Origin of the sequence: Nocardia sp. NPDC004860 (assembly GCF_040609015.1) — a bacterium.
In the GTDB taxonomy this organism is placed as follows: domain Bacteria; phylum Actinomycetota; class Actinomycetes; order Mycobacteriales; family Mycobacteriaceae; genus Nocardia.
Genome location: NZ_JBEXJI010000021.1, coordinates 1 through 55,169, shown reverse-complemented (window position 1 = coordinate 55,169; position 55,169 = coordinate 1). Strand labels below are relative to the sequence as shown.

59 protein-coding genes and 1 pseudogene (1 of these 60 running past the window's edge) are annotated in these 55,169 nt (G+C 66.7%); 28 read left to right on the top strand and 32 right to left on the bottom strand.

The features are described from left to right. Window positions 1-356 carry the start of an ROK family transcriptional regulator gene (locus ABZV44_RS30765; protein WP_354843818.1) on the bottom strand. The gene continues 886 nt to the left of window position 1, outside the view, so only the first 356 of its 1,242 coding nucleotides appear in the window; it begins with the start codon at window positions 354-356; the stop codon falls past the left edge of the window. Window positions 357-418: 62 nt separating this feature from the next. On the opposite strand from ABZV44_RS30765, the gene xylA reads away from it, so the two are divergent. After that, window positions 419-1,600: a xylose isomerase gene (gene xylA, locus ABZV44_RS30760; protein WP_354843815.1), complete on the top strand. Its 1,182-nt coding sequence runs from the start codon at window positions 419-421 to the stop codon at window positions 1,598-1,600. A 4-nt stretch (window positions 1,601-1,604) separates the two neighbouring features. Next, window positions 1,605-3,047, top strand: coding sequence for an FGGY family carbohydrate kinase (locus tag ABZV44_RS30755; protein WP_354843812.1), 1,443 nt, complete (start codon window positions 1,605-1,607; stop codon window positions 3,045-3,047). Window positions 3,048-3,078: 31 nt separating this feature from the next. Here the strand turns inward: ABZV44_RS30755 and ABZV44_RS30750 are convergent, their stop codons facing one another. Both ABZV44_RS30750 and ABZV44_RS30745 read right to left on the bottom strand, forming a co-directional pair. Beyond that, complete coding sequence (locus ABZV44_RS30750; protein WP_354843810.1) at window positions 3,079-3,825, bottom strand: alpha/beta fold hydrolase; 747 nt, start codon at window positions 3,823-3,825, stop codon at window positions 3,079-3,081. Between the two features lie 76 nt (window positions 3,826-3,901). Next, window positions 3,902-4,579, bottom strand: a complete 678-nt coding sequence (locus ABZV44_RS30745; RefSeq protein WP_354843807.1) for a TetR family transcriptional regulator — start codon at window positions 4,577-4,579, stop codon at window positions 3,902-3,904. Between the two features lie 73 nt (window positions 4,580-4,652). On the opposite strand from ABZV44_RS30745, the gene ABZV44_RS30740 reads away from it, so the two are divergent. The 3 genes from ABZV44_RS30740 (at window position 4,653) to ABZV44_RS30730 (ending at window position 8,847) form a co-directional block, all read left to right on the top strand. Continuing rightward, complete coding sequence (locus ABZV44_RS30740; protein WP_354843804.1) at window positions 4,653-6,242, top strand: GMC family oxidoreductase; 1,590 nt, start codon at window positions 4,653-4,655, stop codon at window positions 6,240-6,242. Window positions 6,243-6,476: 234 nt separating this feature from the next. Further along, entirely contained in the window at window positions 6,477-7,226 is a 750-nt protein-coding gene (locus ABZV44_RS30735; protein ID WP_354843801.1) for a response regulator transcription factor, read from the top strand. A 61-nt stretch (window positions 7,227-7,287) separates the two neighbouring features. After that, on the top strand, window positions 7,288-8,847 hold the full coding sequence (locus ABZV44_RS30730) for a HAMP domain-containing sensor histidine kinase (RefSeq protein ID WP_354843799.1): 1,560 nt from the start codon (window positions 7,288-7,290) through the stop codon (window positions 8,845-8,847). 34 nt (window positions 8,848-8,881) lie between these two features. On the opposite strand, the gene ABZV44_RS30725 is transcribed toward ABZV44_RS30730, so the two are convergent. After that, on the bottom strand, window positions 8,882-9,208 hold the full coding sequence (locus tag ABZV44_RS30725; RefSeq protein WP_354843797.1) for a hypothetical protein: 327 nt from the start codon (window positions 9,206-9,208) through the stop codon (window positions 8,882-8,884). A gap of 146 nt (window positions 9,209-9,354) precedes the next feature. Here ABZV44_RS30725 and ABZV44_RS30720 point away from each other — a divergent pair, with 146 nt between their 5' ends. Beyond that, on the top strand, window positions 9,355-10,374 hold the full coding sequence (locus ABZV44_RS30720; RefSeq protein WP_354843794.1) for an asparagine synthase-related protein: 1,020 nt from the start codon (window positions 9,355-9,357) through the stop codon (window positions 10,372-10,374). A 257-nt stretch (window positions 10,375-10,631) separates the two neighbouring features. Beyond that, window positions 10,632-11,903 (top strand): DUF418 domain-containing protein, encoded by a 1,272-nt coding sequence (locus ABZV44_RS30715; protein ID WP_354843791.1) that lies wholly within the window; start codon window positions 10,632-10,634, stop codon window positions 11,901-11,903. Window positions 11,904-12,033: 130 nt separating this feature from the next. On the opposite strand, the gene ABZV44_RS30710 is transcribed toward ABZV44_RS30715, so the two are convergent. The 3 genes from ABZV44_RS30710 to ABZV44_RS30700 all read right to left on the bottom strand — a co-directional run bounded on the left by ABZV44_RS30710 (window position 12,034) and on the right by ABZV44_RS30700 (window position 13,707). Further along, entirely contained in the window at window positions 12,034-12,546 is a 513-nt protein-coding gene (locus tag ABZV44_RS30710) for a hypothetical protein (protein ID WP_354843789.1), read from the bottom strand. A gap of 103 nt (window positions 12,547-12,649) precedes the next feature. Further along, entirely contained in the window at window positions 12,650-12,853 is a 204-nt protein-coding gene (locus ABZV44_RS30705) for a DUF397 domain-containing protein (protein WP_354843786.1), read from the bottom strand. Next, complete coding sequence (locus ABZV44_RS30700; RefSeq protein ID WP_354844012.1) at window positions 12,850-13,707, bottom strand: helix-turn-helix transcriptional regulator; 858 nt, start codon at window positions 13,705-13,707, stop codon at window positions 12,850-12,852. Before ABZV44_RS30700 ends, ABZV44_RS30705 begins: the two co-directional genes overlap by 4 nt. Window positions 13,708-14,176: 469 nt before the next feature. Here ABZV44_RS30700 and ABZV44_RS30695 point away from each other — a divergent pair, with 469 nt between their 5' ends. From ABZV44_RS30695 to ABZV44_RS30685, 3 genes are all read left to right on the top strand, one after another. Then, window positions 14,177-14,368: a hypothetical protein gene (locus ABZV44_RS30695; RefSeq protein ID WP_354843783.1), complete on the top strand. Its 192-nt coding sequence runs from the start codon at window positions 14,177-14,179 to the stop codon at window positions 14,366-14,368. Window positions 14,369-14,922: 554 nt separating this feature from the next. After that, on the top strand, window positions 14,923-15,372 hold the full coding sequence (locus ABZV44_RS30690; RefSeq protein ID WP_354843781.1) for a hypothetical protein: 450 nt from the start codon (window positions 14,923-14,925) through the stop codon (window positions 15,370-15,372). Window positions 15,373-15,554: 182 nt separating this feature from the next. After that, window positions 15,555-16,523: a zinc-dependent alcohol dehydrogenase family protein gene (locus ABZV44_RS30685; protein WP_354843778.1), complete on the top strand. Its 969-nt coding sequence runs from the start codon at window positions 15,555-15,557 to the stop codon at window positions 16,521-16,523. Window positions 16,524-16,785: 262 nt separating this feature from the next. Here ABZV44_RS30685 and ABZV44_RS30680 read toward each other — a convergent pair whose 3' ends face one another. Beyond that, window positions 16,786-17,640, bottom strand: coding sequence for an SDR family oxidoreductase (locus ABZV44_RS30680; protein WP_354843776.1), 855 nt, complete (start codon window positions 17,638-17,640; stop codon window positions 16,786-16,788). Window positions 17,641-17,720: 80 nt separating this feature from the next. Here ABZV44_RS30680 and ABZV44_RS30675 point away from each other — a divergent pair, with 80 nt between their 5' ends. Together ABZV44_RS30675 and ABZV44_RS30670 are read left to right on the top strand one after the other, a co-directional pair. After that, window positions 17,721-18,146: a MarR family transcriptional regulator gene (locus ABZV44_RS30675; RefSeq protein WP_354843773.1), complete on the top strand. Its 426-nt coding sequence runs from the start codon at window positions 17,721-17,723 to the stop codon at window positions 18,144-18,146. 330 nt (window positions 18,147-18,476) lie between these two features. Continuing rightward, window positions 18,477-18,926 carry a hypothetical protein gene (locus ABZV44_RS30670; RefSeq protein WP_354843770.1) on the top strand — a complete coding sequence of 150 codons (450 nt, stop codon included), beginning with the start codon at window positions 18,477-18,479 and terminating at the stop codon, window positions 18,924-18,926. A 98-nt stretch (window positions 18,927-19,024) separates the two neighbouring features. Here ABZV44_RS30670 and ABZV44_RS30665 read toward each other — a convergent pair whose 3' ends face one another. The 3 genes from ABZV44_RS30665 to ABZV44_RS30655 all read right to left on the bottom strand — a co-directional run bounded on the left by ABZV44_RS30665 (window position 19,025) and on the right by ABZV44_RS30655 (window position 21,674). Further along, complete coding sequence (locus ABZV44_RS30665; protein WP_354843767.1) at window positions 19,025-19,867, bottom strand: thioesterase family protein; 843 nt, start codon at window positions 19,865-19,867, stop codon at window positions 19,025-19,027. Between the two features lie 418 nt (window positions 19,868-20,285). Continuing rightward, window positions 20,286-21,173 carry a patatin-like phospholipase family protein gene (locus ABZV44_RS30660; RefSeq protein WP_354843763.1) on the bottom strand — a complete coding sequence of 296 codons (888 nt, stop codon included), beginning with the start codon at window positions 21,171-21,173 and terminating at the stop codon, window positions 20,286-20,288. A 105-nt stretch (window positions 21,174-21,278) separates the two neighbouring features. Then, window positions 21,279-21,674: a hypothetical protein gene (locus ABZV44_RS30655; protein WP_354843760.1), complete on the bottom strand. Its 396-nt coding sequence runs from the start codon at window positions 21,672-21,674 to the stop codon at window positions 21,279-21,281. A 104-nt stretch (window positions 21,675-21,778) separates the two neighbouring features. Between ABZV44_RS30655 and ABZV44_RS30650 the strand changes: the two genes are divergently transcribed. Then, entirely contained in the window at window positions 21,779-22,234 is a 456-nt protein-coding gene (locus tag ABZV44_RS30650; protein ID WP_354843757.1) for a MarR family transcriptional regulator, read from the top strand. Between the two features lie 570 nt (window positions 22,235-22,804). Further along, window positions 22,805-23,842 carry a fused (3R)-hydroxyacyl-ACP dehydratase subunits HadA/HadB gene (locus ABZV44_RS30645; protein WP_354844009.1) on the top strand — a complete coding sequence of 346 codons (1,038 nt, stop codon included), beginning with the start codon at window positions 22,805-22,807 and terminating at the stop codon, window positions 23,840-23,842. Between the two features lie 295 nt (window positions 23,843-24,137). Here ABZV44_RS30645 and ABZV44_RS30640 read toward each other — a convergent pair whose 3' ends face one another. After that, window positions 24,138-24,722, bottom strand: a complete 585-nt coding sequence (locus ABZV44_RS30640) for a helix-turn-helix domain-containing protein (protein ID WP_354843754.1) — start codon at window positions 24,720-24,722, stop codon at window positions 24,138-24,140. 146 nt (window positions 24,723-24,868) lie between these two features. Here ABZV44_RS30640 and ABZV44_RS30635 point away from each other — a divergent pair, with 146 nt between their 5' ends. Then, on the top strand, window positions 24,869-25,813 hold the full coding sequence (locus ABZV44_RS30635; RefSeq protein ID WP_354843751.1) for an alpha/beta fold hydrolase: 945 nt from the start codon (window positions 24,869-24,871) through the stop codon (window positions 25,811-25,813). A gap of 957 nt (window positions 25,814-26,770) precedes the next feature. On the opposite strand, the gene ABZV44_RS30630 is transcribed toward ABZV44_RS30635, so the two are convergent. The 5 genes from ABZV44_RS30630 to ABZV44_RS30610 all read right to left on the bottom strand — a co-directional run bounded on the left by ABZV44_RS30630 (window position 26,771) and on the right by ABZV44_RS30610 (window position 29,906). Then, window positions 26,771-27,916 (bottom strand): DUF6596 domain-containing protein, encoded by a 1,146-nt coding sequence (locus tag ABZV44_RS30630; protein WP_354843748.1) that lies wholly within the window; start codon window positions 27,914-27,916, stop codon window positions 26,771-26,773. After that, entirely contained in the window at window positions 27,913-28,320 is a 408-nt protein-coding gene (locus ABZV44_RS30625; RefSeq protein ID WP_354843745.1) for a YciI family protein, read from the bottom strand. Before ABZV44_RS30625 ends, ABZV44_RS30630 begins: the two co-directional genes overlap by 4 nt. A gap of 48 nt (window positions 28,321-28,368) precedes the next feature. Further along, on the bottom strand, window positions 28,369-28,866 hold the full coding sequence (locus ABZV44_RS30620; protein WP_354843742.1) for a pyridoxamine 5'-phosphate oxidase family protein: 498 nt from the start codon (window positions 28,864-28,866) through the stop codon (window positions 28,369-28,371). Between the two features lie 122 nt (window positions 28,867-28,988). Then, the gene (locus ABZV44_RS30615; RefSeq protein WP_354843739.1) at window positions 28,989-29,351 is read right to left on the bottom strand and encodes a DoxX family protein; all 363 of its coding nucleotides are present in this window, start codon (window positions 29,349-29,351) and stop codon (window positions 28,989-28,991) included. 60 nt (window positions 29,352-29,411) lie between these two features. Continuing rightward, window positions 29,412-29,906, bottom strand: a complete 495-nt coding sequence (locus ABZV44_RS30610; RefSeq protein ID WP_354843736.1) for a cupin domain-containing protein — start codon at window positions 29,904-29,906, stop codon at window positions 29,412-29,414. Window positions 29,907-29,986: 80 nt separating this feature from the next. Here ABZV44_RS30610 and ABZV44_RS30605 point away from each other — a divergent pair, with 80 nt between their 5' ends. Beyond that, window positions 29,987-30,874 carry a LysR family transcriptional regulator gene (locus tag ABZV44_RS30605; RefSeq protein ID WP_354843733.1) on the top strand — a complete coding sequence of 296 codons (888 nt, stop codon included), beginning with the start codon at window positions 29,987-29,989 and terminating at the stop codon, window positions 30,872-30,874. A gap of 210 nt (window positions 30,875-31,084) precedes the next feature. After that, a complete protein-coding gene (locus ABZV44_RS30600; RefSeq protein ID WP_354843730.1) occupies window positions 31,085-31,507 on the top strand; it encodes a nuclear transport factor 2 family protein in 423 nt (140 codons plus the stop codon). Window positions 31,508-31,524: 17 nt separating this feature from the next. Here ABZV44_RS30600 and ABZV44_RS30595 read toward each other — a convergent pair whose 3' ends face one another. The 7 genes and pseudogenes from ABZV44_RS30595 to ABZV44_RS30565 all read right to left on the bottom strand — a co-directional run bounded on the left by ABZV44_RS30595 (window position 31,525) and on the right by ABZV44_RS30565 (window position 36,935). Continuing rightward, complete coding sequence (locus ABZV44_RS30595) at window positions 31,525-32,700, bottom strand: cytochrome P450 (protein WP_354843727.1); 1,176 nt, start codon at window positions 32,698-32,700, stop codon at window positions 31,525-31,527. 105 nt (window positions 32,701-32,805) lie between these two features. Further along, window positions 32,806-33,141, bottom strand: coding sequence for a thioredoxin domain-containing protein (locus tag ABZV44_RS30590; RefSeq protein WP_354843724.1), 336 nt, complete (start codon window positions 33,139-33,141; stop codon window positions 32,806-32,808). 35 nt (window positions 33,142-33,176) lie between these two features. Next, complete coding sequence (locus tag ABZV44_RS30585; protein ID WP_354843721.1) at window positions 33,177-33,593, bottom strand: MerR family transcriptional regulator; 417 nt, start codon at window positions 33,591-33,593, stop codon at window positions 33,177-33,179. A 315-nt stretch (window positions 33,594-33,908) separates the two neighbouring features. After that, the gene (locus ABZV44_RS30580; protein WP_354843718.1) at window positions 33,909-34,883 is read right to left on the bottom strand and encodes a serine hydrolase; all 975 of its coding nucleotides are present in this window, start codon (window positions 34,881-34,883) and stop codon (window positions 33,909-33,911) included. A gap of 297 nt (window positions 34,884-35,180) precedes the next feature. Next, a complete protein-coding gene (locus tag ABZV44_RS30575) occupies window positions 35,181-35,999 on the bottom strand; it encodes a class I SAM-dependent methyltransferase (RefSeq protein WP_354843715.1) in 819 nt (272 codons plus the stop codon). A gap of 261 nt (window positions 36,000-36,260) precedes the next feature. Further along, window positions 36,261-36,407: pseudogene (locus ABZV44_RS30570) on the bottom strand (SDR family oxidoreductase); the annotation flags it as partial. A gap of 117 nt (window positions 36,408-36,524) precedes the next feature. After that, entirely contained in the window at window positions 36,525-36,935 is a 411-nt protein-coding gene (locus ABZV44_RS30565; RefSeq protein WP_354843712.1) for an SDR family NAD(P)-dependent oxidoreductase, read from the bottom strand. Window positions 36,936-37,268: 333 nt separating this feature from the next. On the opposite strand from ABZV44_RS30565, the gene ABZV44_RS30560 reads away from it, so the two are divergent. Together ABZV44_RS30560 and ABZV44_RS30555 are read left to right on the top strand one after the other, a co-directional pair. After that, window positions 37,269-37,859 carry a TIGR03086 family metal-binding protein gene (locus ABZV44_RS30560; RefSeq protein WP_354843709.1) on the top strand — a complete coding sequence of 197 codons (591 nt, stop codon included), beginning with the start codon at window positions 37,269-37,271 and terminating at the stop codon, window positions 37,857-37,859. Between the two features lie 67 nt (window positions 37,860-37,926). Continuing rightward, the gene (locus ABZV44_RS30555) at window positions 37,927-38,343 is read left to right on the top strand and encodes a DoxX family protein (protein WP_354843706.1); all 417 of its coding nucleotides are present in this window, start codon (window positions 37,927-37,929) and stop codon (window positions 38,341-38,343) included. A 190-nt stretch (window positions 38,344-38,533) separates the two neighbouring features. Here ABZV44_RS30555 and ABZV44_RS30550 read toward each other — a convergent pair whose 3' ends face one another. From ABZV44_RS30550 to ABZV44_RS30535, 4 genes are all read right to left on the bottom strand, one after another. Next, window positions 38,534-39,148 (bottom strand): class I SAM-dependent methyltransferase, encoded by a 615-nt coding sequence (locus tag ABZV44_RS30550; protein WP_354843703.1) that lies wholly within the window; start codon window positions 39,146-39,148, stop codon window positions 38,534-38,536. 155 nt (window positions 39,149-39,303) lie between these two features. Beyond that, a complete protein-coding gene (locus tag ABZV44_RS30545) occupies window positions 39,304-39,720 on the bottom strand; it encodes a nuclear transport factor 2 family protein (protein WP_354843700.1) in 417 nt (138 codons plus the stop codon). A gap of 21 nt (window positions 39,721-39,741) precedes the next feature. Next, complete coding sequence (locus tag ABZV44_RS30540; protein WP_354843697.1) at window positions 39,742-39,942, bottom strand: hypothetical protein; 201 nt, start codon at window positions 39,940-39,942, stop codon at window positions 39,742-39,744. A 43-nt stretch (window positions 39,943-39,985) separates the two neighbouring features. Beyond that, window positions 39,986-40,906 (bottom strand): LysR family transcriptional regulator, encoded by a 921-nt coding sequence (locus ABZV44_RS30535; protein WP_354843694.1) that lies wholly within the window; start codon window positions 40,904-40,906, stop codon window positions 39,986-39,988. Between the two features lie 140 nt (window positions 40,907-41,046). Here ABZV44_RS30535 and ABZV44_RS30530 point away from each other — a divergent pair, with 140 nt between their 5' ends. Genes ABZV44_RS30530 through ABZV44_RS30520 form a run of 3 tightly spaced genes read left to right on the top strand, consistent with a single transcriptional unit; the run spans window position 41,047 to window position 45,163 of the window. Next, window positions 41,047-42,438 (top strand): MFS transporter, encoded by a 1,392-nt coding sequence (locus tag ABZV44_RS30530; RefSeq protein ID WP_354843691.1) that lies wholly within the window; start codon window positions 41,047-41,049, stop codon window positions 42,436-42,438. 17 nt (window positions 42,439-42,455) lie between these two features. Next, entirely contained in the window at window positions 42,456-43,202 is a 747-nt protein-coding gene (locus ABZV44_RS30525) for a 3-hydroxybutyrate dehydrogenase (protein WP_354844006.1), read from the top strand. Further along, a complete protein-coding gene (locus ABZV44_RS30520) occupies window positions 43,199-45,163 on the top strand; it encodes an acetoacetate--CoA ligase (RefSeq protein ID WP_354843688.1) in 1,965 nt (654 codons plus the stop codon). The genes ABZV44_RS30525 and ABZV44_RS30520 overlap by 4 nt, the downstream gene beginning before the upstream one ends. Here ABZV44_RS30520 and ABZV44_RS30515 read toward each other — a convergent pair. Next, entirely contained in the window at window positions 45,071-46,342 is a 1,272-nt protein-coding gene (locus ABZV44_RS30515) for an MFS transporter (RefSeq protein ID WP_354843686.1), read from the bottom strand. The two genes, ABZV44_RS30520 and ABZV44_RS30515, sit on opposite strands and share 93 nt — an antisense overlap. Window positions 46,343-46,430: 88 nt before the next feature. On the opposite strand from ABZV44_RS30515, the gene ABZV44_RS30510 reads away from it, so the two are divergent. From ABZV44_RS30510 to ABZV44_RS30500, 3 genes are all read left to right on the top strand, one after another. Further along, window positions 46,431-46,883 (top strand): helix-turn-helix domain-containing protein, encoded by a 453-nt coding sequence (locus tag ABZV44_RS30510; protein WP_354843683.1) that lies wholly within the window; start codon window positions 46,431-46,433, stop codon window positions 46,881-46,883. 295 nt (window positions 46,884-47,178) lie between these two features. Next, a complete protein-coding gene (locus ABZV44_RS30505) occupies window positions 47,179-47,673 on the top strand; it encodes a hypothetical protein (protein WP_354843680.1) in 495 nt (164 codons plus the stop codon). 32 nt (window positions 47,674-47,705) lie between these two features. Continuing rightward, window positions 47,706-48,098, top strand: coding sequence for an NUDIX hydrolase (locus tag ABZV44_RS30500; protein ID WP_354843677.1), 393 nt, complete (start codon window positions 47,706-47,708; stop codon window positions 48,096-48,098). Window positions 48,099-48,146: 48 nt separating this feature from the next. Here the strand turns inward: ABZV44_RS30500 and ABZV44_RS30495 are convergent, their stop codons facing one another. Then, on the bottom strand, window positions 48,147-48,746 hold the full coding sequence (locus ABZV44_RS30495) for a TetR/AcrR family transcriptional regulator (RefSeq protein ID WP_354843674.1): 600 nt from the start codon (window positions 48,744-48,746) through the stop codon (window positions 48,147-48,149). A 150-nt stretch (window positions 48,747-48,896) separates the two neighbouring features. Between ABZV44_RS30495 and ABZV44_RS30490 the strand changes: the two genes are divergently transcribed. From ABZV44_RS30490 to ABZV44_RS30480, 3 genes are all read left to right on the top strand, one after another. Beyond that, a complete protein-coding gene (locus ABZV44_RS30490; protein ID WP_354843671.1) occupies window positions 48,897-49,742 on the top strand; it encodes an alpha/beta hydrolase in 846 nt (281 codons plus the stop codon). Next, entirely contained in the window at window positions 49,739-52,114 is a 2,376-nt protein-coding gene (locus ABZV44_RS30485; protein WP_354843669.1) for a glycoside hydrolase family 3 C-terminal domain-containing protein, read from the top strand. The genes ABZV44_RS30490 and ABZV44_RS30485 overlap by 4 nt, the downstream gene beginning before the upstream one ends. Before the next feature lie 405 nt (window positions 52,115-52,519). Next, a complete protein-coding gene (locus tag ABZV44_RS30480; RefSeq protein WP_354843666.1) occupies window positions 52,520-53,386 on the top strand; it encodes a hypothetical protein in 867 nt (288 codons plus the stop codon). A gap of 479 nt (window positions 53,387-53,865) precedes the next feature. Here ABZV44_RS30480 and ABZV44_RS30475 read toward each other — a convergent pair whose 3' ends face one another. Both ABZV44_RS30475 and ABZV44_RS30470 read right to left on the bottom strand, forming a co-directional pair. Continuing rightward, entirely contained in the window at window positions 53,866-54,363 is a 498-nt protein-coding gene (locus tag ABZV44_RS30475) for a hypothetical protein (RefSeq protein WP_354843663.1), read from the bottom strand. 113 nt (window positions 54,364-54,476) lie between these two features. Continuing rightward, a complete protein-coding gene (locus ABZV44_RS30470; protein WP_354844004.1) occupies window positions 54,477-54,875 on the bottom strand; it encodes an SGNH/GDSL hydrolase family protein in 399 nt (132 codons plus the stop codon). Between the last annotated feature and the right edge of the window lie 294 nt (window positions 54,876-55,169).

Below are 55,169 nucleotides of genomic sequence, written 5' to 3'. Positions count from 1 at the left end.
TCGCCGGCGATCTCCCCGGACAACGTGATCGCTCGAGCGGTCAAACGATTCGTATCCACCTGCAGCCCTAGGGCGATGAGGCGACTCCCGGCGACGATCGGCGTCGCCGGCCGCCCGCGGCTCGGTGCGGCCGCGCGCGGCAGCTCGGCGAGGATGCCACCGGCGACCAGCTCGTCGACCAGGCGAGACGCTGTGGCTCGGGTCATGCCGGTCGCCGAGGCGATACTCGCGCGGGACACACCCGCCGGGTTCTGCAGCACCGTGGTCAGCACCAACGCCAAGTTGGCCGCGCGGAGCGATGTCTGGCGGGCGCTGGTCGGTGCCGTGCGTTCAGCCAGCGAAGAACCTCGATTCACATATTGACCGTAACCTATTGGCCGATTAAGTTCAGCGGCTAAACAAATGAGAGGATCGTGCGATGTCCCGCCAACCCACCCCGCAGGACAGGTTCTCGTTCGGACTGTGGACAGTCGGCTGGAGCGGCGCCGATCCGTTCGGTGCCGCGACCCGTCCGACACTGGCTCCGTGGGACTACGTCGACGGGCTGGCCCAACTCGGGGCCTGGGCAATCAGCTTCCACGACAACGACATCTACCCATTCGATGCCGACGAGGCCATTCAGCAGCGGCGGGTCGCCCGGGTGAAGGACGCGGCCGATCGCGCTGGTCTGGCAATCGAGATGGTCACCACCAACACCTTCACCCATCCGGTCTTCAAGGAGGGCGGACTGTGCGCCAACGACCGGGCGGTCCGGCGCTTCGCGTTGCGGAAGATCCTGCACGCGGTCGATCTGGCCGGACAGGTCGATGCCACCACCTTCGTCATGTGGGGTGGCCGTGAGGGCAGTGAATACGACGGATCCAAGGACCTCTACGCCGCGCTCGAACGGTACAAGGAGGGCATCGACACCGTCGCGGCCTACATCGAGGCGCAGGGATACGACCTGCGAATAGCCTTGGAGCCCAAACCCAACGAACCGCGCGGCGACATCCTGCTGCCGACCGTGGGACACGCCCTCGCGCTGATCGCGGAGCTCGACCATGCCGATCTCGTCGGGGTCAACCCCGAGACCGGGCACGAGCAGATGGCGGGACTCAACTACACCCACGCGATCGGGCAGGCGTTGTGGAGCGGCAAGCTGTTCCACATCGACCTCAACGGGCAGCGCGGCGCGAAATACGACCAGGACCTGGTCTTCGGCCACGGCGATCTGATGTCGGCGTTCTTCACCGTGGACCTGCTCGAGAACGGGTTCCCCGGCTACCCCGACGGTCCGCGCTACACCGGGGCCCGGCACTTCGACTACAAACCCTCACGCACCGAACACATGCCCGGGGTGTGGGAATCGGCACGCGCGAACATGTCGACGTACCTGATGCTGGCCGACAAGGCCCGCGCGTTCCGGGCCGACTCTCGCGTGCAGGAGGCGATGACACACGCCGGGGTGTTCGATCTCGCCCAGCCGACACTGGGCGAGGGTGAATCGGTACAGGCGTTCGCGGTGGCCCGAGACCGACTGTTCGACCCCGACACCGCCGCGACGCGCGACTACGGTTTCGTGCGCTTGCACCAGCTCGCCGTCGAGCATGTGATCGGATGAGGCCATGACACTCGTAGCTGGGGTCGATTCCTCGACCCAATCCTGCAAGGTTGTCATCCGCGACGCCGACAGCGGCCGGCCGGTGCGCTCGGGCGCCGCCCCGCACCCGCCCGGCACCGAGGTCGATCCCGAATATTGGTGGCAGGCACTGCAATCGGCGATACAGCAGGCCGGCGGCCTCGACGACGTGGCCGCGGTCTCGGTCGGCGGGCAGCAGCACGGACTCGTCTGCCTCGACGCCCGCGGTGCGGTGATCCGTCCGGCGTTGCTGTGGAACGACACCCGATCCGCTGCTGCCGCACGCGACCTCGTTCACGAAATGGGCGACGGCGATCACGACGCAGGTGTGCGGCGCTGGGTCGACGCGGTCGGCACCGCACCGGTCGCGTCGGTGACCATCACGAAACTGCGCTGGCTCGCCGACCATGAGCCCGCGAACGCCGCCCGTATCGCGGCGATCGCATTGCCCCATGATTGGCTGACCTGGCGGTTGCGCGGTGCGAGGTCGCTCGACGACCTGGTCACCGACCGCAGCGAAGCGTCGGGCACCGGCTATTTCGATCCGGTGTCCGGTGTCTACCGGCGTGAGCTGCTGGCAATGGCCTTGCGGTACAGCCAGACCCACGCGCAGGGCATCGTGTTGCCGGCGGTCGCGGCGCCGACGGCGCCGGCGGGCACCTCCGACCCTGCGCTGGGCCGGTCCGAGATGATCGTCGGGCCCGGGTGCGGCGACAACGCCGGCGCAGCGCTGGGTTTGGGACTGCACGCCGGTGAGGTGATGCTCTCGCTGGGTACCTCGGGCGTGATCGCCGCCGTCACGACCACGCCGGTCCGGGACCCGTCCGGCACGGTGGCGGGCTTCGCCGACGCTACCGGTCGGTTTCTTCCACTGGTGTGCACGCTCAACGCCGCCAGGATCCTCGAGGCGACTGCCACCGTCCTCGGCGTGGATCTCGACGAGCTGTCGGCGTTGGCGCTGGCGGCGGAACCCGGCGCGGGCGGGCTGGTGCAGGTGCCCTACCTGGAAGGCGAACGGACGCCGAATCTTCCCCACGCCACCGGCTCTTTGTACGGCATGACGATGGAGTCGATGACCCGGGAGAATATCGCCCGGGCGGCGGTGGAGTCGCTGCTGTGCCTGACCGCCGCCGCTGCCGACGTGTTCCGTCGTGGTTCGGTGCCCGTCGACCGGGTCACGCTGACCGGTGGCGGTGCACGCTCGGCAGCCGTGTGCGCCATCGCGCCGGCGGTGTTCGGGGTGCCCGTCGATGTTCCCGCTCCAGGTGAATACGTCGCCGCGGGAGCCGCTCGCCAAGCCGCGTGGGTGATGTCGTCGGCACCGCAGCCCCCTGCCTGGCCATTGGCCACCACCCGCACCTTTACTGCAGACCCGTCGCCGGAATTGCTCGCCCGATACCGGGAAGCAGCAGCACGCTCACACCAGTGATCCGCTGTGTCGGTGTCCCCGGCAGGTCAGTTCACGCTGCCGAGGTGTGCTCGCGGATCAGCTGCCCGACCGCTCGGCGGTTCGCATCGATGAAGAAGTGACCGCCCGGAAACGATTGCGCGGCAAAGCTTCCGGAGGTGTGTGCGCTCCACGCCTGGATGTCCGCGAAACTCGCGTCGGGGTCGCGGTCGCCGATCAGTGCGACGATGGGGGACTTGACTGTTGCGTCCGTCGTGCACGTGTAGGTCTCGATGGCTCGGTAGTCGTTCCTGACGATCGACAGGATCAATTCCCGAAAGTCGGGATCCTCGAGCAATACCGCGGGCGTACCGCCGATCTGAAGCAATTGTTCACACAGTTCTCGATCACCGAGCAGATGCACCCGCCCGCTTTGTGTCGCCGACGGCGCGCAGCGGCCGGAAGCGAACAGCACTGTCGCCGTTGCCCCTACCTCATCCTCGAGCCGCCTGCACGCCTCGAAGGCCACGACAGATCCCATGCTGTGGCCGAACACGGAGAAACTCTCGGCATCCCCGACCGCCTCGATCACCTCGGGAAGCAGGCCGTCGACCAGCCCTGAGATATCGCCCACGAGCCGTTCGTGCCTTCTGTCCTGCCGTCCCGGATATTGAACGGCGAGAACGTCGAACTCCGAACCGACGGACTCGGCCAATGGTCCGAAAGCGAGGGCGGATCCGCCGGCGTGGGGAAAGCAGACCAACTTGTGGGAGCCATTCCTCGGTGAAGGGGACAGGTGACGCAGCCAGCTATTGCCCATAGGGTGGAGAGCCTTTCCTCGGATTCGACATCCGAACGCTACCGTGCAAAGGGCTCGAGCCGGGTGCGGGGGAGCGTCAGGGCTGTTGTGGCGCACGGGAATCCGTAGGGGCGCGACGGAACGGGGCGGCCACGTCGGGGCGCAGGGGGAGCGCGGTGGCCGATTCGCGGCGACGGAGGGCCTCGGAAGCCTCGGGCTCGTTGTTGGCCGTCAGACGGTAGACGGCGCGTTCGAGGATCGGAAGGACTTCGGAGACCTGAAGGGTGCCGTCGGCGCATTGGCCGAGCAGGGAGAAGGTCATGTTGGAGAGGACGACGGCGATGTCCTCGAGGTAGCGGGGCTCGGCGCCGGCGAGCACGGCGGCGGCGATGGGGAGGACGGCGTCCAGGCCGTGATTGTCGAGGCGTTGGTTGGCCGGACCGATGCGGGCCCGGTGATAGGCCTCGAGCATGATCGGGTGGCGTTCCCAGGGATCGAAGACGTGGCGGATGACGCGGAGCAGGCCGTCGCGGATGGATTCGCCGGGGGGCGGGGATTCCATCGGGATGTAGGTGTTGTCCTCCATCCAGGCTTCGATGGCGGAGACGAGCAACTCGTCGCGCGTGGGGAAGAGCTTGTAGATGGTGGTGAGCGAGACGCGGGCGCGGCGCGCGACTTCGCGCAGCTGGACGGCGTCGTAGCCGTCGGATTCGAGCAGGGTGCGGACCTCGAGCAGGATCCGTGCCCGTAATGCCTCTTCCGTCTCCTTGGCCATGCAGTTACAGTAACGCCGTTACTTGAGTAACCGGGTTACTCGTCGAGTCCGCACGAACCTTCCAAGGTGTCCAATGCCAGATATCTCGCGTCGCTCCCTGCTGTCCGGAGCGGCGGTCACCGCTGCTCTGCTCGCGACCGCGCCGGTCGCCCGCGCAGGAATCGCCGCCCGGGTCCAGCGGGTGGAGCTCACCCGAGAAGACCATCGGGTCATCGTCATCGGCTCGGGTTTCGGCGGCGGCGTCACCGCCCTGCGCCTGGCCGAGGCCGGCGTCCAGGTGCTGCTGCTCGAGCGCGGACTGCGCTGGCCCACCGGACCGAACGCGCGGACCTTCCCGCATGCCACCGCACCGGACAAACGCATGCTGTGGCATCGCTCGAGTCCCGAATTGTTCGGCAAGCCGGTGGCTTTCGACAAGTACACCGGTCTCGTCGAGGCGGTGCCGGGGCAGAACATGACCGCCCTGTGCGCGGCGGGTCTGGGCGGCGGATCGCTTGTCTACCAGGGCATGTCGCTGCAGCCCGCGGAGGCGGTCTTCAGCGCTCACTTCCCGGACGGACTCGACTGGGCATCCCTGAATTCCGTCTACTACCCCCGGGTCGCCCGCATGCTCGGTCTGGCCGTGGCCCCCGACGAACTGATCAACACGCCGAACTACACCGCCGCAAGGGTTTTCGCCGATCACGTCCGCCGCGCCGGCCTGCCGCTGTCGAAGATCCCCATGCCCATCGACTGGAACTTCGCACTCGCCGAACTCCGCGGCGAGATGGCCCCCTCCTACACCAACGGTGACGGGGCCATGGGCGTCAACAATGGCGGCAAGCACTCGGTCGACGTCACCTATATCGCCGCCGCCGAGGCCACCGGCCGCGTCACCGTCGAGACCCTGCACGAGGTCACCGACATCGAGCGCGCGCCGGACGGCCGCTGGATCGTGCACGTGAACCGCACCGATACCGCGGGCACGGTGCTGGAGAACAAGATTCTCACCACCAATGCCCTGGTCATGGCCGCGGGCAGCCTCAATACCACCCGGCTGCTGGTGCGTGCGGGGGCCAGGGGCCAGATCCCCGATCTCCCTGACGATCTCGGCCGCGGGTGGGGCACCAATGCCGACCGCATCTACGTCTGGTCCGCTCCCACCGAGGAATTCGGCCCCGCCCAGGGCGGTCCGGTCGTCTACGGCAGCCTGAACTGGGATGACCCGGACAACGCGCACACCGTCATCCAGGCGTCCATTCCGCCGCTGTCGATGGACGCGCACAGCACCATGATGGTCGGCTACGGCCTCAGCACCGGCCGCGGCGAGTTTCGCTACGACTCGGCGACCGATGCCGCCACCCTGCACTGGCCCGCCGACGGCGATGCCGCCATCCAGGACAACCACATCGGCCCCGCGGTGCAACGCATCGCCGGACCGTCGAGCGTGCTGCTCGACACCAATCTCGCGTTCCCCTCCACCTGGCACCCGCTGGGCGGCGCGAGCATGGGCGCGGTGTGCGACCTGGACGGCCGCGTGCACGGCCAACCCGGCCTGTACGTCCTCGACGGCGCGCTCATGCCCGGCAACACCGCCGCCTGCAACCCGTCGATGACCATCGCGGCCCTGGCCGAACGCGCCCTGGATCATTTGGTGGCCACCGATGTGGGGCAAGCGATTTGACCTCGCCTCCGGACGCGCCGTACCGACCTCGGCTCGATTTCCTGCGGTCCGCACGCAGATTGCGGCGGCACCGCAGGTCTGCCGAGGTCCGACTCGCCGCGTCGAGCATCCGCATCCGCACGGTGCGGTCCTGCCCGAACGCTGACCCGGCGCGCACAGCCGGCGCACAGGTCTCACAGCTGACCCATAGCTTCGGTACAGCTTCGGCCCAGCGATCTCCCCGACGCTGTAACAATGTCAGTTCTGACCTCGGGAAACACCCCGATCGAGCGCTCCGCCATGCGTCGTGCCGACGGCAGTCCCGTCAGCGTGCTCGTGGTGGACGACGAACCGGCGCTGGCCGAATTGCTCGCCCTGGCCCTGCGTTACGAGGGCTGGACCGTCGGCACCGCCGGGGATGGGCGCACGGCCGTCGCCAAGGCGCGCGAGCTGCGGCCCGATGTGGTCGTGCTCGATGTGATGCTGCCCGATATGACCGGTCTCGAGGTGCTCGACCGGCTGCGCCACCTGCTCCCGGATCTGCCGGTCCTGCTGCTGACCGCCAAGGATTCGGTCGAGGACCGGATCGCCGGCCTCACCGCGGGCGGCGACGACTACGTCACCAAGCCCTTCAGCATCGACGAGGTGGTGCTGCGGCTGCGGGCGCTGCTGCGGCGCGCGGGCATCGCGAGTGAGGACAGCGGCTCGCGGCTGGTGGTCGGCGATCTGATGCTCGACGAGGACAGTCACGAGGTCACCCGCGACGGCGTCGACATCGTGCTGACCTCAACGGAATTCGAGCTGCTGCGGCTGTTCATGCGCAACCCGCGCCGGGTACTGAGCAAGGCGCAGATCCTGGACCGGGTCTGGAGCTACGACTTCGGCGGCCGCTCCAACATCGTCGAACTGTATGTCTCCTATCTGCGTAAGAAGATCGACAGCGGCCGCGCGCCGATGATCCACACACTGCGAGGTGCGGGCTATGTCCTCAAGCCGGCTCAGTGAGTCCACCCATGAGCTCGGCGAATCCGAGCTCGGTCCCTCCACGAACGAGCGGGGTGAGTCCATGAATCGACGCGAAGAGCCCGTGAACGAGCTCCCCGTACCCTCGGGCCGGCCCGCCGAGCCGAGGGCCCGCCGCCGCCGCTGGTCGCTGCGCAGGCGGCTGCTGGTCGGACAGGTGGCGCTGCTGGTGGCCGTGGTCGCGGGCATCGGCATCGCGACCGAGCTTGCGCTGCAACAGTTCCTGGTGCACCAGGTGGACGTCGACCTCACCGAGACGACCGAGCATGCTCTCGGCGACGTGGGTGGCGGTCCCAGCCTCGGCCCGCCGCCGGACCAGCACAATGCCCCCGGCCCGCCGCCCTCGACAGGCGAATCATCCGGTCCGGGACCGGAATTCCTGAATCGCCGCAGCATCCAACCGGATACGGTCGGCGCGCTCGTGGGCCGCGACCACTCGGTGAGCGCGGGCCGCGTCGGCAACGACGGCGTGCAGTCCGCCCTGTCGGAGTCGGCCCGCAAGCAGCTGGCCGCCGTCACTCCCGGCAAGCCCGTCTCGATGGATATCGAGGGCCAGGGCCACTATCGCGTGCTCGCCGAGACCACCTGGTCGGGCAAGACGGTGATCACCGGCCTGCCGCTGGACTCGGTCGACGCCACCCTCATGCGGGTGCTCCTGATCCTGTTGATCGCCACCGCCGTGGTCCTGGTGGTGGCGACCTCCGCGGGCATCTGGCTCATCCGGCGCGCCCTGACCCCGCTGGATCGGGTCGCCGCCACCGCCGCGCGGGTCGCGGACCTGCGGCTGGATCGCGGGGAAGTGACGCTGCCCGTGCGGGTTCCGGTCGCCGACGCCGACGCTCGCACCGAGGTCGGTCAGCTCGGCATGGCCATCAACCGCATGCTCGACCATATCGCGGGTGCGCTCGAGGCCCGGCACGCCAGCGAGACCCGGATCCGGCGGTTCCTGGCCGACGCCAGCCACGAACTGCGCACCCCGCTGTCCTCCATCCGCGGTTACGCGGAACTGGCGCTGCGGGAACGGGATACGCTCCCGCCGGTGGTCGCGCACGCCATGAGCCGCGTCGACTCCGAGTCGCGGCGCATGACGACCCTGGTGGAGGACATGCTGCTGCTGGCTCGCCTGGACGCCGGGCGGGGGATCGAGCGCGCGCCGGTGGATCTGACCCGGCTCACCGTGGACGCGGTCAGCGACGCCCACATCGCCGGCCCGGATCTGCAGTGGGCGCTGGAACTACCGCCCGAGCCGATCGTGGTCACCGGCGACACGGCCCGCCTGCACCAGGTGCTGGCCAACCTGCTCGCCAATGCGCGCGTGCACACCGGACCCGGCACCCGGGTCACCACCGCCCTGGCCGGGGACGGCCGGGGCGGGGCGATCTGGCGGGTCACCGACGATGGACCGGGCATTCCCACGGAACTGCAGCCGGAGGTCTTCGAACGCTTCGCGCGCGGTGATTCGTCGCGCTCACGGCGCGCCGGCAGCACCGGGCTCGGCCTGTCCATCGTGGCGGCGGTGGTGAAGGCGCACGGCGGCGCCATCGCGGTCGAAAGCCGCCCCGGCCGTACCGAATTCACCGTGCGCCTGCCCGCCGCGGGCTGAGCGCACGGTGGCGGTCTGCCCGCGGCGGTGACGGTCAGCCGAACGAGCCGGTCGGCGGCTGCGGCTGGGCCTGGGGCTCGGGCTGGGGCTGGGGCTGATCCGGGCCGCGATCCTGGTCGCCGGGCCGGTCGTGCCGATCCTGGTCGCCGGGGCGGTCGTGGCGGTCCTGGTTGTCGCCGCCGCGATCGTGATTCCAATCCGGGTCGGCGATCTGGCTGACCACCGGAATCCCGGAGTCGGTGGTGGCGGCCGAAGCGGGGATGGCCAGCGCGGCCACCGGCACCGCGGCGAGCGCACCGGCCACGGCGATGCGGGCGGTCACGCGGCGCAGGCGGGACGGGGTCACAGACGAGGATTTCAACGCGCAGAACCTTTCTCGGAGGGACGGCGGGCCGACCGGCCTGCCGTGACTCCTATCCAAAAGCCCCTGTGTGGGCGGGCCATGGGTCCGACCTATGTGCCAGCTGGGAATCCGAGCCGGTGCCGCGCCACAGTAGGCTGAGCCGCGTGGGACGACCGGACGCAGCACACACCGCCCCCGCCGCCCAGAGCGGCGCACCCATGCAATTCGTCGCGGACCTGCGCGATATCGCCACCCCCGACCCGGATTCACGCCGTCTCACCGATCCCGGGCACGCCGCCGAACTGGTGGCGGCCGAGACCCGGGACCGGCTGCGCGCGGTGTTCGAGGCCATGCCCGCCGACCCGGTCATCCTGCTGTCCGGCGGCGTCGACTCGATCTTCCTGGCCGCCACCGCCGTCGCCCTGGGCCTTCGCCCGCACGCTCTCACCGTGTTGACCGCCGACGGCACCGACCGCGCCAACGCCACGGCCGCCGCCACCGCCCTCGGCCTGCCGCACGACATCGTCGAACTGGACGGCCCCGCCGTGGCGGCGTTGGCGCGGGAATCGCTGGAGCGCCTGAAAGTGCCCGAGCTGTGGGAGGTTTCGTACGCCGTCCCGATGCTCGCCATCCAGCCGGTCCTGGCTCGTCTCGGCGTCACCGGCCCGATCCTGACCGGCAGCGGCGCGGACGCCATCTTCGCGGGCGGCAAAACCCTTGCGTACCCGATCGATTCACCCGAGGCCACCGCGGAACTCGACCGCATCACCCGTACGGAATCCGCCCACAACTTCACCGTCGACCGGCTCGTCCCGGACTTCTATTCCCGCATCCTGGGTGACCGCGCCGACCATATCGTGCACGTCTTCCAAACCGTCCGCTTCTGGGAATTCGCCCAAACCCTCGCGCCCCCAGCACTGTTCGGCCTGCACGATGGAGCCCCCGCCGACAAGCTGTGCGTACGCATCGCCTGCGAACGGCTGCTGCCCGAATCGGCCCGCTCCCTGGCGTGGGCCGAGAAGTCCGCCATCCAGCGATCGGCAGGCATCATGGGTGCGCTGGCCGAGGCCGCTCGTGCGTACGCCGCCGACATCCCCGGCGCACGCACCTACTCCGATCCCGCCGCAGAACAATTCGACGCCGTGGCCACCCGCCTCTACCTCGCGCTTCTCCTGCGCGACTAGCTTCTGTCTCGAAGCGGTGAGGGCGGGCCCGTGGCCCGCCCTCACCACTGCCGGAGCCATTGGTTGATCGACATCATCGAGCTGGATGCCATCCTCGAGGCGTAGCTCGCGAATTCTCGCCTAACCCTTCTGGTTAGCCGGGAACTAACTCTTTCGGCTATTTCTTCCGCTAATCGGGCATTGGGCTCGAATTTCTCGTGTGTGCCGAATTAGCCTCGCTGTCACTAGCAGTCGAAATCCTGGAGGTGGGCAAGGTTATGAGATCGCCGGCATCGGTCACCGTGCCGCAAGAATCGGATGCTTCGAATTCGCTGCCGCGCGTCCTCGCGCTCGACGCGGCGCGGGGCATCGCGGTGCTGGGCATGTTCGCGGTGCATGTCGGGCCGGCGCGGCGCCAGCCGGGCGCGTCCTGGCTGACGGTCTTCGAGGGCCGGTCGGCCGCGCTGTTCGCGGTATTGGCGGGCGTGTCGCTGGCGCTCATGTCCGGCGGGGCGCACCCTGCCACCGGGATCGCGGCCCGCCGCAGCCTGATTCGCATCGGCTCCCGAGCCGTGCTGGTCGCGCTGCTGGGTCTGGCGCTGGCGCAACTGCATTCCGGCATCGGAATCATGATCATCCTGACCTATTACGGCCTGTTCTTCCTGCTGGCCCTGCCCGCCCTGCGGCTGGATGCCCGGGCGCTCGCGATACTCGCGGCGGTGTGCGCGATCGCCGGACCGATCCTGTCCTTCGTCGTCCGAAGCCACATGCACCAGAACGCTTCCGGCGGCGACCCCGTATTCGAGATGTTCACCTCGTGGTCGGGTCTGCGGCAGGTTGGCCGGCTGCTGGTGCTCACCGGCGGGTACCCGGCGCTCACCTGGATGCCGTTCGTCTTCGCCGGTATGGCCCTGGGCCGCTGGGGGATTCGCGCACTCCGGCCGCTGCCGGTGATCGGTGTCGGTGCGCTGCTGGTATTGCTCGGATACGGCGGTTCGTGGCTGGTGCAGCGCCCGCTGGGCGGACGCGCGCACCTGGTCGACCTGCTCACCGCGGGTATGACTCAGGCCGGGGTCACCGACTTCGATCCGGGCCGGATCATCGACATGACGGGTTTCGGCGCGGTGGCGACAACGAGCTGGTGGTGGCTGACCGTCGCCACCCCGCACAGCGGCACCCCGTTCGAGGTGTTCGGCGCGACCGGTGTCGCCTTCCTGGTGATCGGTGTCCTGATGGCACTGGTCCCGCGTGCCGGTATCGCCTTGCGGCCCTTGATCGCCGCGGGCTCCTGCGCGTTGAGCCTCTACATCCTGCAGGTGGTGGCGGTCAGCGTCCTGGTGCCGATACCCGACGAGAACGCGACCGCACCGCCGGGCGGCATCCACGGCCCGGGCTGGGAACTACTGGCACTACTCGCCATCGGTTCCCTGGTGCTGGCGACTCTGTGGCGCAGCCGGTTCCGTCGCGGTCCGGCGGAACGGCTGCTCCACACGATCACTGAGGGTGTGACGAACGCTCCGGTCAGGCGTTCTTCCCCGACACATCCATGAATATGCGAACGTGGGCAACAGCTTTCACCAAACATGCTGATGGGGTGGCACCGCACCGCGATGCCACCCCATCACACACTTCGAGACACTTCCTATCGGTGAGGCGGGCGACCGATCCGGTTGCCCTGGTTCAGTTTCCGTACGCCTGCAACCCCGCGACGCGGAATTCGTGACTCATCCCCGAGCACACCACGTCGTTGCGGACCGAAACCGTGCACGTGGCTCCGGCGTAGTAGACCGACGTCGTGTACTGATCGACCCCCGGCACGATCGCGGGATTGCCGCCCTGCTGAGTGTGGCTGCCATTGGAGCTCCACTGCGGGTGCGAGGGAAAGTACGCCGTGTCGATGGCAACGGCCGGCACGTAGGGCACCGGGATCGTCATACCCGCGATCGTCATCGACATGATCGACGCCGGAGTCGGAAGATCGCACCCCACAACACCATTCGGAGTGATCGAACAGTTGTTTCCCGCCATGCTGAACCACGCCACCCCATTGGCGTCCACATAGGGCGCCGGATCGATGAAATCGGCGTGGGCCACACCCGGAACCAGGCTTGCGAACAACCCAGCGATCACTGCGCCGCCGGTGACCACTGCTGACCTAACCTGCATCGCACATCTCCTTTGATGGATGTTCAACGGATCATGTCGTATACGTGTCGAGGCTGGTGGGAGATCTTGTCACGCATGAAGAAGGGGAGCCCGGACACCACGCCCAGACTCCCACAGTCGTCATGGTCGGTCAGGACCGGTCGAACTTTCCGTCCTTCACGGCCGCGTTGAAGATAGCCCATTGGTCGGCGGGGAACATCAGCTCGGGGCCGCCGGGGTTCTTCGAATCCCGGACGCCGGTCTCGGTGCCGAAGTGCGCGACTTCCACGCAAGCCTCCTGAGATGCTGAACGGCTGCTCTTGTACCACTGGGCACCCAGTCGGGTGGTGCTCATACCGCATACTCCTTCGCTTTGTGGGCCAACAAGTCCCGTGTGCATTGCTCATCCAACGCACGGCGCTTGATTTCCACAAGAGCGCTACGGTAACGGTCAACCTTGTCGGCCTGATCGAGATAGAGAGCCCCGGTGAACCCTTCGACGTAGACCACGGGCGGCTCGATCCACTTGGTCTTCAACTCCGGTGATGATCGAGGCGGAAACTCCAGCAGAACGAAGTGGTACGTCTGCAGCCCCAGATGCGCGCCGACCGCTTGCGGCACAACACCGATCGAGACATTACGCCGCTGCCCGACCGTGATCAGTTGATGGATTTGATCTGCCATGACAGCTGGTCCGCCGATCTCGTGGCCCAATACCGACTCCGACAGCAAGACGGCTGCCGAGAACGCCGGATCCTGCAACCGCTCTTGGCGTTTCATGATCAATTCCACACGCTGTTCGACGACCGAAGTGGGCATTCCGGGGAAGGCCGTCCACTCCAGGGCACGCCGATAGGCCGGTGTTTGGATCAGGCCCGGAACGAAGGTCGTCTGCCAGGCGGTGAAACGCCGAGCGGACTGCTCGAGCCCTAGGTAAAGGTCGAAGTGTTCCGGCACGGAGTCGCCGTACGAGTGCCACCAACCGGGCCGCTGGGCTTCTTCTATCAGTCCGAGCAGGGCGGCAGTATCTTCGTCGGAGGCTTCGTAAAGCTTACAAAGAGCTTCGATGTATAGGGTTTTCAGTTTGACCCCGCCCTGTCCACCTTCGAGCCGCCACATGGTCTGCGGTGAACACTGAATGACGGCACAAGCCTTGGAGACGCTCACTCCGGATGTCTCACGCAGCCTCCGAAGTTCACGTCCCAACATTCTGCGGGGAACGGTCGAACCGATCATTCCGTTAGCCTCACTATCGTTTGTGTGCTGATTTGGAATGGTTTTCGTGCTGGGGTTTGGAAGACGGGGAGAAAATTCGAGTACTCCTGCCCTGGAATCTTCCGCCAATGATCGGGCGGCTGTCTACTGGTATTCACCCCCGGCCGCCTGGACCTGAACAGCCAACCCGGTCAATAAGTTCCGATCGTGTGCCCTTCGAGAGCGGGTCGCACGTCCAGGTCGCACGGGCGGCCGGGGGCCACCAAACATCAACGCCGACAACCGGAGCGCCAGCCATGTACGGCATACCCATCGAAAACCACGAGGCGATCAGCGCGATGTCGATCGGTTACGCGCGCGATGTCCTCCGAGTCCACGAGTCGTGCCCGATGTCGGTGTGCGGCAAGAAGCGTCAGGCCATCGCCGTGATCCGTGCGGGCGACCGGACGACAGGGAGCAGGCCATGACCATCATCTCGCACGACGCACCGGACTATCCGGTCATGAATCTGCAAGCGGCACAGCATGGTCTGAAACAACATCAGCACTGCGACGACAACTGCGACGCCCGGCGTTACTTCACCGACCTGGTTCCGAATCTGGAGCGCGCAGACCGGGAGGCCAAGCAGCTCAGGGGAACCTGGAACATCTGGTGATCGCCGGGCCGGTGTGGCCGGGACGGTCTTCACTTCGCAATCCCGTTCGCACCAGCTCGGCATCGCTCAACCCGGATTCCCGCGATTGCCTTCATCATCCGTGCGGCAGATACCGCCGCGCCTTCGCACTCGGTAGCGGCCCGATGAATTCGGACCGCCACGGGCGGTGAGCATTGTCGGTGAGTCCGTCGAGACAGTGGGGTTGCCGTAGGGTCGGTGACTTTCCTCCAGGCGATCAACAGAATTGCCCATCGGAAAGCCTCCGATTATTCCGTATCACAGCCAACCTCTGCGGCGTCCGCCGCTGAATCGACTTCGGCAGCGGACACAGGATGCCGAGATTCGTACGAGCGCTGTCAGGACGACGATCCCCTCACCCCGATACCGGTACTTTCGCTGTTCTGGTCGCAATGCCGAGCAAACCTCTGGTCAGTCGAGCATGACCATATCCCTCGAGGTCGGCGTTTCGATCGACACAGCGGTACACGACCGGGCATATGATCTGGGCGGTACTTTCGCCGCGATATTGATGGGTTGGCCGAGGAGACGGAAGCATGGCCGCTTTGGTTGACCTTGCCGTGGGGATCGCGCCCATTGCAGGTGGATTGGCTCTGGGCGCAGCGGCGGGATATCTGAAGGGCCCGGATGTCCGCAAGACGATCAAGCAGGATATGGAACTGCTGGAACGCTTACCTGCGCAGGAGGTGGAGCGGCGAGCCGAACTCCAAGGGAGCATCGACAGTCGCATCGACGACCTGGTCGCGACCGTCAACCGATACCAGCTGCTGCGCAGAGCGGCCGCCTCCTATCGCGGCAGCTTGCGCGACATCCTGCTGTTCATCTGCGCGATTCTGTTTACGGCGGTCTGGTGGAGCGTCGATCATCAGAAGAGCAGCTGGCTACCGATGTTCGTTGTCCTCATTGTGATTTCAGTGTGGGCGGCCGGCTATGCATTCAGCGGTCTACGCAGATCCCTACTCAGTTACCGGCCAAGTAAGGACTGATCTTCAGCACCTGCGCTGACCGGCGCCACTGTGACGGCGCTCGCCGAAGTTCCTCGCCTGTGCTCGCGGAAATTCTCCGCCCGTGAGCGGTTCCGATTATCGGGGCTGGCGGTTTCCGGGGTCTGAGGCGGTGCGTAGAGCCGCACCCGGACCACTCAGTACTTCGATGGAGAGGGATTGATATGCGCGCCATCCAGATTGAGCAGTTCGGCGACCCCGCGCAGGTGCTCCGCGTCGTCGACATCGAGGAGCCGCCGCCACCGGGTCCGCACGAGGTTCTGTTGAGCGTTGAGGTCTCGCCGTTGAACAAGCACGACCTACTGGTTGTCACCGGCATGCTGGCGCGACCACCCCTGCCCCACATACCAGGCGCAGAGGGCGTCGCACGCGTTCTTGCCACTGGCGCCGAGGTCGATGGACTTCGAGCCGGCGATCTGGTCGTGCTACCCCTGTATGCCGGTGCGTGGCGTGAGCGGCTCGTCGTGCCCGCCGACGGCCTGTTCGCACTCCCCGCGGGCGGCAACATCGAGCAGTACTCGATGCTGGGCAGCAACCCCCCGGCGGCAGGGTTGATGCTCAGTGAATGCATCTCCCTGCAGCCCGGTGACTGGGTGGTTCAGAACGCCGCGAATTCCGGTGTGGGACGGTCATTGATTGCGTTAGCCAAACTACGTGGGCTGAAGACGATCAACCTGGTCCGTGACGACTCAACGTTCGCCGAGCTCACAGCAGCCGGGGCCGACGTGGTCCACGTCGACGACCCCGATGCGGTCGGCGATGTTCGAGCAGTGATCGGCGACGCGCGAGTGGCGCTGGCAGTGGAAGCCGTCGGTGGTCCAGTGGTGGGGCGGCTGCTCGAATTGCTGTCCGACGGTGGATGGTTGGTCAGCTATGCCTGGGCCAGGGACGAGCCCATGTGGGTCGATACCTCGACACTGGTCGGCAAGCACCTCACCGTCCGCGGATTCTTTGTCGGCGACTTCGACTACCGCGACAAGGTGGTGCCTGTCATTCGTGAGGCGGCACCGCTGGTGGCCGACGGCACCCTCGTTGTCCCCGTGGCGGGCGTGTACCCCCTGGAGCACATCCAGGACGCGGTGCAGCATCTCCTCCGGGGCGGCAAGATCCTGCTGAACGTGGCCGGGCAATGAACGCGCGCAAAGCGGACGGCTGAAGATTGGGCACTTTCGTCGGACAAACGAGGCGGGCACTGATTTCCACGTCTTCCTCACGTATCGACATGGAAAAGCGGGCCTCCTCCGAATGAAAGTGCTGGTCAGGTGCGGTAGGTAACACCAGCATCGGAGGAGCCCGCCCTTCACAGCGGAGCCACACGGGACAAATGGGGAATTTCGGTGAGCGTCAGCGGGGGAGTTCAGTGAGCGCGCCATCACCTGGTTGTGGTCGGGTGGTTCACCCGATCCAGGCGCTGGTCATGTCCTGCACTTTCGCGCCGTCGAGGTCGGAGAGTTTGACGGCGACGAAGTTTCGGGCGGTGTCCGAAGTCTGGACTCGGAACGGGAGGTCGGTGGCGTCGAGCGCTTCGACGATGGCCTGGGCGGCGGATTCGGGCGATTGGGCGTTGGCGAAGGCGCCCTCGGTGCGCTTGCGGTAGGCGGCCAGCGCGGAAGCGTACGGTCCGGTCGCATTCGTGGCGAGCATTTCACGTCCGCCCACGTTGGCGACGAATTCGCTTGCGACGGCGCCGGGTTCGATGACGCTGACCGCGACGCCGGTCTGCGCGGCTACCGGGGCCAACGCTTCCATGAAGCCCTCGACGGCGAACTTCGCGGCGCAGTATGCCTCGTTGAACGGCTGTCCGATGACCCCGCCGACGCTGCTGACGGTCAGAACTCGTCCGTGTGTGGCGCGCAGTTGCGGGAGCGCGGCGCGGGTGACTTCGAGGACGCCGAAGAAGTTGACCTCCATGACGGCGCGGATCTCGCCGGTGTCCTCCAGTTCGAGGGTGCCCAGGTGGCCGGCGCCCGCGTTGTTGATCAGCGCGTCGAGGTGGCCGTGATCGTCGACGACGCCGGAGACGCAGCGGTGGACGGAGGCCGGATCGGTGACGTCGAGCTGTCGGACCTCGACGTGGTCGGCGACGCCGTCGTGGCGGGCGAGCTCGACGAGTGCGGTCGAGCGGGCGGTGTCGCGCATGGTGGCGATGACTTGCCAGCCGGAGCGGGCGGCGTGGACGGCCGTGTGCAGTCCGATGCCGGTCGAGGTGCCGGTGATCAGGACGGTTTTCCGGTCGATGGACGGGCTCATGGGTTTCCTCCTGGCTATTGGTTATGAACCATAATCATCATACATCATAATTATGATGGGGTATCGCTATAGTGGAGGGCATGTCGAGCGAGCAGGAGCAGCGGGAACTGACGGCCGAGGTGGTAGGGCTGTTCGCAGCGATCAATCGCCGCTACGCCGCCGAGGCGGAGGCGGCCGCCGACGCCCATGAGTTGACGCCCATGCAGGCCAAAGCGCTGCTGGCGGCACAGGAACCGGTCGTGACCCGGCGGATCGCCGAGCATCTGCACGCCGAGCCGTCGAATGTCACCGCCCTCGTCGACAAATTGCAAACCCGTGGCCTGATCGAGCGCCGGGAGAATCCGAACGACCGTCGAGTGCGCCTGGTCGCGGCGACCGATCAGGGCAGACGCGTCGCCGAGGACCTACAAGCCCGCATGCCCTTCGCCAGCCGACCCTTGGCCCGGCTGACCACCGAGCAACAACACCAACTCCGCACCCTGCTCACCCTCCTGCTGACAGACTGACCGACACCGATCAACTGCCCCCGAGATACGCGACATTCGGCGTGAGCGCACACCGCTCTCGGCCGTGAGGCCTTCTGCCGGTTGATCTTCCAGGTCCGCGTCGGCCGCTTCGGAGCCCGCGAGTCGCGGCATTTCCGGATGGTTGGCGTAGATCGGTTCCCGGTCTAGGTTCGGCTCCGACCGCTGCCGCTATCGCAGGCACGGTCCAATGGCCAACGAACTCCTGCGCGCCGGGCTTCGAGGAACTCTCGTGGAAATAGAACTCTTGGCGCGCTCCCTTCGCGCCTCCGGCGCCGTCGTCAGCATTCGGCCGAGCGCCACCGACGGCCTGTGAACCTTCCCGTGCCGACGTGTCCGATCCCGGTGTGGCCGTTTCGAACCGCGCTCGATGCGGCAGATGAGTGCGTTCGGGGGGTTACGTCCGCTCCCGATATCCGGTTGATCTTGGCAAAGTTCGTCGTCGAGGATGGCTTGATGCTGGGTATGCGCTTCGTGCGGCGGCTGGACGGGTTGACCTACGAGTTCGTCCGCGACGGGGACGCGCACGGTTTTCCGTCGTACAAGCGGGTCGACCTCGACATCTGGTGTCGGCGGCTTCCTGATTTCGGATGGGTGGTGTGCACTGCGGAGGCTGCGGTGTCGAGTCGTCCGTTCGATGATGCCGGGCGGGGTGACCTCCCGCCCGAAGGAGTGTGGGTGAGCTTCAAGGGCGATCGGTCGTACGTTTACGACCTGGTCCCCACCGATGCTCCGGCAGTGGCGGATTCCGAACCTTCGTAGGGCAGCCGGTTCCGCGCTGTGTCAGCGCCGTCGCAATGTCAGCTCACCCGTGGCCGGTTCGGTCAGCGCGGGAAGCGGCAGATGAGGAGGTTGGTTGATCAGCGTGCGGCCGCCGCGTGGCGTGCTGCCGGTACTGGCCGCCGGGCGTCCGCGACGGCAGTCACCACACAGGTGCCCAACCGGCCGACGCGATCGTAGAGCGTTGCGGTTCCCACCGCGATACCGTCGCCGGTGACCTGCTCCTGAGCCTGAAGCCCGAGCTCGGGACCTTCGGGCAACCGCGACAGCGTCAAGGTCATGTCGGTATTGATGTAGCCGATCCCCGCAGATCCCCAATGGCAGACGAAGTTCGTGGCGTCCCCCATAGCAGCTGCTCGCTGAAACGGGGAGATCGCTTCGCCCTCGACCAAGGGAATGAGGTTCTGCCACAGCACTTTACGGTCGGCGTTCCGGCCTGCGGCCAAGTTGTCGGTCCACTCGGACTCGCCACACTTGAGCAACGGAGGCTCACCATCCGGCGATGTCAGCTGAACCTGCGGAGCGGGCAATGACGCCCGCGGCTGCCACATCTCACCCGGTGCCGCCGAAGCTGAAGCGAGGAAGACCGCACTCGCCCGCGCACGAACCTCGCCCTCCTGCACGATGGAGGCATCGGCCACGATCACCCGCGCACCCTCGCGGACGACGACGCTGTGCACCGCGATCGGTTCATTGAGTACCGGCCGCAGCAAATCGACTGTCAGCCGCGCAGGCATGAAGCCCTCTGCGGGGCAATGCGTTTCAACCTGACGCGCCAACAGTCCACACACCGCCGGCCCGTTCACCTGCTTCGAAGACCACTGGCTGACCCCGTATCCATGCGCTTGGTACCGCCCGTCCCGCGCCACGAAGAACGAAACCACCGCGATCGACCCCCTCTGTTCCGACTCGTCAAAACGCATCGATTAGAACACGTTTCATGGCCTCCCAGAAGATCATCCGGCTCTAGCCAAGCACACGAAATTCAGCACTTCCGTGCACTCCTGGCGGGCACCAACGCATCGAAACCGACGTCCACAAACCCAAATTGCCAACTCCAGCCGCGGCCGTTTCGGACCCGCGCACGATGCGGCAGAAGAGCGCGCTGCTGTCCGGGCATGAACGGCCAACCCAGCCGTTCTGAACGTGGACTACAGCTGAGAAATTGGCGCGAAATCGCTGTTCTACAGCGGATTGTGCGGGATTGCACCGGTCGCCCGAAACGTGGCAATAGCGGATGCTCTGCGCCGCACCGGGTTCCGGCCGATCCCCGCTGGCCGGTTCGGTCAGCGCGCCTCGCGGTTATCGTGCGATCCGTCGTATGCGCGGCCTGGGTGCGTATCACCGCTCCAGCGACAACCAGCCCGCGTCGATCAACTGCTGTGCCAGGTTGTCTGCCTGGCGAATGCCCGCTTGGAACGCTACCGGCCAGCTCGCGAGCACATCCGAGTCGGTCGCGAACGCGTTGAACACGTCGATCGTGGCCGCGTCGGGGCGGAACCGCACGACGGTATCGGCTGCGGTCGTCGCGAGTTCGGATTGAACTTGTTCGGGCGGGAACATGTGCGCCAATGGCTCAACCACCAGAACGACGTCCGAGTCCGCGGCGAGGTCCGCGTTGGTGGGCGACCAAACCCCGCCATCAATGTAGTAGCGGTCTCCGACAACAACAGGCGGGCGGAGTCCCGGAAAGGAACGGCTCGCGGCGACAGCGGTAGCCAGGGGCACACCGCTGCCGCTGTCCCAGACCTGGCGCTCACCACTGGCGGCGTCCACGACGACGATCCGCAACCTGCGATCCGGCCAGTCGTTGCCGCCGACCAGCCACTCCATCGGTGCGATATGCGCCGGTTGCGCCGGCTCCTCGGCCATCGCCATTCGACCCACCTTGCGCCGCGCCGTATCACGATCCAACGTCCGGTCGAACAACACCGAGAAAACGGTGGCAACCAACTCGCGCTTCACCACCGACGGTGGTTCCGTGCTGCCTGGGGGACGTGGATCGTTGGCAAACGAGTCCAGATCCCGCCCCGCTACCAGTGCCGCCCCGACGACCGCGCCTGCGGACGTGCCGACTATCGAGTCGGCCGAACCCAAATCGATTCCACGGCGGCGCAATTCAGCGGCCAAACCCGCCATCCACGCCGACCCGGCAACGCCGCCCCCACCCAAAACCACCGAACGCCGAACGGCCTCACCGGACGTTCGATCGGCTCCGCGATTCTCCATGCCGCGATCGTAACGACACTCACCATCGTCGCAGGCCCTTACGGCGCTCTGCCGGTTGATCTTCTGGTGGCCCCGTTGGCCCGTGCGATTGGTGCATGTCGGGGTTCAGATGGCTGTGGATGCTCGGCGGAGGGCGTCGAGGGTGGTTTCGGGGGAAGTGTTGAAGCAGAATCGAATTCCCGGGGCGGCCTCGGCCAGGGTGTTGATGATGCGCTCGAACAGTGGGGTGTGGTCGGGGAAGGCTCGTATCGCACCGCCGATCATGACGAGGTCGAACCGCTGGTGGGCGAGCAGGGTTCGTATTTCGGTTTCGGCTTCCTCGGGTGATGCGCCGACAAGGTATGGGGTGATATCGAATTCGGCGTCGCGCAGGGCGTCGTTGGCGGCGTCGACCCTGGCGGTCAGCTGCGCCTCGTCCAGATCTGGGAAGCGGCTGTAGTCCATGGCTCGGGGGTGCAGACCGATGGTCAGTGCCCTGGGCCGCGCAATCGGTTCGGACATTGGTTCTCCTCTGTGGAGTGCAGGACCGGCGTGTTCGCATGGGACGATGAAGGTCCGGTTCGCCAAGATTGCTTTGTATGCAAAGATATTTTGGAGAGAGAGGTATGTCAACGGAGCCTGGTCTGTCCTTGGACGACAGCGTTCGCGCCATGGTGCTGCTCATGCCACGGCTGATCGGGCGCGCGAAACGCCTGCCGGTCCCGGCGGCCTTGCGATCATTCGATCTGGCGCCTCGCCATCTCTCGATGCTGACCTACGTGCTGTTCGACGGGCCGCTGACGGTGAACGAGCTGGCGCAGCGGCTGGAGGTGGCGCCCACGACCGTGAGCCTGATGGTCGCGGACCTCAGCCGCCAGGGCGTCGTGGATCGACGAACCGACGACAATGACCGCAGACGAACCCTTGTCACCATCGCCGATTCCCATCGAACGGCGGTCGCGGCATGGCTCGGTGGCGCGGGCCGCGGCTGGCGTACAGCCCTGGGCCCGCTGACGGCCGAGCAGCGCGCCCTCGTGATAGCGACACTTCGCGCCTACGAGGAAGCCGTCTCCGAACACTGACAATCCCACTGCCGTGCCACCGGATAACGTGTGAAACACGTCGAAAGCCGCCCGCAACTCGGCATGTGCGTGCACTGCCTGCAGCCGTATGGCCCTCTGCCCGCTGATTTTTCCGATGCCCTTGCCGGCCGGTTCGGTCAGCGCACTATGCGGCTACTCGAGACTGGTATCAGGGCCGGGTCCCGGCCAGAAGGGCGCGCTGCTGTCCGGGCATGAACGGCCAACCCAACCGTTCTGGACGTGGACTACAGCTGAGGAACTGGCGCGAAATTGCTGTTCTACAGCGGATTGTCGGGATTGCACCGGTTGCCCGAACCTCGGCAGAGGTGGATGTCCTGGGCCGCAGTCGTTCTCGCTGTCGGTCGCGCTCGTTCCAGCTGATCAAACCGCGCGGGATGCGCCATGAGCGGATGTGCTTCAGACTTTGCGCTGAGGCATCGGCCGACTCGTCGGCAAGACCGTTTGTTCTCCTCAGCAAGCGTGCTGTCCTGTGGAAGAGTGGTGTCCGCTCATGAATTCGGCTCTGCGGATCCGGGTCTGAGGTTGGTCGAACGATGTAGGGGAGGCTTGATGGAAGCAGCATTTGATGTGGCCGCGCTGATCGGCTATCGCTATCGCGTCGATGACTACTACGAAGTTGGTCGGGAGAAGATCCGCGAATACGCGCGGGCTGTCCAGGACTCCCATCCGGCACACTGGAGCGATTCCGCTGCCAACGAGCTCGGGTTCGCCGGGCTGGTCGCGCCGGCGACGTTCGCTTCGATCGTGGCGATGCGGGCCAATCGTGCTCTGCTCGAGAACGTGCTGGCCGGCTACGACATGTTCGTGCACACCGACCAGGTCTTCGAGATGTACAAGCCTGTCCTGGCCGGTGACCGATTGATCAGCGATGTCGAACTGTCCTCGGTTCGCCGTGTCGCCGGCAAGGACCTGCTCACCGTCACCAATACATTTACCGACCAGTCCGGCCAGATCGTGCAGATCATGCACACGACGATCGTCGGCATCACCGGCGATGACGTCGATGCCGACATCAGCGATGCCATCGAAGGTGTGATCATGAGCGGTTTGGAACCCGCGCCCTCGCCCGCAGCCTCGGCGCCACCCGCCGGACATCCACTGGCCGATCAGCCTGCACAGGCAGCCTCCCGGCATTCGCACGTATCGCGAACCCGTGTGCCGCACACGGCAATCCGTTTCGAGGACATCGCCGTGGGTGACGAGCTACCGGCCCGGACTGTCCGACTGACGCGGGGCGACCTGGTGAACTATGCGGGAGTCGCCGGTGATGTGAATCCGATCCACTGGAACGAGGAAGTCGCTTCATTGGCCGGCCTTCCCGATGTGATCGCACACGGCATGCTGACCATGGGCCTCGGGGCGGGGTTTGTCACCGACTGGCTCGGCGACCCCGGTGCCATCATCCGGTACGGAGCCCGGCTGTCGAACTACACCGTCGTCGGAGCCGTCTCGGCCGGGGACGTGGAGTTCAGCGGCCGGATCAAGTCGATCGACCCGGAAACCAGAACCGCCACAGTCGTTCTCACCGCGAAGTCCGCTGGGCGCAAGATCTTCGGTCTGGCCACCATAGACGTTCGCCTCGGTTAGACGGTGATTCTATGACGGGGCGCTCGGCGATCTGATGCGTACCGAGCGCGCACGTCGACAGAAGCGGATGTTCCTGCGCCGCAGTCGGTCTCGTCGTCGACCGGTCCGCGTGGCCGGTTCGGTCGGCGCGGTATGCGGCAAGGCGGGGTTCCTATGACGATGGTGCTGGATATCCGGTAGACCAGAATTGCTTGGGGCGAGAGGGTTTCGCGCATATCGAGTGGTTGCGTCCCGGCGGGGTGGCAGTGGCGATGCGTGGCCGGATGTGGCTGTGCACCTTCGAATTTCGCGGTCGTTACCGCCGGCACCCGTCGAGCAGCAGGCCGATGGTGAGATGCACCTCGTAATTCGGGTCGACCATTTCTGCGCCCGCGCAGATGTCGCCGATCGCGCGCAGCAGTTGATAGGCGGAGACGTCGGCGGTGATCTCGCCGGCGTTGCGGCCGGCGGTGAGGAGACTGTCGAACACCGGCACGAGTCGGTCCAGGAACAGTGTGTGCAAGGCGGTGAAGCTGTCGGGGTCGCTGCGCATCGCGGCGGCGAGCCCATGCTTGGTCACCAGGAAGTCCACGAACAGATCCACCCATCGACGCAGTGCGGCGAACGGTGAGGACTCCTCCGCGAGCAGGGCGGGTCCGGCCTCGGCGCAGGCGTCGATCTGATGCCGGTAGACGGCCGCGACGAGATCTGCTCGCGCGGGGAAGTGCCGGTAGATCGTGCCCATGCCGACGCCGGCCGCGGCGGCGATCTGGCGGACCGGCGCATCCACGCCCTGGGTGACGAACACCGATGCCGCGGCATCGAGCAGGGCCCGCTCGTTCCGTCGCGCGTCGGCGCGTTTGGACGAACTGGCAGCGGCTCGCTCGTCGCGTGCGTCCACGTGACTTCCCTTCTTTCACGGCGATAGTTGTCAATCGGAACACTGCTCCGTATATTCGGAACAGTGCTCCGCTTGAGTATATCCGCGGTTCGCGTGGATTCTCGACCCCCACGGCGCAGCGCGCATCGCTATCGAAGGGAAACCCCATGCCCGGACCGGACACTGCCGCCCGCAGCGGTGTACCCGCCCTGACCAGCCCGATCATCAGCGTCAAACCGGTCGTCCTGCCGGCGCCCGAACGCGGCGACGACCTGCAGGTGCGCATATCCGCACCCACCGTCGGCGCCGGTCTGCCCATCGTCGTGCTCGCCCACGGTTACGGCGAGTCGATGTCCTCCTACGACCCGCTGGTCGACTTCTGGGCCGGCAACGGTTTCGTCGTCGTGCAGCCCACATTTCTCGATTCACGAACCCTCGGCCTCACTCCGGCCGATCCCCGGTACCCGGACATCTGGCGCGTCCGGGTCCGCGACGTCACGCAGGTTCTCGACCAGCTCGACCGGATCGTTGCCGCGATTCCAGGACTCGACGAACGCATCGACCGCGACCGCATTGCCGTCGCAGGACATTCCTGGGGCGGACAGACCGTCGGCATGCTGCTCGGCGCGCGCGTCATCGGCACGAACGGGCAGCCTGGACCCGATCTGAGCGACACGCGAGTGAAAGCCGGTGTCCTGCTCGCAACTACCGGCCTCGGCGGCGACACCCTGACCCCGTTCGCCGCGGAGAACTTCTCCTTCATGAACCCCGACTTCGGCAACCTGACCACACCGACCCTGGTGGTCGCGGGCGATCACGATCAATCCCATCTCTCGACCCGTGGCCCCGACTGGTTCACCGACGTCTACGCCTACAGCCCTGGCGCCCAAAGCTTGCTCACCATCTTCGGGGGCGATCATTCACTGGGCGGAATCCATGGCTACAACGCCAAGGACACCACCGATGAAAGCCCCGACCGCGTCGTGCTGATCCGCGAGGCTTCATGGGCCTACCTCCGCAGCGCCCTCGGAATCGATGACATGGCATGGAAGCAGGCGCAGACCGATCTCGCACAGGCCACCGATCCGATCGGCCGCATCGACCATAAGTAGAGGCATTCATCGGCGGCCGTCCACCGAGAACCGGCTGCGCCAATGATGCGTGCATGGAAATCAGCTGACGATGATGTCCGCTCATCGGAGGTGCAGGTCGAGAAGTTCGACGGCAAACCGGATTACCGTCGTTTTCGTCGCAGCCGTTTTCGTCGCAGCGGTGACCTGCTTCAGTGTTTTGGTAGCCAGCGGTAAGCTGCTAGTGACGTCTTCCTCGGTACCAAATGACGTCTTGTCCGGTGTGGTCGATGCTGCAGCTGTCGGCCGGCTGGAACGCGCGTTCCTGTCGGAACGCATATGAACTTCACCAAGGAGCGATATCGGGTGTCGCAAAGTCGATTCGGCACGTGACGCACTCGCAGACCCAGTCCGGTAGCTCGGCCTAGTACCCGGACGTCATACAGCTCGTTGTTAGGAAGCAAAATGTCTAGCAAGATCATGAAAGCCCTTGCCGCGACTATTATTGCCGCGCCCCTGCTCGTCCTCGCCGCGCCCGCGGCCACTGCCGATTCGACTGCCGCGGCGCCTCCGTCGTCCTCCGCCACTCCGGTCGACGGATCGTTCGGATCAGCTACGTGGTGTATCCCCCTCGGCAGTGTCGTCTGGTGCATCTGAGTAAGCGTCCGAGAAATCCGGTGTTGGGTGCGTGACGGTCGAGATTCGAGTGAACTCCCGGTCGAGCAGTGATTGCTGAAATCAAGTGCTGTGCCGGGAGTTCATTTGCATCAGTGCGTATCGCCGTGTGTTCGTCGTGCCCGACCGGTGGCTTCGAATGCCCGCATGGCCAGCAGATTCGAGCAGTGACGTCGCGCAATCTTCAATGAGCGATTCTGACACCTGCCCACACGATCGGCAGTAGAGGACGTTCTCGACCATAGTCGGGTCCGTACGTCGGCCTACCGTGCTGGTAGCTGGCTTCCGCGCGGGAGGTCGAGTGTGGTTGTGCCGCAACCGGGCTCAGGAGCGCAGTAGCTGCCGTATCCGGGCTGCCTCGCGGGTGAGGTGGTCGCGCTCGGGCACGGTGGTGGCTGCGCGGGACGCCTCGGCGTAGAGGGTGGCGGCCTGCCCGAGGTTGCCGGCGCGTTCGTGGAGGTAGGCGCGGACTGCGGTGTGGCGGGGGAGTTCTGGGTCCAGTTCGGCCAGTGCGGCCAGGCCGGCGCGGGGGCCGTCGGCCTCGCCGACTGCCACTGCGCGGTTCAGCCGCACTATCGGGCTGTCGGTGAGGAGTAGCAGTTCGTCGTACCACTCCACGATCTGTATCCAGTCCGTTTCGGCGGTGCTCGGGGCATCGGCGTGCAGGGCGGCGATCGCGGCCTGGGCCTGGTATTCGCCCAGCCGGTCGCGGGCCAGCGCGGTCTGCAAAATCCCCACCCCCTCGGCGATAAGGCCTGTGTCCCAACGCGATCGGTCCTGTGCTGCGAGCGGCACCAGGCGACCACCCGGGCCGGTGCGAGACGCCCGGCGAGCATGATGCAGCAGCATCAGCGCGAGCAGCCCAGCGACCTCGGGTTCGTCGGTCGAGGCGGCGAGCTGACGAGTGAGGCGGATGGCTTCGGCCGCCAGGTCGATATCCCCGCCGTAGCCCTCGTTGAAGACGAGGTAGAGCACGCGCAGCACCGTCGTGAGATCGCCGGGCCGGTCGAGTGGCAGTCCCGTGATCCGCCGTTTGGCACGGCTGATCCGTTGCGCCATAGTCGCTTCGGGGACCAGATAGGCCGTGGCTATCTGCCGGGTCGTCAGGCCGCCGACAGCGCGCAAGGTCAATGCGACGGCCGACCCGGGGGACAGGGAGGGGTGCGCGCACAAGAAATACAGCCACAGTGTGTCGTCCGTGGCGGGCACCGGACCTGCCGGAGGCTCGACCTCCATGGCGAATTCCCGTCCCCGCCGCGATGTTTCGGCGCGGGCGGCATCGAGGAACTTTCGCCAGGCGGCCGCGACGAGCCACGCCTTGGCATCGCGCGGTGGATCGTCCGGCCACGTTTCCAGTGCCCGGATCAGCGCCTCCTGCACCGCATCCTCGGCCGCGGCGAAGTCGGCTCCGCGGCGGACGAGGACGCCGATCACCGCGGGTACGAGTTCGCGTAGCAGCGACTCGTTCACTCGGTGACCGTGGGTGACGCGGTGAGAAACGGTCGCAGCTCGAGCCACTCCTGGATCGGCTTCCCGCCCGCGCCCGGCGCCGCGGACAGCTCGCCGGCCAGCTCGAGCGCCCGTTCGTAGGTCTCGACGTCGATGATCATCCACCCGGCGATCAGATCCTTGGTCTCCGCGAACGGGCCGTCGGTGACCGGCGGGCGCCCCTCGCCGTCGGAGCGGACGAACGTGCCCTTCGGCGAGAGCGCCTGACTGTCGACGTACTCGCCGGTGGTCTCGAGTCGTGCGGCGAAGTCCTCCATGTACTGCACGTGGGCCGAGATCTCGTCCGGCGTCCACTGGTCCATCGGCACGTCGTTGACCGGGGCCGGCGCGCCCCGGTAGTGCTTGAGCAGCAGGTATTTCGGCATGATGTTCTCCTCGGTTCGTAGGGCCCATTCTGGCCGGGTTCGATCGGGTCAGGCGCTCTGACGCTCGGCCCGTTGCCGGATCAGTTCTTCGACCGCGGTCGGGAGGGTGGTTTCGAAGTCGATGAGTTTGACCCACGTCGGGGTGATGACAATCCGGACCATGCCGTCGTACAGCGAGCGAACCTCGGCCTCCCACTCGACCCGCTGCTCCGGGGTCATCTCGTAGCTGCCATTCATCCGCAGGTACTCCTCCGGGATGCCATCCACCACATCCATTTCCGCTCGCCCGCGGATGAGCAGGATCTTCGGCGGATGCACCTCGGTATCGATCGTCAGCGCGACCTCCGGATTGTGCCGCAGGAAGGGCAGCTTCGGGGCATTCTTCGTGGTGCAGACGACGATCTCCGAGCCGTTCCAGGTGAATGCGATCGGGATGTTGCGAGGCGTGCCGTCCTTGGCGACATACGCCATCCGCAGCAGATCGCGAGCCAGCAGCTCCTGACTGATCGGGAGGTCCAGGATCGCGGTGATCTCGTTCGCTTGCATGATGCTCGTTCCTTCGTCGGTGTCGTCGAGGCCCGTTCGCCTCCGTACCCCTGGGACGGAGCCGCCCGGGCGTTCTCGACATCCACGACCTGAGAATTTCCGGATTATTTGGGATCCGAGAGTCACACCCAGGTGGTCGCGAACAAAACGGTCACGGCTGCTGTGAGCAGAAGGGTGATGTTGAGGGCGACTTTTCGATCTCCGCCGGTCAGATGGACCGGGATCGCACCGAATTGCAGGAGTACGAACCCAACGGCCGCGATCACAGCGAGCCAGGGCGCGATGCCGGTCAGGGGTGGAAGGATCAGCCCGAGCGCGCCGAGTACTTCGAGCACGCCGATGGCGCGGACAGCGGGTAGGGGTGTGCGGTCCACCCAGGCCATCATGGGCCGGAGTCGATCCCGGCTCCGGGTGATCTTCAGTGCGCCTGCATACAGGTAGAAGAGAGCGAGCAGGCCGGCGGCGATCCAGAATGCGATGTTCACAATTCCTATCCAGTGGTGACATCAGTGACCGTGACGAAAGCGCCTCGGTCCGCTGGGGGTTCAGGTGAAGTCGGTGGCGGGCTCGGTGGCGTAGTGGCTCATCACGTCGATGTTCACCTGTGGTGTCAGTTCCCCGCCGTCGGCGATCATGTCCTGCAGGTCGCGGAAGTACTGCACATACAGGTCGGGGGTGAAGGTGCTGAGCATGACGGCCGGTTGGCCGGTGATGTTGGCGAAGGTGTGCGGGGCGCCGGGCGGGACCATCACCAGCGTGCCCGCTGTCGCGTCGTAGGCGGTGTCGCCGACGGTGAACCGCAGCGTGCCGGAGATGATGTAGAAGCCTTCGTCGTGCCGGGCGTGCCGGTGCTGCGGCGGCCCCGGGGTGTAGGGAGCCACGACGGATTCGGCGAGTCCGAGACGGTGGCCGGTATTACTGCCGTCCTCGAGGACGCGCATTCGCGTGGCGCCCAACATGATCACCTCACCCTCGCCCGGCCGCACTATCGAAACCGTTGTGGCGGAGTTCATTTCGTCGCTGTGTGCTTCGTCGGTCATATTTCGATTGCACCGCCGGGACACCGGAGGTGTCCAAGACCCGTTCCGCGATGCCGATACCGGACGGGTATCGTGCCAGGGTGGAGCTACGTACGCTGCGCTACTTCGTAGCCGTCGCCGAGGAACGCCACTTCGGGCGCGCCGCCACCCGGCTGTACATGAGCCAACCGCCGCTGAGCCGCGCCATCCGGCAACTGGAGGCGGAAGTCGGTGCCGCCCTGTTCGATCGGTCGCCCACCGGTGTCGGTCTCACCCCGGTCGGGGCGGTGCTACTCGACGAGGCGCGTGCTCTGCTCGAGCAGGCCGACCGGCTCAGCGTGCGGCTGGCCGCTGCGGCCGGAAACGCGAACCTCACCATCGGCATCCTGGGTGACGCCACCGACCCCGGCATCACCAGACTGGCTGCCGCTTACCGCCACAGGCACCCCGAGGTGGACATCCGTATCCGCGACACCGACCTCAGCGACCCCACCTGCGGGCTGAAGGCCGGACTGGTCGACGTCGCCGTGACCCGTGCGCCGTTCAACGACACCGCCCTGACCGTCCGTGAACTGCGCGCCGACCCCGTCGGAGCCGTACTGCGCGCCGACGACCCGCTGGCTCACCGCGACCACCTGAAACTGACCGACTTGGCCGACCGTCGCTGGTTCCAGTTTCCCGCCGGCACCGACCCCCTCTGGCAGACCTACTGGAACGGTGGCGAACCGCGGGAGGGCCCGGTCGTGCGGGTCGTTCAAGAATGTGTGCAAGCCGTGCTGTGGAACGGCACCGTCGGCGTAACTCCGCTCGGGCACAACGTGCCCGAGGGACTGGCTGTGGTTCCGCTGATCGATATGGCGCCGAGCAGGGTGGTGGTGGTCTGGAACGAGGGCGACGCCAACCCGTTGATCCGATCGTTCGTGCAAACAGCAACGGCCGCATACCTCGATCCCCATCTCGGCGGTGAATGCGACTCGGTCCACGAATAGACCCAAATGGCTCCTGCCGTTGATCTTTGGGGCCTTCATCGCCGTTCCGCACCGGGCGGCTCGCGGCATGAGCTTGCGTTGGTTCCGCCTTCCCACGATTCATGATTTTCTGAATACAGATTCTTCTGTGCTGTCATGGGTCAAGGTAATTGTCCCGATCAGCGAGACGATCACCGGTCGGGACGTGGGTTTGGCCGCTACGGTCCCGCAATGACCACCGAACGGTATGCAGTTATCGCTCTACTCCACAGGTATGCCGATGCGCTCGACCGGCGTGACTGGGCGGGCCTCGACAACGTGTTCGCCCCGGATGTGAAGGCGGATTACGCGGGGTCTGAAATCGTCGGCGGCCGAGACAATCTCGTCAGGATGATTCGTGGATATCTCGACAAGTGTGGTCCCACACAGCATTTGATGGGGCACGAGCAAGCGACTGTTGACGGCGAACGTGCCACGATGTCGGCGAAGATGCGGGTCCACCATATCGGTGCGAATCGACCGGATCTCGTGTTCGAAGTGTTCGGCTGGTACCACGCCGAGGCCGCCTACACCTCGGACGGGTGGCGGATCGTGGGCTGGCGGCAAGAGGTCACCCACGAGGTCGGGACCTACGAGGTGTTCGGCCGCGCCTAGGCGAGACTCCGGGCAGGTCAGGGCGTGACGGGGTCGAAGCGGAGGTGTAGTTCGCGAGGTGCTCCGACGCTGATGCCGACCGACCGGCGCACTTCGGTGCCGGGGGCGAGGCGGAAGCCGGTGAGGCGGTTCAGGAGGCGGGTGATGCCGATGTCGAGCTGCATGCGGGCGAAGTGGCGGCCGACGCAACGATGGATGCCGATGCCGAAGGCCAAGTGCGGGTTGTGGTTACGGTCGAAGTCGAGTTGGCCGGGGTTGTCGAAGCGGTCGCTGTCGCGGTTGCCCGAGCGCCAGTGCACTGCGACGCGGTCGCCCCTGGCGATCGGGACGCCGAGCAGGTCGTTGTCCTCCATGACGAGTCTGCCCATGACGCTCACGGTCGAGGTGTAGCGCAGCAGCTCGTCCAGATCGCGAGCGGCCCAATCCGGTTCACGCAGGCGCGCTTCGAGGCCGGGTATCTCGGTCAGGAACTCGGCGATGTAGGCGAGTGCGCCGCGGGTGGTGTCGAGCCCGCCCAGCAGTAGCACGGTGACCACGCCGAGCCGTTCCTCCATGGTCAGCGGTCGGCCGTCGGCGACGGTGGCATCGACGATGGACTGCAGCAGGTCCGCGCGCGGCGCGGCCTCGCGTTCGGCCATGAGCTCGGCGGCCAATGCCGCGACGGCGGCGAAACTTTCGGGCGTGTTCTGCACCGACACCTGGGTGACGGCATCGACCGCGCGCGCCAGCCGCTCCTGGTTGTCGTCGTCCAGCACGATCTTCGCCAGCGCACCCGCGGTGAACGGGATCGCGAACTCGCTGACGAACTCGACCTCCCCGTGGTCGGCGAACTGGTCGATGAGTTCGTCGGCGAGCTGCTGCACCACCGGCGCGTATCGTTGCAACGCCGACCGCGAGAACGGCCCGTTGAGGAACGCCCGGAAGTCGTGATGCAGCGGCGGATCCACGTCGATGGGCGGTAAAGCAACTGGCACAGAAGTCAATCCGGGCATGGATGAACTGAAGATCTCCGGATGCGCGGCCACGGTGACGAGGTCTTGATACCGCGTCACCACATGCATTCCACCACCGAATCCCGAATGCACGACCGGACATTGCCCGCGCGCCCAGGTGAGCTGATCGTCCAGCCGCGCGCAGTGGTCCTCATCGAACCAGTCGAGATGATCGAAGAACTCCTGACGGCTGTCGGTCACGGCAAACCCCTTCCCGCCCTGAGCAGCAGTGCGCTGATGGTGCGCCCGGCCGCGGCACGGAGTCAACCCGTCCGGCGCGTCGAAATCCGTGCCGAACGCCTGCGCTCACCAGCCGTCAGGATTTCGAGGGGCAGAAGCGAGCGCATGGTCGAGCTCGGAGAGAAGCTTGGCCTTGGAGCGCGCGCCGACCACGGTGAGGATCGGCCGACCGCCCCGGAAGAGGATGAAGGTCGGCGCCGACATGACTCGGTAAGTGGCAGTGACGGAAGGGTTTTCGTCAGTGTCGATCTTGTAGATGGTGAGCAGGTCAGCGCGCTCACGAGCAACGGCGGCCACGACGGGTGCGACCATCCGGCAGGGCGGGCACCATTCGGCGCCGAACTCGACCAGCACCGGTCGCGGGTGTTCGAGTACCTCGCGCTCGAAGGTCTCGTCGGTCACGACCTTCAGCTCGGACCCGACATCGTTCGACAACATCACGATTCCTTCGCTTCACACAGATCCGATATCAATTCGACACCGCCACAGCATGAATCGGCCTGCCTGGCCTGAGCCGCCACGAGTTTGTCCGTCAAGGCCGCGCGCAAGGCGGTGAGCTGATCCATCAGAGCGTCGACTTCGGCGAGACGGCGGCGGTATACGACGATCGAATCGGAACACGCGTCTCCGGCCTCGTGGCCTGCCCGCAGACACTCCACGAACGGCCGCGTGTCCTCCAGGCTGAATCCGACAGCCTGCAGGGCCAGAATTTCTTCGACCATCCGGGCATCGGCATCGCTGTACTCCCGGTATCCGTTGGCCTCACGCCCTGCCGTGATCAACCCCTGCGATTCGTAGAACCGCAACGCCCGTGTCGTTGTCCCCGCCTGCTTCGCCAACTCGCCGATCCTCATGCCTCGACCGTAAACATTGACCTCGGCGTCAAGGCAAGCCCGAGCACCCCACAGAGCACCGGCCGCTGATGCGCGCAGCCCTCCTCCCGCGCTCAACGGCATTGTTGCCGTGGGATCGGGATATCTGATCGACGACGGAGTCGCGTACCGGGTATCGGAGGTCCTCTGAAGAATTGTTTGCCGCGGGTGATGGGCTGCCGTGACCTGGCGGTGCGAATGTGCCTCCCGATGCCGTGGAACGCCAACGGTCCGAGTTGATTTCGGGCCGTTGGCGTTCGTGGGCCGGGATTCGCGGGTGGCCTGCGGTAGATGGAGCTAACGGATCGGCAGCGCGCTGAAGATGGGTTGGTAGGCCCAGTTCAGCATGCGTTCGGCGTCTTCCTTCGCGGCGCGGCCGCTGCCGGGTGAGCTGTGCAGGACTACACCGATCAGCGGTATTCCAGCCCGCACCGTCTCGAACAGCAGGCAGGCTCCCGCGGCGTCGGTGGATCCTGTCTTGATGCCGATGGTGCCGGGATACTCGTGCAGCAGCAGATTCGTGGTCTGCCAGTGGTGCTCGCGATTGCCCGGGCCGGCGGGCAGGTGATAGCTCTCCGACCCCGCGATCTCGCGGAACGCCGGCAGGCCCATCGCGCGCAGGCCGAGGGCCACCAGGTTCGCCGGTGTGGAATACGTGGAGTAGTCGTCGGGGGAGGGCAGTCCGCTGGGATCGGCGAAATGTGTTCCCGTCAGGCCCATTTGACCTGCGGTGTCGTTCATTCTGGCGATGAAGCCGTCTTGGCCGGGCCCGTAGGCATCGGCCAGGGTATAAGCGGCGTCGCAGCCGGAAGGCAGCATCATCGCGTACAGGGCCTGTCGTGTGGTGAACACTTCGCCGGGGACCAGCCCTGCGCTGCTTCCGTCGTTCCGGGCGCAATAGGACATGGCCTCCTGCGGCACGGTGACAGTCCGGTCGAGGTCGCCGGTATTGATCACGACCAGTGCCGTCATCACCTTTGCGATGCTGGCTATCGGGACCGGTGTGTCCGGCTCTCGTGACCACAGCATCGTGCCGGTAATTCCGTCTGCCAGTTCAGCCCCCGGCGCCTGTATTCCGTCAGGCTCGGAACGGGGCCAGGGCAACAGGCCATTCGGAGCACTCGCGGCGGGAGCGGCCGCGACGTTATGACTGACTGCCACAATCAGCGCCCCTGCGACGGCAGTGTGCAACAATTGAGCAAATGTCGGCATGGCGACATTCTGCCTTTCAATTCCCTTGATCTCGGGGATTTCATTTGCCAGGATTGTCACAAGGCTTGAGCCGTGGCGAATACATAGCTATCGAGATGCTTCGGCGCCGCAATTCTCGCTTGTGCCCGCCCGCTCGACGGTGTGAGCAGGGTCGTTCGAGTCGGCGCTGATCGCGTATGTCCTGGCTCCCTGGATGCCGAGTTTCGTTGTCGCTGATGCCAATTCGTCGGACAGAGGCATCAGATCGATTCGGTGCCGGGTGAGACATCCGGCAGAGCGAATGGTGCTCGGCGGTGCCGGTGACGAAGCTGTGGGCGTGTCGGTTTCGGCATAGGGCAAGTTGCGGCGGAATACCGCTCAATGGGCCGGCCGCCGGGCTGTGATCTGCAACCATCGGATTGGCGCGTCGAACTCGCCCGGCCCATATCGCCGGCGTAATTCCGTGGTTGCGATCGCGGTTGCGGATTCGACATCGAGGGACGAGTGGCGTTCGATTTCGCTACGCAGCGGGGTTCCCTGGCAGAACGCCTCCGCACCGGTCTCCGGCGTCGAGTGACTGGAACCCTCGACGTATTCACCGGTGATCCGGTCGAATCCGGCCGTTTCGAGTTCGCCGCGGATTCGGTCGATGTCGAAGTATCCGTAGGGCGTGCGGCGGAAGAACTCGAGTGGCTCGTCGGGTGCTGCCGCGCACAGTGCCCCGGTGATGACAAGGGGTACGGCGTTGTTCTCGATCCGGTCCCAGACGTTGAAGGCGAACATGCCATTCGGGCGCAGCACCCGGAGCGCCTCGGCGTATCCGCGTACCTTGTCGGGCAGGAACATTGCACCGAATTGGCATGCGACCACATCGAAGGAGCGGTCGGAGAAAGGCAGACTCTGGGCGTCCGCCACCTGCCAATGCACCCGCTCGGAAACGAGCCTGGCTGCGGCCGCTGTCACCATGGGTTCGTTCAGATCGGTTGACACGATGTTGTGCCCGCCCAGCCGGACGAGTTCCCTCGTCAGCGCCCCGGTCCCGGCAGCCGTTTCGAGAATGTCGACAGCGTCCGCCGTGGCCACCGATTCCGCAAGGAGCCGAGCCGGTTCCGCGAAGATCATCGGAACCAGCAGGCTGTGGTAAATCTCGGGGATCGACCCGGTGAAGGACGCGTCCCCGCGTCCGGCCGTGGTCACGAACCCGGCCTCGGATCGCCACTCACGGCACGGGATGCTACCGCCGACACCTGGATACGCGAGTCGGACGCGCAGGCTTCGAGTGAACCTCCGGCCGACCTGATACGTAAGAAGAGAGAAGAACAACGCATTCGACGCTTGCATCGGATGGACGAATGCCCCATCTGATGCATCGCCCTCGGCTGGTGTTCCGTAAGACCCCCCGACCAACGGAACACCAGCACCGAGGCCCTCCACCGCGACCAATCGCTTTTGCCGTTGCTATCCGAACATCCATTGACCGCCATTGACGTGGATAACCGCACCGGTGATGGCGGCGGAACGCGTCGAGCACAGGAAGGCGCATGCCCATGCCGGCTCCTCGGGCGTCGGCTGTCGTCGGACGGGGATGGTCGGGAGGAAAGTCTCCGTTCTTCGGGGTGACCTCGGGGTGGGTCTGCATGTCGCGGGCGGTGTCGACGAATCCGGGACAGACGTCGTTGACGGTGATGCCGTACTGGCCCAGCCCGGAGACCAGCGACCTGGTCAGCGTGCGCAGGCTGCCCTTGCCGACCGAGTGGGGGACCCGGGTCCAGCCGCCCAGCCGGCCATCCTCGCCGGCCGGTAGTGCCATTCCTCATCGGTGATCTCGAAGAAGTCCTTGTAAAGCTGTCGGGCTGCGTTGCTCACGTAGATATCCACGCCGCCGAATGTCGCCTCGGCCTGGGTCCGCATCCGCTCCACGGTCGCCTTGTCGTCGGCGTCACCTATCACCACCAGGGAGCCGACGCCGAGATCCGCGGCCTCCTTCGCCACCGAGTCGGCTTCCGCCTGATCGCTGCGGGTGTTGACAATGACGTTCGCGCCGCAGCCGGCCAGCACGATCGCCCGCCCGATATTCCGCGCCGAGCCCGTGACCAATGCTGTCTTACCAGCAATTCCGAAGACGTCGCTCATGTGCGCCTGCCGTTGATTCAGAATCTGCGGTGATGGTGGTTCCAACCTGAGATGCCCGGCACCGTCCCGCCGTCGCCATCACGCCACGTTCATTACCCGGCCCAGCACAATCGTCTCGCTCCACTCGCACGAGTCGAGCGTCGGCCTCGGTCTCCTTCTCTGCGGTGCCGACGGCATCCTTGACACGCCGCGGCTGGCAGCGGTGTCGAATCGCGTGGGCATCGCGGACCTCCAGGTGCAGCCATTGCGGATATTCGCCTGTGCCACTGGGTGCGGTCGCCGTGACGTATTTTTCCAAGACCACACGGCCGCCCTCGGCATAGCGTCCTCGGCATGAACAAGATCCTTTCAGCGATGACCGAGTGTGCCGCTGAGGCTGGGCGGGTGGCTCGGGGAGTTCGACCGGAGCAGTTGTCGGCGCCGACGCCGTGTACCGAATTCGATGTGCGGACGCTGATCAACCACTGGGTGCTCTACTCGGCCTACGGGCTGGAGTGCCGGGCGCGGCGGCGGGCGATCCCCGACGATCTGAGTGCGCGTGACTTCACGGCGACAGCGGATTGGGCCGAAGAGTATGCGGCGCAGTTGGATCGAGCAGTGCAGGCCTGGTCCGAGCCCGCCGTGTGGGAGGGTGAGATCGACCTCGGCTGGGCCTCGACGCCCGCATCCGACGTCGCGGGAATGCTGCTCGCCGAGCTCGCTCTGCACGGGTGGGACGTGGCCGCTGCGACCGGACAAGAGTTCCGGATCTCCGCGTCGGCGGCCACGACCATCGCGGAGATCGTCGACTCCAGTGCGGAGGAATACCGCTCGTACGGCATGTTCGTCACGGCAGTCGAGGTCGCTGATGGCACAGAGCCGTTCGTGCGGGCGGTGGCGGCATCGGGGCGAAATCCGCAGTGGACGGCCAGTATTCGAGCGTAGGTGGCGAACCGATCTCGCCTGCACACTGCGCGTGTCACATTTCAGCCGTGCGGGTGGTCATGGCGGTATGACTATCGCTCACACCTGGCCCGGATGGGTCGCGACCGGTTTCCTGTGGTTCCTCGCCCTCGAGTTCATGATGGGGGCGGTGACCAAGTTCTGGCCCGGGCCGACGTTTTTCGGGCCTGCGTACTCGATCAAATTCGCGGAGTGGGGCTGGCCCGCCTGGTTCCGGTTTGTGGTCGGCGGGATCGAGGGGGTGTGCGCGCTGCTCTTGGTGATCCCGTTCCACGAGGCACGATTCCTCGGCGCCGCGGTGCTGATCCTGGTACTGACCGGCGCCGTGGTCACGCACATCATCAACCACCACGGACCCAAGGAGAGTTTCGCGGCACCGGTGCACCTGGCGATCATGGTGATCGTCGCCCTTGCGACATGGCCGACTCACTGGCTGGACGTGCTTCGGCCCGGGCAATGGACGTAGCTGAATGTTGCGGTGGGCGAATGGGATTCGCCCATCGCGACCATCTCGCATGCCCCGCATCTCTGACCGTAAAGCCGAGCGCCACTGCACCGCAGACGGATGCCTGGAACGGAATTGCGGGGTGTTCGGTGTTGCAGCGGACCGAATTCCACCGGTCCCCTGGTCGGGGTTTCCTGGGGCAGAGCAGGTTTCAGTCCGCGCGCGAGAACACCGCCACCAGAAAGTCGGACTGGTCGGTGAATGGGCGTAGGTCCCACGTCGAGAGCAGCAAATCCACTGCGAGTCCGGCGTTCTCGGCGTCGGTCAGGAACTGCGGGAACTCGTAGCCGCGGTCGGCTCCGAAACCCGTGACCACCCGGCCGCGCGGGGCGAGGTTGCGGGCGAAACCCGCCAGCACCGCCTCTCGCGTGGAGGGCGCCAGAAATGTCATGACGTTCCCCGCGCACACGATGACATCGAAGTCGGCGGTGAGGTTGCGGGCCGGCAGGTCCAGTTCGGCGAGATCACCGACAATCCAGGTCGGGCCGGGATGGTCGTGCTCTGCGGCAGCGATCAAGACCGGATCGACGTCGACCCCGACCACGACGTGACCCGCGTCGTGCAGATAGCCACCCACACGCCCCGGACCACACCCCGCATCCAGGACCCGGCTACCGCGGTCGAGCATCGCGTCGATCAGCCGCGCCTCCCCGACGATATCCGCGCCCTCGGCCGCCAATCTCCGGAACCGCTCCACGTACCACTTCGAATGCGCCGGGTCGGCAGCGGTGAGCTCCTCCCAACGGCTGGGGGTACGTCCGCTCATGGATGGCTCCTCCTCGGTCGGGTCCGTGCCCGGTCCACTGTGCCACCGCCGCGCCGAGGCCAACCGGTCGGTCCCAGTTTCGCCTTCGGCCCAGGCCGTGTCGCCCCCCTTCGACCCGGGCTGCGTCGTCGCGATCGTGGGCCTGTGCCCGGTGATCAGGCGTTCTCGGCCAGAGCGGCCAGGACCGCCGAGGTGTCGTGATAGTAGGGCCGGAATTCGGTGATCAGACCGTCCTGGAAGCTGATCCATTGCAGCAGCGAGGTTTCCAGTACCCGTCCAGTGCGCCGGGCACGCAGCCGGCCTCGGCTGTAGGCGACGACCCGTTCCCCTTCGCTGAGGAAGTGCTGCTCGTCGAACCACAGGCCGTCCCAGCTGTCTCCCATGGCGGCGAGGAATTCGCGTATGCCCTCGTGCCCGTGCCACTGCCCGCCGTAGGGCAGGCTCGCGGCCTGGTACATCACGACATCCGGCGCCAGATACCGAGCCATCTCCTCGAACCCGGCCCCCTCGGTGAGGTAGGCGGCCTCCGCCGTATAGAAGGCCCGCAGGGTGGTCATCGCAACCGCTGTCATGCTCACGATGGTCATCGACGCTCACCGCCCACGCTGGCGAGAATCGGCCATGGTGTCGCGATGCCCGACGCCCGTTCCCAGGTCGGCGCGCACCGGTGCCCGCAAGGTCCGGTAGGCGATCTGGGCCTCTCGCCACGCGGCGATCAACGGGGCGCCGAGCACACCGATGAACCCCAGCGCCGCAACGAGTATCGGTACCCACACCAAGACCTGCCCACCCATCGGCAGAACATGACAGCCCGGCGGTTCGGGTGCCGGTTCGCCGTCAGTGATCCGGTGAGGTGGCTGAACCCATGAGCATGTCGTGGTGGGTGTCCACCTGCTCGCGCAGCGCCTCGACGAGGGCGGCGACTTCGGGGCGGCGCAGGGTTTCCGGGCGCGCGACGAGCCAATAGGTCAGGCGCACAGAGATCTCCGGCAGCACGCGGGCCAGGTCGGCGTGCCGGTCGGCCATGAAGCAGGGGAGCAGGCCCAGGCCGGCGGCCGCCCGGGTCGCCTCCACGTGCACGAAAACATTGGTGGAGGAGATGGATTCGCGCATGGCGGGCGCGAAGGTGGGGGCCAGGTCGAGGTCGTCGACCTGGAGCATGGAGTCGATGAAGTAGACCAGCGGGTGGCGGGACAGGTCTTCGAGGGCCTCCGGAGCCGGGTGGTCGGCGAGATAGCCGTGGGAGGCGTAGAGCCCGAGCGTGTAGTCGCCCAGGGCGATGGCGCGGGCGCGGCGCAGTTGCGGTTTGCCCACCACCACTTCGATATCGAAGCCCGATCGCTGCAACGACGCCAGCCGGGTGGCGGTGACGATCTCGACCGACAGCCCGGGATGACGACGCTGCATCCTCGCGATGGCGGGCGCGGCCACGTAGGCGCTGAACCCGTCGGTGGCCGACATGCGCACCACGCCTTCGAGTTCCGGGGTGTCGGAGGTCAGCGAGCGGACCGCGGATTCGATGGCCTCGGCCGCGGTGAGTGCCTCCCGGCCCAGATCGGTGAGCTCCCATCCGCTCGCACCGCGAATCAGCACCCGGCCGCCGAGCGCCTGCTCCAGCGCCGCGATGCGCCGCGAGATGGTCGTGTGGTTGATGCCCAGTTCCTCCGCCGCCGAGACGTAGCGGCCGGTGCGGCCCACCGCGAGCAGCACCAGCAGATCGTCGGGGCTGAGGCGGGTTGTGGTGGAGGTCACGCTCATTTCTGCATTCTTGCAGATTGTGGCTGCGGATCTGGTCATTGCGGGCGCGCCGAATGTGCACGAATACTCCTTGGCATCGAAGTATGTGGGCCGCATCACAGATGAGGGGTGAAGCGGCCCGAGCGTGAAGGAGTTGCGCGATGAGCCTCCCGGATACCGAACCGCAAGCCGGCGGCCTGGCCGGATTACGGCGTGTGGTCGCCGCGTCCATGGCGGGGACCGTGGTCGAGTGGTACGAATTCTTCCTCTACGGCACCGCGGCGACGCTGGTGTTCAACAAGGTGTTCTTCGCCAAGGGCACCAGCGACCTGGACGCCATCCTGGCGGCCTTCATCACCTACGCGGTCGGCTTCGCGGCACGGCCCTTGGGTGGCATCGTCTTCGGGCACTTCGGCGACAAGTACGGGCGCAAGAAGCTGTTGCAGCTGAGCCTGATCCTGGTCGGCGCGGCCACGTTCCTGATGGGCTGCCTGCCGACCTTCGGGCAGGTCGGCTATCTGGCCCCGGTGCTGCTGGTGGTGCTGCGGTTCATCCAGGGCTTCGCGGTCGGCGGTGAATGGGGCGGCGCGGTGCTGCTCGTCGCCGAGCACAGTCCGAGCCGCAGCCGCGCGTTCTGGGCGTCGTGGCCGCAGGCGGCGGTGCCGGTGGGCAATATGCTCGCCACCATCGTGCTGCTGGTGCTGACCTCGACACTGTCGGACGCGGCGTTCCTGTCCTGGGGCTGGCGGGTGGCCTTCTGGCTGTCGGCGGTGGTGGTGCTGATCGGCTACTACGTACGCACCAAGATCACCGATGCGCCGATCTTCGTGACCGCGCAACAGCTGGCCGAGCAGGAGAAGGCGAACTCGTTCAGTGCGCTCGAGGTGCTGAAGCGGTACCCGCGAGGTGTGTTCACCGCCATGGGACTTCGGTTCGGCGAGAACGTTTTCTATTATCTCGTCGTCACTTTCAGCATCACGTATCTGAAAGTCCATGTGGGAGCGAACACCAAGGTGATCCTGTGGTGGCTGCTCGCGGCGCACACCGTGCATTTCCTGGTCATCCCGCTGGTCGGACGGCTCAGTGATCGCATCGGGCGGCGGCCGGTCTACCTGGTCGGTGCGCTCGCCGCGGCGACCTGGGGTTTCTTCGCCTTCCCGATGATGGACAGCAAGCACAACGCGGTCATCCTGTGCGCCGTCATCATCGGCCTGGTGTTCCACGCCTTCATGTACTCCGCACAGCCGGCGATCATGGCCGAGATGTTCCCCACCCGCATGCGGTATTCCGGTGTGTCCCTGGGCTATCAGGTGACCTCGCTGGTGGCGGGGTCACTCGCGCCGATCATCGCGGTGCGGCTGCTGGATTCCTACAAATCCTCGGTGCCGATCGCCTGGTACCTGGCGGCCTCGGCGGCGGTGACCGTGGTGGCGGTGCTCTTCGCCCGCGAGACCAAGGGCGCGGACCTGGCGGCCATCGACCGGGCCGACGCGGAAAGCCTGGCAGCGCAGCGTAATTCGACGCACGACAGTGCAGAGGTGAAGGTGGCATGACCGAGACGACCGGACCCCTGGGTGAACTGGCGGGGCGCAGCGCACTGGTGACGGGCGGGGCGAGCGGGATCGGCGCGGCCTGCGCCCGCGAGCTGGCCGCCCGCGGCGCGCAGGTGACCGTCGCCGATATCGACGGTGAGGGCGCGGAAAAGGTGGCCGCCGAATTCGGCGGGCGGACATGGCAGGTGGATCTGTCGGATGTGACCGCGCTGGAGGACCTCCGGCTGGAGGCCGACATCCTGGTGAACAATGCCGGAGTCCAGACCGTCAGTCCGATCACCGACTTCCCGCCGGAACGGTTCCGCATGATGCTGAGGCTCATGGTCGAGGCCCCGTTCCTGCTCACCCGCGCGGCCCTGCCGCACATGTACGCCCAGGGGTACGGCCGGATCATCAATCTCTCGTCGGTGCACGGGCTGCGGGCCTCGGCGTTCAAATCGGCCTATGTGACCGCCAAGCACGCGCTGGAAGGGCTGTCGAAGGTGACGGCTCTCGAGGGCGGGCCGCACGGGGTGACCAGTAACTGCGTGAATCCGGGCTACGTGCGAACCCCGCTGGTGGACAAGCAGATCGCTGATCAGGCCGTAGCGCACGGCATCCCCGAGCAGCAGGTGGTGGAGCGGATCATGCTGACCGACAGCGCGATCAAGCGGCTGGTGGAGCCGGAGGAGGTGGCCTCGCTGGTGGGCTGGCTCGCATCGGATGCCGCGCGGATGGTGACCGGGGCCTCCTACACCATGGACGGCGGGTGGAGCGCCCGATGACCGAGATCGCAGCGGTCGCGGCTGTGCCGCAGTGGGTGCCGGACGAGGGCGCCATGGCGGCAGCGCGGATCACCGACTTCGGCCGGTTCGTCGAGCGGCGCTATGGGATTCACACCGAGAACTACGCGGAGCTGTGGCGCTGGTCGGTGGACGACATCGCCGGATTCTGGCGGGCGGTGCGGGAGTACTTCGAGGTCGGCGAGGAGCCCGCCGAGGTCCTGGCTTCCAGTGACATGCCGGGGGCTCGGTGGTTCCCCGGCACGAGGGTCAACTACGTCGACCAGATCGTCCGGCACGCCCGCACCGACCGGCCCGCGATGATCGCGCTCAGCGAGGACAGCCCACCGCGGGAACTCGCCTGGACGGAAATGCTCTCGCGCACAGCGGTTCTGGCTCGCTCACTGCGCGAACTGGGTGTCGGTCGCGGTGACCGGGTGGCTGGCTACCTGCCGAACATTCCCGAAGCCGTGATCGCCTTCCTGGCCACCGCGAGTATCGGCGCCGTCTGGAGCGCGTGCGGACAGGACTATACGGCCGCGGCGGCGCTCGACCGCCTCGGCCAGCTCGAGCCGGTCGTGCTCATCACCGCCGATGGCTACCGCTACGGCGGCAAGGCGCACGACAAGATCGCCGAAATAGCCGCTCTCCGTGATGGTTTGCCCTCACTGCGGAGCACCGTGCTGGTGTCGCGGCTCGGCCGAACCCTGCCCGACGTCCTGGACTGGAACCACGTCACCGAGGATCTGTTCGCGCCACAACCGCCCGCGCTCGCCACCGAGCCCGTCGATTTCGAGCATCCGCTCTGGGTGCTCTACTCCTCCGGCACCACCGGCAAGCCCAAGGGCATCGTGCACGGCCACGGCGGCGTGCTGCTGGAACATCTGAAAGCCCTTGCCCTGCACTCCGATATCGGGCCGGACGACATCTTCTTCTGGTACACCAGCCCCAGCTGGATGATGTGGAACTTCCAGGTCTCCGGACTGCTGACCGGCGCGACCATCGTCTGTTACGACGGCAGCCCGGGCCATCCCGCGCCGGATGCGCTGTGGGCGTTGGCCGCCCGCACCCGCGCCACGGTCCTGGGCACCAGCCCCGGGTACGTGCTGGCGTGTGAGAAGGCAGGCACCCGTCCGGCGCTCGCCCACGATCTGCGTGCGCTGCGGCAGATCGGCGTCACCGGTGCGGCCTTCCCGGCATCCTCGTCGATGTGGTTGCGCGACAATGTCGGTGCCATTCCGGTCTCCTCGATCAGCGGCGGCACCGATGTGGTCTCGGCCTTCATGGGCGGCACACCGACCGTCCCCGTCTGGCCCGGCGAGCTGTCCGCCCCGTATCTGGGAGTGGCCCTGGAAGCCTGGGACGAATCCGGTCACCCCGTCCACGATGCGGTGGGCGAGCTGATCGTCACTCAGCCGATGCCCTCCATGCCCGTCGCGTTCTGGAACGACCCCGACGGCGCCCGCTACCGCGACGCCTATTTCGACATGTACCCCGGTGTCTGGCGGCACGGCGACTGGATCACCCGCACACCGCACGGCAGCGTCATCGTGCACGGGCGGTCCGATTCCACCCTGAACCGCAACGGTATTCGCATGGGCAGCGCCGACATCTACGAGGTCGTGGAGGTGCTGCCGGAGATCGCCGAATCCCTGGTGCTGGGCATCGAACAGCCCGACGGCGGCTATTGGATGCCCCTGTTCGTGGTGCTCGCTCCGGGACGCGAGCTCACCGATGAGCTGCGGCAGCAGATCAACGCCAGCATCCGGACTGCGCTGTCGCCCCGCCACGTCCCCGACGTGATCATCGCAGCCCCCGGCATCCCGCACACCCGTACCGGCAAGAAGCTCGAAGTCCCGCTCAAACGCCTGCTACAGGGCGCAGATCCCGGTCGCGTCGTCGACCCTGCCGCGGTCGACGACCCCGGCCTGCTGTCCTGGTATCTCGGCCGAGCGTCCGCCTAGCCCATCACGCATCGCCGGTCGCCGTCGAGTCGTCAGCGCCCACACCACGAGGGCGGACAGCGAATAAGCCGCTCCCGCAGCGCAGGACGCCTGCCATCCCCACCGGTGGTAGGCCCAGGCGGTCGTCACCGCTCCGAGCGCGGATCCCAGCGAGTAGAACACCATGTACGCGCCGATGACACTGCTCGCCCGGGCCGGGTGGGCGGTCGTCAGCAGATGCTGGCTGCTGACATGCACCGCTTGAACAGCGAAGTCCAGCAGGACGATTCCCGCGACGAGCAGCCACGGCGCGGTACCGGTCTGGGCGATGAGCAGCCAGGACGCCGTGAGCAGGGCCAGTGACCAGCCCGTGATCGCCTGTGCGCGACCGGAATCGGCCCACCGGCCCGCGCGGGCGGCCCCGAGCGCCCCGGCCAGGCCCGCCAGCCCGAACAGGCCGATCCGGGTCGTGTCGAGGTTCCAGGGATCCGCGCCGAGCGGGAGCGCGAGTCCGCTCCACAGGGTTCCGAAGGACGCGAACAGGAAGAAGGCGATCAGTCCCCGGCTCAGGAACAGCCGATCCGTGGACACGAGGCGTCCGATCGACGCCAGCACCCGCGTGTATCGGGTTGTGGCCGTTCGGGTATCCGGATGCAGCCGCTGGCCGACGGTCACGGCGAGCCCGGCGCAGAGCACGGCGAGCACCGCGTAGACCGCGCGCCAGCCGGCCGCATCGCCGAGGACACCCGCGAGCACCCGGACACCGAGGATGCCCACCACCACACCCGAGGTGATCGCACCGATGGTCCGGCCGCGTTCGTCCGGCGCGGACACGGCGGCGGCATAGCCGACCGTCACCTGTACCACGACCGCGAACACCCCAGACACGACCAGCCCCGCCACCGCGACGGCACCGTTCGGCGCGGCGGCCACCAGCGCGGTCCCCACCGCGGTCAGCGCGAGCTGCGCACCGATGAGGCGACGGCGATTCAGTACATCCCCGAGCGGGACCAGCAGGACCAGCCCGGCGAAATAGCCGAACTGGCCGGCGGCCACCAGCCAGCCCACCGCGCCGGGGGAAAGCCCCAGGTCCGTGCCCGCCTCGGCCAGCACCGGCTGGATCGCATAGATCGTCGACACCGCCACCGCGCAGACCAGGGCCAGCAGCCAGCGCTGCCCCCTCGAAATCCCGTGGGCCATTCCGCCTCCCAGAATCAGTAGCAAAATGAAACTAATCGCAGCGTAGGCAATAATGGTTTCGAATCGCAACCGATAGGGAGGATGTGTCATGACCGCGACGCTCGGCTCGGGCCGCCCCTGGACCGACCCCGCCTGCCCTGTCGCCCGCACCGTCGACCTCGTCGGTGACCGCTGGAGCCTGCTCATCGTGCGCGACGCCATGGACGGCGCCGCGACGTTCACCGAGTTCCAGCAGCGGCTCGGCATCGCCCGCAATATCCTCACCGATCGGCTGCGCCGGCTCGTCGACCACGGCATCCTCACCACCAGCACCGCGCCCGGCGGCAAGCGGCACAGCTACGAACTCACCGCGGCCGGACGGGATCTGTTCACCGCCATCCTGGCGCTGCGGCAGTGGGGTGAGCGGCATGCCTTCGCCGCCGGCGAACCCCACTCCATCCTGCGCGACCTCGACGACAACCCGATCGCCGAACTGCGCCCCGAGAACCGGAAGGGCGCACCGGTCACCGCCGCGACGACCCGGGTGCGAAAGGTGCACTGACATAGCGATTCCGGGGCCGGGGGCCGGCGGGAGGTGAAACCGGCGAAGATCGCCACGTGCCCGCACCGAAACGTTCAGCGTGTCGGGTGCGGGTGGGCGAACCCGCGACGATCGGGCGGGACCGCGGCCACCTGCGCTTCTTTCAGCGTGAACCCGGCATTCCGGTCACGCGAAACGCCGTTGGGGGCGCGCGGGCGGCAATGACCTTGTAGTCTTTCACAATTCGGCCACCCGGCTTGGCTAGTGTCGGGTGAGCGGTGCATCTGTCGATCAACAGAGAAGGGGATTGTCGGACGTGGACGTGGGAGCAGTGGCGGCGGCCGCGCAGTCGGGTCGCAGCAGCGAAGCCATCGTCGCCGACACCGAGAAGCAAGCCATCGATCTGCTGACCAATATCGGTCGCTACTACCAGGCCATGTACAACCTCGGTGACATCCGTTCGCCCGGAGCCGAATTGCGTGCGGCCTGCTCGAAGCTGCTCACGGTCGCGAATTGGCTGGACACCGCCCGTGACGAGCAGCTGACCGATGTGTCGGAGTCCGCCGAGTCGGCCGGGCCGGCGCAGGGACGCTCGCTGCCCCGGGTGGTGGCCGATTTCCTCGCCGAACACCCCGAACAGACCTGGACCCCGGCGGAGGTGATCGCCGCGCTCCAGAGTCGCGGCGTGGAGCTGCCGATCAGCGCCCGCCACCACGTCGCGGTCGCGCTGGGGCGAATGGCGCAGCGCGACAACAGCAATGTCCGCAAACTGGATCGCGGGAAGTATCAGTACGCGGCGGACTCCGCGTAATCCGTCCCCGTCGGTTCGCGCATGATCGACGGGTGAAAGAAAAGCATTTGGTGTACTGCCGGATCGAACGCGCTGGCACGATCCTGCTGATCCGCAGGGCCGCCGGGGTTTTCCTGGCCGGACGGTGGGAGCTGCCGGGCGGCGGCGTCGAGCCGGGGGAGCGACCCGAACAGGCCGCGGTCCGCGAGGTCGCGGAAGAGACGGGTCTGGCCGTCGAGGTCCTCGGTGAGCGCTCGGCGCACGAATGGATGGATGTGGCAGGACGTCCGCTGCGGATTCACGCGCGCGTCTTCGATGTGCGCGAAAACGGCAGTGGCGCGGTGATTCTCAACCCGGACGAGCACGACGACCATGCCTGGGTCACGCCGGAGCAGGCTGCCGGGCTCGATCTCGCCGAGCACTTCCGCGACGCGGTGGCCGGATGAAGCGATGGGGAATGCCGGACGAGCCGCTGCGAGATGCCGGATGACGCGCTAGGAGATGTAGGCGATGAGTTCGTCGACGTAGGCACGGAAGAGGGTGGCCATGTCGACCGTGTCGGGATCCACCAGCCACTGCAGCTGCAGGCCGTCCATCATGGCGAAGACCTGGCGGGCGATGGCCGCGGGGTCGATGTCCTTGCGGATGCTGCCGTCGTCGATGCCCGCCTGGAGCGCTCCGGCCAGGTAGTCCTGGAGCAGGCGGTAGCGGTTCAATGCCCACTCGTGGGCCGGATGGTCGGCGGTGACCGCCTCACTGGTGAGCACGGTGAACAGCCGGACCAGCCCGGGCACATGCATATTGTGCTCGACCAGCTGGGCCAGGCGGACCAGGGCGTCCTTGCCGCGCAGCTGCTGGTCGAACCCGAGGCGGTCGTAGTCGAGGCGGTCGCGGTAGTCGAGGACCGCCGACAGCAACGCGGCCTTGTTCGGGAAGTAGTGCAGCAGCCCGGGCTGGGACAGACCGCAGCGGTCGGCGATCTCGGCGATGGAGGCACTGCGATAGCCGTTGTCGGCGAAGGCTTTCAGTGCCTCGTCGATGATCTGCTCACGGCGGTCGTCGCCCCGTCTGCGGCGTCGGGGGTGGGGCGTCATGAGGTGGGACACTAGTCAAGCGGGTTGATCAGGCAAAACCGGACCAGGATTACGAAATGGTAACAGTACCTAGTGACCACTCGGTAAACTGGATTCCCACTGGCACACTCGTGCCAGCCGTACAGGGCAGTACGAGGGAAGGGATTGCCGATGAGTCAGGCCCCGATCATCACGCCGATCACGCTGCGCGGAGCGGCCGGGAAGCTGGCCGCATGGGAGGCCGAGCCGCCCGCCGGGATCGAGCGTCGCGGCACCGCGCTGCTGGTGCCGGGCTTCACCGGCTCCAAGGAGGACTTCGAGGAGATGCTGCCGCTGCTCGCGGCGGCCGGGTACCGGGCCGTCGCCTACGACCAGCGCGGGCAGTGGGAGTCCGAAGGGCCCGAGGAGGTTTCGGGGTACACCCTGGCCGATTTCGTCGGCGACCTGCAGGGCGTGGTCGACCAGATTTCGCCGGCCGAGCCCATCCACCTGGTCGGGCATTCCTTCGGCGGCTACGTCGCCCGTGTCGCGGTGATCGAGCGGCCGCAGCGGTTCCGCAGCTTCACCCTGCTGGCGTCGGGCCCGTCCTCGGTCGCCGACATCAATTTCCCCCCGCCGCTGCTGGTCGCGCAGGCGGTGGAAGCCGGTGGGCAGGCGGTCATCTGGGAGCAGATGAACGCGGTCATGGCCCAGGCCGACCAGCAGCCCGCGCCGCAGCGCCGGGAGTTCCTGCGGGAGCGGATCCTGCGCACCAAGAAGGCCAATATCATCGGCATCCTGACCTGCATGGCCGAGCCGCCGGTGAAAGATCCGGCGGTGCTGCGGGATTCGGGTGTGCCGCTGCTGGTCGCCTACGGCGACATCAATGACCTGTGGGCGCCCGAGGTGCACGAGCGGTTCGCGAAGCAGTTGAACGCGAAGACCGCCGTCTATCACGGCTCCGGCCATGTGCCGAACGAGGATGTGCCCGCGCTGGTCAGCGCGGACCTGGTGACCTTCTGGAAGGAGCAGGAATGACCGACGTCGTCGACGACCTCCTCGGGAAGTTGGATCTTCCCGCCAAGATTCGCCTGATCTCGGGCGCGGGCTTCTTCCGCTTCGCGGGCGAACCGGGCATCGGGCTGGCCGAGATGCCGGTCTCCGACGGCCCGTCCGGCGTGCGCGGTGAGCAGTGGGACGAGCGCGACCCCTCGGTCAGCCTGCCCTCGGGCACCGCCCTGGCCGCCACCTGGGATCGCGACCTGCTCACCGAGATCGGCGCGCTCATCGCCGCCGAGGCCCGCCGCAAGGACGTGTACGCGGTGCTGGGGCCGACCATCAACCTGCACCGATCCCCGCTGGGCGGAAGGCATTTCGAATGCTTCTCCGAGGATCCGATGCTGACCGCCGAGATCGCCGACGCCTACGTGCGGGCGGTGCAGGCGCACGGGGTGAGCGCGTGCCCGAAGCACTACGTCGCCAATGACTCCGAGACCGAGCGGTTCACCGCGAATGTGGTCGCGGACGAGCGGACCCTGCGAGAGCTGTACCTGTACCCGTTCGAGCGGTCCGTCGAGGCGGGCGCGTGGATGATCATGGCCGCCTACAACTCGGTCAACGGCGTCACCATGACCGAGAACGACCTGCTCGGCGAACCGTTGAAGGGGGAGTGGGGCTTCGACGGCGTGGTGGTGTCGGACTGGACCGCCGTGCGCTCCACCCTCGGCGCGGCGAAGGGCAACGACCTGGCCATGCCCGGTCCGTGGGAGCTGTGGGGCGCGCCGCTGGAAGCGGCCGTCCGCGAGGGCGAGGTGCCCGAGTCCGCGATCGACGAGAAGGTGCGGCGCATCCTGCGATTCGCCGTCCGGGTCGGCGCGTTGAACGGAACGCCCAAGCCCGTTCCGGCCTTCAGCGACGAGGCGTCGCAGCGCCTGGTGCGCGAGGCCGCGGCCAAGGCCATGGTGCTCGCCGCCAACGACGGCACCCTGCCGCTCGGTAAGCCCGCGCAGGTCGCGCTGCTCGGGTCCGCCGCCGCCGAACCGCGTTTCATGGGCGGCGGCAGTGCGACCGTGATTCCGGCGCACACCACCTCTCCGCTGCAGGGGCTGTCGGAGGTGCTGCCGGTGGTCCACACACCGGGTGTGCACCTGAGCGAGAACATGATTCCGGTTCCGCTCGACCTGGTCACCGACCCCGAGACCGGTGAACCGGGACTGTCGCTGCGGTACCTCGACGGCGACGCCGTGCTGGATACCGAGCATCGGCGGGCGGGCAGCCTCATGCTCTTCGGCAACCCGAATGCCCTGCAGGCCAAGGCTATCGAGCTGCGCGGACGACTGCGGGCCGATGTGGCGGGGGAGTGGCGCATCGGCTTCGCCGGTGTGGGCACGCTGACCCTGACGCTGGACGGCGAGCAGGTGCTCGCGGAGACCGTGGTGCCCGCGGGCGCCGATCCGGTCGAGATGCTGCTGAATCCGCCGCAGCGGTTCGTGACCCGCACCCTCGCCGAGGGGCAGGAGGTCGACGTGCTGGTGCGCATGATGCCGGACAACGGCTTCCCCGCCCTGGGCATCACCTGCGCAGTCGGCCGTCCGCGCCGATCGGATGACGAAGAGTTCGCTGCCGCAGTCGAATTGGCGCGGACCTCCGAGGTGGCGGTGGTGGTCGTCGGCACGACCGAGCGGATCGAATCCGAAGGCTTCGACCGCACCACGCTGCGACTACCCGGCAGGCAGGACGATCTGGTCGCCGCGGTCGCCGCGGTGAACCCGCGCACCATCGTGGTGGTGAACTCCGGTTCGCCGGTGGAGATGCCGTGGCGCGACGACGTCGCGGCCGTGCTGCTCGCCTGGTTCCCCGGGCAGGAATTCGGCGCGGCGCTCGCCGACGTGCTCACCGGCGCCGCCGAACCCGGCGGCCGCCTGCCCACCACCTGGCCCGAAACGATGGCCGACGTGCCCGTGCTCGACACCAAGCCCGCACCCGACAATGCGCTGCCCTACGGCGAGGGCATTCACATCGGCTACCGCGCCTGGCTGAAATCGGGTGTGGCCCCGGCCTATCCGTTCGGCCACGGCCTCGGCTACACCACGTGGGAGCTCGACGAGCTGACGGTGTCCGGCCGGACGGCGACCGTCACCGTCCGCAATACCGGTGACCGCCGGGGCCGTCAGGTCGTGCAGGCGTATCTGTCGCGCGAGCACAGCGACGTCGACCGGCCGGTGCGCTGGCTGGCCGGATTCGCGGTGGTGGAGGCGAACCCGGGTGAATCCGTCACCGCCATCATCGACGTGCCCAAGCGCTCCTTCGAGCACTGGACCGATCGGGGCTGGGCCATCGAACCCGGGACCTTCACCCTGCACGTCGGCACCTCGGTGACCGCCCTCCCCCTCACCGCCGACATCGCCTGATCGCCTCGACCGCAACGGGTTCCGGCCGCACCACGGCCGGAACCCGTCGGCGGTGCGCTGACATTCGGTGCCGGAGTTTCGGTGGGGCTATGGATATTGCTGCTTGCATGCCACGATCAGGTAATATCTGGCCACATCGAAAGGGGCTGCACGGCAACCCTTTTGCACTCTTGATCGACAGCTAGGCGGGTAGGGGGTATCCGGGGGACAGAGCTCGAGGCTTCAGCGAAGTTGTCGAGGCGCAGGGGCCGCTCGTCGACGCGGTGTGGGTGTTGACGGCGAAATGACGGGGGCTGCGCCACCGATCGTGCACGCGATGGATGACGCCGGCGTAGCCGTCCTCCGCGACGTGGTGACCAGAAGATTCCGCAGCATCGTCTGCCGCTCGCATCAAAGGAATCTAGAGTGTCCGAAAATTTCCCGGATCATCCCGCCGCTCTTTCTTCCACTCCCACAGACCTTTCCCTGCTGTTGCGTCCGGCCCCGCCCGGAGCGCCCACCGACATGGTGCGCATGCAGCCGCGCAACGGCTACCTGCTCTGGGCCGACCTGCCACCCGTCCTCGTCCTGGGCAGCTCCGGCGGCTCCGGCGCGACCACCACCGCTCTGGGTATCGCGGGCGCGGCCGCCTACGACTACGGCGAACACTCGCCGATCGTCGTCGATGCCACGACCACCGGCGGCGACCTGGCCGCCCGCGGCTGCGACACCATCGACGCCGCGGGGACCGTCCAATCCTGGCTGAGCATGACCCACCGCAGCCTGCCGTCCACCGTGATCGACAGTTGCGGCGAAAACAGCTCCGGCGTAGGCGTATTGCCCCGTGGCCCCGAGGCGCTGCCCCGCCGCGAGACCTACTCCTCGGTGCATCGCGATCTGGTCGAAGCCGGTTGCCTGCCCGTCTACGACGGCGGCGCGCCCGTCACCAACCGCATGGTCGCCCCGCTGCTGTCGGACTCCCGGATCTCGCTGGTGATCACCCTCGCCGCCCGTCCCGACGCCGTGAATCGGCTCAAACCCGCCCTGATCTGGCTCGACGACAACTACAGCCAGTACCACCTGGCCGAAGCGGTCATCGTCGTCACGCGTCAGCACCCGAAAGACGGGCCGCTGGTCACCGAACACGTCCGCACATATCTCGGCGACGTGGTCCGGGCGGTCGCCGAAATCCCCTATGACGCCCACCTGGGTTCCGGCGGCCCCATCAGCTGGCGTCGCCTGGCGCCACCCACCCGCGCCGCCTACCGTCAACTCGTGAACCTGCTCCGTTAGTACCCGACATTTCGAAATGCCTGTGCGGCTTGATCCGTCGGCGCGGCTCTTGCTGGCAGGATTACGCCGTGAACGCATTCGAGGTGGCGATGACCGTTCGATTGCGGTGCGGCCGCTGAGAAGTTCACGGTGTTGGCGTAATTCCCTGTTCGAATGCATCTCACGAGACATGGATTCGAGGGCATATGACGAATGCTCGGCGGTTACAGCAGCAGGTTGATGGCGGAGGACATGCGCGTTCGGCAGCGCGAACACGATTGCCCGCGGGAGTGCTGACATATGTCGCATTCCTGCTGACGGCCCTCGGTCTGGTACTTATCGGACCGGTAGCCGCGGGTTTCCTGATCGAGGCCAGCGGGGGCGGGGCCACCGGGCCGGGAGCAATCGCGGCGCTGATCGGGATGGCGACCTTCATCGCACTCACGCTGGGGGCAGGATCCTGGATGTTCTGGACGGCCAGGCGCAGCCCGGCCCGGGGATCACACTCTGGTACGTGATCGGCGCAGCAGAACGACTGCCCCGACGACGATGACGATGCCGACCGCGAGGAGGACCGAACCGAAGACCGCGAGGAACCAGGTCTGGCCGGACAACGCGGCAATGGTGCCCGGGACCGCCAGCCAGACGACCGTGCCGAGGATGGCGGAGAACCATTCCGCGGGGCTGCGGCCGAGTCGCCAGCCCATCGTGGCCAGTTCCGATTTGATGGATTCGCCGATCCGGTCGGGATCGCGGTTCCAGTGGTGCGGGGCCTCGCCCTCGCTGTTGGGCCAGTAGTATCGGAAGAACTGTGCGCGGCCGTGCTTTTCATTGAGCCGCAGGGAATAGCTGTAGGGGGTCCGGGTGCGGTCCTTGTCGTAGGGACGTTCGACCCGCAGGCCGTCGTGGACCGAGCGCACGGTGTAGGGGCTGCCGTCGAGCACCATCCGCAGGCGGCTCTCCAACAGCACCTTCGCCGACGGAATCGGATAACTCACAAGATCATCGTAATCTAACCGAGACCATTTGTGCGGCAATCGAACTGGCCGGCACGAATCCACGGGGTGGCATTTCCGAATGCGATTGTCTCTCGACGCACTGCGGCGAATTATCAGCCCTGGCCGCCGAAGATGGTGAGATCGATGGCATCGGCCATGGCCTGGTATCCGGTCGCGTTCGGGTGGAGGTTGTCCGGACCCGTATAGCGCGGGGCCGGGACGGAGGGGTCGGCCGGGTCGTGGAGGGCGGCGTCGAAGTCGATGACGCTGTCGGCGAGCTGCTGCCCGCGAATCCAGGAATTCAGTTGCCGGCGAACCAGCTGGTGGTAGTCGGCGCCGATCGGGATGCCCAGGTCGTTGATGCCCTCGAGGATGATGACGTCGGTGACGCCGGGCTGGTCGAGCACATCGTGCTGGAGCCGGGCGGTGGCGACGGGACCGAACTGGGGGATGAATCCGTCTCTGGTGACCCGGTTTCCGGAGATGCCGGCATTGACGACGCTGTACGGCAGCCCGGCCTGATCGAGCCGCCGCTGGAGGAAGTCGGGGTAGCGCTGGGCACGGTCGACACGCCGGGATCCTGCGGGAGGCCCAGGAAGTTCGAGGCGACATAGCCGTCGGTGATCGAATTACCCAGGGCGACTATGGTGCTCACCGCTCCGGGCGCTCGGACATCGAGACCGGACAGGAACGGCAACGAGGTGGTGCGCAGCGGCAGACTCGCCCCGGCGGGGGGGGGCGGGGGGGTGGTGCGCGGGGCGGGGGGGTGTTTCCCCCCCGGGTACCGCGCCCGGGGGGCCCGGGGC

Bases quoted from the DNA above. Each gene is read 5' to 3' on its own strand.
- xylA (WP_354843815.1), top strand. From the start codon at position 419: ATGTCCCGCCAACCCACCCCGCAGGACAGGTTCTCGTTCGGACTGTGG.
- ABZV44_RS30755 (WP_354843812.1), top strand. From the start codon at position 1,605: ATGACACTCGTAGCTGGGGTCGATTCCTCGACCCAATCCTGCAAGGTT.
- ABZV44_RS30750 (WP_354843810.1), bottom strand. From the start codon at position 3,825: ATGGGCAATAGCTGGCTGCGTCACCTGTCCCCTTCACCGAGGAATGGC.
- ABZV44_RS30745 (WP_354843807.1), bottom strand. From the start codon at position 4,579: ATGGCCAAGGAGACGGAAGAGGCATTACGGGCACGGATCCTGCTCGAG.
- ABZV44_RS30740 (WP_354843804.1), top strand. From the start codon at position 4,653: ATGCCAGATATCTCGCGTCGCTCCCTGCTGTCCGGAGCGGCGGTCACC.
- ABZV44_RS30735 (WP_354843801.1), top strand. From the start codon at position 6,477: ATGTCAGTTCTGACCTCGGGAAACACCCCGATCGAGCGCTCCGCCATG.
- ABZV44_RS30730 (WP_354843799.1), top strand. From the start codon at position 7,288: ATGAATCGACGCGAAGAGCCCGTGAACGAGCTCCCCGTACCCTCGGGC.
- ABZV44_RS30715 (WP_354843791.1), top strand. From the start codon at position 10,632: ATGAGATCGCCGGCATCGGTCACCGTGCCGCAAGAATCGGATGCTTCG.
- ABZV44_RS30705 (WP_354843786.1), bottom strand. From the start codon at position 12,853: ATGAGCACCACCCGACTGGGTGCCCAGTGGTACAAGAGCAGCCGTTCA.
- ABZV44_RS30700 (WP_354844012.1), bottom strand. From the start codon at position 13,707: ATGTTGGGACGTGAACTTCGGAGGCTGCGTGAGACATCCGGAGTGAGC.
- ABZV44_RS30695 (WP_354843783.1), top strand. From the start codon at position 14,177: ATGACCATCATCTCGCACGACGCACCGGACTATCCGGTCATGAATCTG.
- ABZV44_RS30690 (WP_354843781.1), top strand. From the start codon at position 14,923: ATGGCCGCTTTGGTTGACCTTGCCGTGGGGATCGCGCCCATTGCAGGT.
- ABZV44_RS30685 (WP_354843778.1), top strand. From the start codon at position 15,555: ATGCGCGCCATCCAGATTGAGCAGTTCGGCGACCCCGCGCAGGTGCTC.
- ABZV44_RS30680 (WP_354843776.1), bottom strand. From the start codon at position 17,640: ATGAGCCCGTCCATCGACCGGAAAACCGTCCTGATCACCGGCACCTCG.
- ABZV44_RS30675 (WP_354843773.1), top strand. From the start codon at position 17,721: ATGTCGAGCGAGCAGGAGCAGCGGGAACTGACGGCCGAGGTGGTAGGG.
- ABZV44_RS30665 (WP_354843767.1), bottom strand. From the start codon at position 19,867: ATGCGTTTTGACGAGTCGGAACAGAGGGGGTCGATCGCGGTGGTTTCG.
- ABZV44_RS30660 (WP_354843763.1), bottom strand. From the start codon at position 21,173: ATGGAGAATCGCGGAGCCGATCGAACGTCCGGTGAGGCCGTTCGGCGT.
- ABZV44_RS30655 (WP_354843760.1), bottom strand. From the start codon at position 21,674: ATGTCCGAACCGATTGCGCGGCCCAGGGCACTGACCATCGGTCTGCAC.
- ABZV44_RS30650 (WP_354843757.1), top strand. From the start codon at position 21,779: ATGTCAACGGAGCCTGGTCTGTCCTTGGACGACAGCGTTCGCGCCATG.
- ABZV44_RS30645 (WP_354844009.1), top strand. From the start codon at position 22,805: ATGGAAGCAGCATTTGATGTGGCCGCGCTGATCGGCTATCGCTATCGC.
- ABZV44_RS30635 (WP_354843751.1), top strand. From the start codon at position 24,869: ATGCCCGGACCGGACACTGCCGCCCGCAGCGGTGTACCCGCCCTGACC.
- ABZV44_RS30625 (WP_354843745.1), bottom strand. From the start codon at position 28,320: ATGCCGAAATACCTGCTGCTCAAGCACTACCGGGGCGCGCCGGCCCCG.
- ABZV44_RS30620 (WP_354843742.1), bottom strand. From the start codon at position 28,866: ATGCAAGCGAACGAGATCACCGCGATCCTGGACCTCCCGATCAGTCAG.
- ABZV44_RS30610 (WP_354843736.1), bottom strand. From the start codon at position 29,906: ATGACCGACGAAGCACACAGCGACGAAATGAACTCCGCCACAACGGTT.
- ABZV44_RS30600 (WP_354843730.1), top strand. From the start codon at position 31,085: ATGACCACCGAACGGTATGCAGTTATCGCTCTACTCCACAGGTATGCC.
- ABZV44_RS30585 (WP_354843721.1), bottom strand. From the start codon at position 33,593: ATGAGGATCGGCGAGTTGGCGAAGCAGGCGGGGACAACGACACGGGCG.
- ABZV44_RS30565 (WP_354843712.1), bottom strand. From the start codon at position 36,935: ATGAGCGACGTCTTCGGAATTGCTGGTAAGACAGCATTGGTCACGGGC.
- ABZV44_RS30560 (WP_354843709.1), top strand. From the start codon at position 37,269: ATGAACAAGATCCTTTCAGCGATGACCGAGTGTGCCGCTGAGGCTGGG.
- ABZV44_RS30555 (WP_354843706.1), top strand. From the start codon at position 37,927: ATGACTATCGCTCACACCTGGCCCGGATGGGTCGCGACCGGTTTCCTG.
- ABZV44_RS30550 (WP_354843703.1), bottom strand. From the start codon at position 39,148: ATGAGCGGACGTACCCCCAGCCGTTGGGAGGAGCTCACCGCTGCCGAC.
- ABZV44_RS30545 (WP_354843700.1), bottom strand. From the start codon at position 39,720: ATGACAGCGGTTGCGATGACCACCCTGCGGGCCTTCTATACGGCGGAG.
- ABZV44_RS30540 (WP_354843697.1), bottom strand. From the start codon at position 39,942: ATGGGTGGGCAGGTCTTGGTGTGGGTACCGATACTCGTTGCGGCGCTG.
- ABZV44_RS30535 (WP_354843694.1), bottom strand. From the start codon at position 40,906: ATGAGCGTGACCTCCACCACAACCCGCCTCAGCCCCGACGATCTGCTG.
- ABZV44_RS30530 (WP_354843691.1), top strand. From the start codon at position 41,047: ATGAGCCTCCCGGATACCGAACCGCAAGCCGGCGGCCTGGCCGGATTA.
- ABZV44_RS30520 (WP_354843688.1), top strand. From the start codon at position 43,199: ATGACCGAGATCGCAGCGGTCGCGGCTGTGCCGCAGTGGGTGCCGGAC.
- ABZV44_RS30515 (WP_354843686.1), bottom strand. From the start codon at position 46,342: ATGGCCCACGGGATTTCGAGGGGGCAGCGCTGGCTGCTGGCCCTGGTC.
- ABZV44_RS30510 (WP_354843683.1), top strand. From the start codon at position 46,431: ATGACCGCGACGCTCGGCTCGGGCCGCCCCTGGACCGACCCCGCCTGC.
- ABZV44_RS30495 (WP_354843674.1), bottom strand. From the start codon at position 48,746: ATGACGCCCCACCCCCGACGCCGCAGACGGGGCGACGACCGCCGTGAG.
- ABZV44_RS30490 (WP_354843671.1), top strand. From the start codon at position 48,897: ATGAGTCAGGCCCCGATCATCACGCCGATCACGCTGCGCGGAGCGGCC.
- ABZV44_RS30485 (WP_354843669.1), top strand. From the start codon at position 49,739: ATGACCGACGTCGTCGACGACCTCCTCGGGAAGTTGGATCTTCCCGCC.